57 protein-coding genes and 1 riboswitch (2 of these 58 running past the window's edge) are annotated in these 53,782 nt (G+C 71.2%); of the genes, 41 read left to right on the top strand and 16 right to left on the bottom strand.

Translation table 11 applies throughout. The annotated features are described in order from the left end of the window. Window positions 1-126: the 3' portion of a sensor histidine kinase gene (locus ACFWYM_RS33535; protein ID WP_384845929.1), read on the top strand. 1,053 nt of this gene lie to the left of the window's left edge; only the last 126 of its 1,179 coding nucleotides appear in the window; its start codon lies off the left edge, out of view; it ends in the stop codon at window positions 124-126. Further along, window positions 123-812 carry a response regulator gene (locus tag ACFWYM_RS33530; RefSeq protein ID WP_384845927.1) on the top strand — a complete coding sequence of 230 codons (690 nt, stop codon included), beginning with the start codon at window positions 123-125 and terminating at the stop codon, window positions 810-812. The genes ACFWYM_RS33535 and ACFWYM_RS33530 overlap by 4 nt, the downstream gene beginning before the upstream one ends. 82 nt (window positions 813-894) lie before the next feature. Here ACFWYM_RS33530 and ACFWYM_RS33525 read toward each other — a convergent pair whose 3' ends face one another. Next, window positions 895-1,269 (bottom strand): peptidoglycan-binding protein, encoded by a 375-nt coding sequence (locus tag ACFWYM_RS33525; protein WP_384845925.1) that lies wholly within the window; start codon window positions 1,267-1,269, stop codon window positions 895-897. 322 nt (window positions 1,270-1,591) lie between these two features. On the opposite strand from ACFWYM_RS33525, the gene ACFWYM_RS33520 reads away from it, so the two are divergent. From ACFWYM_RS33520 to ACFWYM_RS33505, 4 genes are all read left to right on the top strand, one after another. Next, window positions 1,592-2,386: a helix-turn-helix domain-containing protein gene (locus tag ACFWYM_RS33520; protein WP_384845923.1), complete on the top strand. Its 795-nt coding sequence runs from the start codon at window positions 1,592-1,594 to the stop codon at window positions 2,384-2,386. After that, the gene (locus tag ACFWYM_RS33515) at window positions 2,383-3,336 is read left to right on the top strand and encodes a helix-turn-helix domain-containing protein (RefSeq protein ID WP_384845921.1); all 954 of its coding nucleotides are present in this window, start codon (window positions 2,383-2,385) and stop codon (window positions 3,334-3,336) included. The genes ACFWYM_RS33520 and ACFWYM_RS33515 overlap by 4 nt, the downstream gene beginning before the upstream one ends. Before the next feature lie 524 nt (window positions 3,337-3,860). Beyond that, on the top strand, window positions 3,861-4,973 hold the full coding sequence (locus ACFWYM_RS33510; protein WP_384845919.1) for a DUF2690 domain-containing protein: 1,113 nt from the start codon (window positions 3,861-3,863) through the stop codon (window positions 4,971-4,973). Between the two features lie 406 nt (window positions 4,974-5,379). Continuing rightward, window positions 5,380-6,369 (top strand): malate dehydrogenase, encoded by a 990-nt coding sequence (locus tag ACFWYM_RS33505; RefSeq protein WP_384845917.1) that lies wholly within the window; start codon window positions 5,380-5,382, stop codon window positions 6,367-6,369. A gap of 220 nt (window positions 6,370-6,589) precedes the next feature. On the opposite strand, the gene ACFWYM_RS33500 is transcribed toward ACFWYM_RS33505, so the two are convergent. Then, entirely contained in the window at window positions 6,590-8,053 is a 1,464-nt protein-coding gene (locus tag ACFWYM_RS33500) for an MFS transporter (protein ID WP_384845915.1), read from the bottom strand. Between the two features lie 96 nt (window positions 8,054-8,149). Between ACFWYM_RS33500 and ACFWYM_RS33495 the strand changes: the two genes are divergently transcribed. From ACFWYM_RS33495 to ACFWYM_RS33485, 3 genes are all read left to right on the top strand, one after another. After that, window positions 8,150-9,085 (top strand): LysR family transcriptional regulator, encoded by a 936-nt coding sequence (locus ACFWYM_RS33495; RefSeq protein WP_384845913.1) that lies wholly within the window; start codon window positions 8,150-8,152, stop codon window positions 9,083-9,085. A 62-nt stretch (window positions 9,086-9,147) separates the two neighbouring features. Then, window positions 9,148-9,396, top strand: coding sequence for a helix-turn-helix transcriptional regulator (locus ACFWYM_RS33490; protein WP_384845911.1), 249 nt, complete (start codon window positions 9,148-9,150; stop codon window positions 9,394-9,396). Then, window positions 9,393-9,908, top strand: a complete 516-nt coding sequence (locus ACFWYM_RS33485) for a hypothetical protein (RefSeq protein ID WP_384845909.1) — start codon at window positions 9,393-9,395, stop codon at window positions 9,906-9,908. Before ACFWYM_RS33490 ends, ACFWYM_RS33485 begins: the two co-directional genes overlap by 4 nt. Window positions 9,909-9,946: 38 nt before the next feature. On the opposite strand, the gene ACFWYM_RS33480 is transcribed toward ACFWYM_RS33485, so the two are convergent. Further along, window positions 9,947-10,747 (bottom strand): hypothetical protein, encoded by an 801-nt coding sequence (locus ACFWYM_RS33480; RefSeq protein ID WP_384845907.1) that lies wholly within the window; start codon window positions 10,745-10,747, stop codon window positions 9,947-9,949. A 191-nt stretch (window positions 10,748-10,938) separates the two neighbouring features. Here ACFWYM_RS33480 and ACFWYM_RS33475 point away from each other — a divergent pair, with 191 nt between their 5' ends. The 5 genes from ACFWYM_RS33475 (at window position 10,939) to ACFWYM_RS33455 (ending at window position 18,134) form a co-directional block, all read left to right on the top strand. Continuing rightward, window positions 10,939-12,468, top strand: coding sequence for an aldehyde dehydrogenase family protein (locus ACFWYM_RS33475; protein WP_384845905.1), 1,530 nt, complete (start codon window positions 10,939-10,941; stop codon window positions 12,466-12,468). A 72-nt stretch (window positions 12,469-12,540) separates the two neighbouring features. Then, on the top strand, window positions 12,541-14,073 hold the full coding sequence (locus ACFWYM_RS33470) for a GMC family oxidoreductase (RefSeq protein ID WP_384845903.1): 1,533 nt from the start codon (window positions 12,541-12,543) through the stop codon (window positions 14,071-14,073). After that, window positions 14,070-15,191 (top strand): glycine betaine/L-proline ABC transporter ATP-binding protein, encoded by a 1,122-nt coding sequence (locus ACFWYM_RS33465; protein WP_384845901.1) that lies wholly within the window; start codon window positions 14,070-14,072, stop codon window positions 15,189-15,191. The genes ACFWYM_RS33470 and ACFWYM_RS33465 overlap by 4 nt, the downstream gene beginning before the upstream one ends. Further along, the gene (locus ACFWYM_RS33460; RefSeq protein WP_384845899.1) at window positions 15,191-17,170 is read left to right on the top strand and encodes an ABC transporter permease; all 1,980 of its coding nucleotides are present in this window, start codon (window positions 15,191-15,193) and stop codon (window positions 17,168-17,170) included. The genes ACFWYM_RS33465 and ACFWYM_RS33460 overlap by 1 nt, the downstream gene beginning before the upstream one ends. A 1-nt stretch (window position 17,171) precedes the next feature. After that, window positions 17,172-18,134 carry a glycine betaine ABC transporter substrate-binding protein gene (locus tag ACFWYM_RS33455; protein WP_384845897.1) on the top strand — a complete coding sequence of 321 codons (963 nt, stop codon included), beginning with the start codon at window positions 17,172-17,174 and terminating at the stop codon, window positions 18,132-18,134. A 69-nt stretch (window positions 18,135-18,203) separates the two neighbouring features. On the opposite strand, the gene ACFWYM_RS33450 is transcribed toward ACFWYM_RS33455, so the two are convergent. Both ACFWYM_RS33450 and ACFWYM_RS33445 read right to left on the bottom strand, forming a co-directional pair. Continuing rightward, window positions 18,204-18,932 carry an isocitrate lyase/phosphoenolpyruvate mutase family protein gene (locus tag ACFWYM_RS33450; protein WP_384845895.1) on the bottom strand — a complete coding sequence of 243 codons (729 nt, stop codon included), beginning with the start codon at window positions 18,930-18,932 and terminating at the stop codon, window positions 18,204-18,206. Window positions 18,933-19,045: 113 nt separating this feature from the next. Beyond that, a complete protein-coding gene (locus ACFWYM_RS33445) occupies window positions 19,046-19,594 on the bottom strand; it encodes a carboxymuconolactone decarboxylase family protein (protein ID WP_384845893.1) in 549 nt (182 codons plus the stop codon). A 47-nt stretch (window positions 19,595-19,641) separates the two neighbouring features. Here ACFWYM_RS33445 and ACFWYM_RS33440 point away from each other — a divergent pair, with 47 nt between their 5' ends. Further along, a complete protein-coding gene (locus ACFWYM_RS33440) occupies window positions 19,642-21,069 on the top strand; it encodes a PLP-dependent aminotransferase family protein (protein ID WP_384845891.1) in 1,428 nt (475 codons plus the stop codon). Between the two features lie 158 nt (window positions 21,070-21,227). Further along, a complete protein-coding gene (locus ACFWYM_RS33435) occupies window positions 21,228-23,276 on the top strand; it encodes an alkyl/aryl-sulfatase (RefSeq protein WP_384845889.1) in 2,049 nt (682 codons plus the stop codon). Window positions 23,277-23,399: 123 nt separating this feature from the next. Here ACFWYM_RS33435 and ACFWYM_RS33430 read toward each other — a convergent pair whose 3' ends face one another. After that, window positions 23,400-24,245: a hypothetical protein gene (locus ACFWYM_RS33430; protein WP_384845943.1), complete on the bottom strand. Its 846-nt coding sequence runs from the start codon at window positions 24,243-24,245 to the stop codon at window positions 23,400-23,402. A 178-nt stretch (window positions 24,246-24,423) separates the two neighbouring features. Between ACFWYM_RS33430 and ACFWYM_RS33425 the strand changes: the two genes are divergently transcribed. The 3 genes from ACFWYM_RS33425 (at window position 24,424) to ACFWYM_RS33415 (ending at window position 26,850) form a co-directional block, all read left to right on the top strand. Continuing rightward, window positions 24,424-24,768 (top strand): hypothetical protein, encoded by a 345-nt coding sequence (locus tag ACFWYM_RS33425; protein WP_384845941.1) that lies wholly within the window; start codon window positions 24,424-24,426, stop codon window positions 24,766-24,768. Window positions 24,769-24,811: 43 nt separating this feature from the next. Further along, window positions 24,812-25,999, top strand: coding sequence for a glutathionylspermidine synthase family protein (locus tag ACFWYM_RS33420; protein ID WP_384845887.1), 1,188 nt, complete (start codon window positions 24,812-24,814; stop codon window positions 25,997-25,999). A gap of 65 nt (window positions 26,000-26,064) precedes the next feature. Further along, window positions 26,065-26,850, top strand: coding sequence for an SAM-dependent methyltransferase (locus tag ACFWYM_RS33415; RefSeq protein WP_384845885.1), 786 nt, complete (start codon window positions 26,065-26,067; stop codon window positions 26,848-26,850). A gap of 12 nt (window positions 26,851-26,862) precedes the next feature. Here ACFWYM_RS33415 and rocD read toward each other — a convergent pair whose 3' ends face one another. Continuing rightward, window positions 26,863-28,065 carry an ornithine--oxo-acid transaminase gene (gene rocD / locus ACFWYM_RS33410; protein WP_384845883.1) on the bottom strand — a complete coding sequence of 401 codons (1,203 nt, stop codon included), beginning with the start codon at window positions 28,063-28,065 and terminating at the stop codon, window positions 26,863-26,865. Window positions 28,066-28,186: 121 nt separating this feature from the next. Then, window positions 28,187-28,279: riboswitch (ZMP/ZTP riboswitch) on the top strand. Between the two features lie 52 nt (window positions 28,280-28,331). On the opposite strand from rocD, the gene glyA reads away from it, so the two are divergent. The 3 genes from glyA (at window position 28,332) to ACFWYM_RS33395 (ending at window position 31,386) form a co-directional block, all read left to right on the top strand. Beyond that, window positions 28,332-29,603 (top strand): serine hydroxymethyltransferase, encoded by a 1,272-nt coding sequence (glyA, locus tag ACFWYM_RS33405; protein WP_384845881.1) that lies wholly within the window; start codon window positions 28,332-28,334, stop codon window positions 29,601-29,603. 104 nt (window positions 29,604-29,707) lie between these two features. Further along, entirely contained in the window at window positions 29,708-30,721 is a 1,014-nt protein-coding gene (gene trpS / locus ACFWYM_RS33400; RefSeq protein ID WP_384845879.1) for a tryptophan--tRNA ligase, read from the top strand. A gap of 83 nt (window positions 30,722-30,804) precedes the next feature. Beyond that, window positions 30,805-31,386 (top strand): 2'-5' RNA ligase family protein, encoded by a 582-nt coding sequence (locus ACFWYM_RS33395; protein WP_384845877.1) that lies wholly within the window; start codon window positions 30,805-30,807, stop codon window positions 31,384-31,386. Window positions 31,387-31,407: 21 nt separating this feature from the next. On the opposite strand, the gene ACFWYM_RS33390 is transcribed toward ACFWYM_RS33395, so the two are convergent. Continuing rightward, the gene (locus tag ACFWYM_RS33390) at window positions 31,408-32,163 is read right to left on the bottom strand and encodes a decaprenylphospho-beta-D-erythro-pentofuranosid-2-ulose 2-reductase (RefSeq protein ID WP_384845875.1); all 756 of its coding nucleotides are present in this window, start codon (window positions 32,161-32,163) and stop codon (window positions 31,408-31,410) included. A gap of 265 nt (window positions 32,164-32,428) precedes the next feature. Continuing rightward, complete coding sequence (locus ACFWYM_RS33385; RefSeq protein ID WP_384845873.1) at window positions 32,429-33,817, bottom strand: FAD-binding protein; 1,389 nt, start codon at window positions 33,815-33,817, stop codon at window positions 32,429-32,431. Window positions 33,818-33,995: 178 nt separating this feature from the next. Here ACFWYM_RS33385 and ACFWYM_RS33380 point away from each other — a divergent pair, with 178 nt between their 5' ends. Genes ACFWYM_RS33380 through ACFWYM_RS33365 form a run of 4 tightly spaced genes read left to right on the top strand, consistent with a single transcriptional unit; the run spans window position 33,996 to window position 36,898 of the window. Further along, a complete protein-coding gene (locus ACFWYM_RS33380) occupies window positions 33,996-34,529 on the top strand; it encodes a phosphatase PAP2 family protein (protein ID WP_384845871.1) in 534 nt (177 codons plus the stop codon). Next, the gene (locus ACFWYM_RS33375) at window positions 34,522-35,478 is read left to right on the top strand and encodes a decaprenyl-phosphate phosphoribosyltransferase (protein WP_384845869.1); all 957 of its coding nucleotides are present in this window, start codon (window positions 34,522-34,524) and stop codon (window positions 35,476-35,478) included. The genes ACFWYM_RS33380 and ACFWYM_RS33375 overlap by 8 nt, the downstream gene beginning before the upstream one ends. A gap of 8 nt (window positions 35,479-35,486) precedes the next feature. Then, window positions 35,487-36,008, top strand: coding sequence for a GtrA family protein (locus ACFWYM_RS33370; RefSeq protein ID WP_384845867.1), 522 nt, complete (start codon window positions 35,487-35,489; stop codon window positions 36,006-36,008). Then, the gene (locus tag ACFWYM_RS33365; protein ID WP_384845865.1) at window positions 35,996-36,898 is read left to right on the top strand and encodes a YihY/virulence factor BrkB family protein; all 903 of its coding nucleotides are present in this window, start codon (window positions 35,996-35,998) and stop codon (window positions 36,896-36,898) included. Before ACFWYM_RS33370 ends, ACFWYM_RS33365 begins: the two co-directional genes overlap by 13 nt. On the opposite strand, the gene ACFWYM_RS33360 is transcribed toward ACFWYM_RS33365, so the two are convergent. Further along, entirely contained in the window at window positions 36,840-38,297 is a 1,458-nt protein-coding gene (locus ACFWYM_RS33360) for a D-alanyl-D-alanine carboxypeptidase (protein WP_384845863.1), read from the bottom strand. The two genes, ACFWYM_RS33365 and ACFWYM_RS33360, sit on opposite strands and share 59 nt — an antisense overlap. On the opposite strand from ACFWYM_RS33360, the gene ACFWYM_RS33355 reads away from it, so the two are divergent. The 3 genes from ACFWYM_RS33355 to ACFWYM_RS33345 all read left to right on the top strand — a co-directional run bounded on the left by ACFWYM_RS33355 (window position 38,236) and on the right by ACFWYM_RS33345 (window position 40,302). Continuing rightward, on the top strand, window positions 38,236-38,478 hold the full coding sequence (locus ACFWYM_RS33355; RefSeq protein ID WP_384845861.1) for an SCO4848 family membrane protein: 243 nt from the start codon (window positions 38,236-38,238) through the stop codon (window positions 38,476-38,478). The genes ACFWYM_RS33360 and ACFWYM_RS33355 overlap by 62 nt on opposite strands. Before the next feature lie 2 nt (window positions 38,479-38,480). Further along, window positions 38,481-39,728, top strand: a complete 1,248-nt coding sequence (locus tag ACFWYM_RS33350) for a metallophosphoesterase (protein ID WP_384845859.1) — start codon at window positions 38,481-38,483, stop codon at window positions 39,726-39,728. Window positions 39,729-39,900: 172 nt separating this feature from the next. After that, window positions 39,901-40,302 carry an ATP-binding protein gene (locus ACFWYM_RS33345; RefSeq protein ID WP_384845857.1) on the top strand — a complete coding sequence of 134 codons (402 nt, stop codon included), beginning with the start codon at window positions 39,901-39,903 and terminating at the stop codon, window positions 40,300-40,302. A gap of 57 nt (window positions 40,303-40,359) precedes the next feature. Here the strand turns inward: ACFWYM_RS33345 and ACFWYM_RS33340 are convergent, their stop codons facing one another. The 3 genes from ACFWYM_RS33340 to ACFWYM_RS33330 form a co-directional block, all read right to left on the bottom strand. Continuing rightward, window positions 40,360-40,917, bottom strand: a complete 558-nt coding sequence (locus ACFWYM_RS33340; protein ID WP_384845855.1) for a hypothetical protein — start codon at window positions 40,915-40,917, stop codon at window positions 40,360-40,362. 64 nt (window positions 40,918-40,981) lie between these two features. Continuing rightward, window positions 40,982-41,488: a hypothetical protein gene (locus ACFWYM_RS33335; protein ID WP_384845853.1), complete on the bottom strand. Its 507-nt coding sequence runs from the start codon at window positions 41,486-41,488 to the stop codon at window positions 40,982-40,984. Window positions 41,489-41,607: 119 nt separating this feature from the next. After that, window positions 41,608-43,215: a glycoside hydrolase family 20 protein gene (locus tag ACFWYM_RS33330; protein WP_384845851.1), complete on the bottom strand. Its 1,608-nt coding sequence runs from the start codon at window positions 43,213-43,215 to the stop codon at window positions 41,608-41,610. A 221-nt stretch (window positions 43,216-43,436) separates the two neighbouring features. Between ACFWYM_RS33330 and ACFWYM_RS33325 the strand changes: the two genes are divergently transcribed. From ACFWYM_RS33325 to ACFWYM_RS33285, 9 genes are all read left to right on the top strand, one after another. Continuing rightward, a complete protein-coding gene (locus ACFWYM_RS33325) occupies window positions 43,437-44,042 on the top strand; it encodes a 2-oxo-4-hydroxy-4-carboxy-5-ureidoimidazoline decarboxylase (protein ID WP_384845849.1) in 606 nt (201 codons plus the stop codon). 147 nt (window positions 44,043-44,189) lie between these two features. After that, window positions 44,190-44,570 carry a succinate dehydrogenase, cytochrome b556 subunit gene (gene sdhC, locus ACFWYM_RS33320; protein WP_384845847.1) on the top strand — a complete coding sequence of 127 codons (381 nt, stop codon included), beginning with the start codon at window positions 44,190-44,192 and terminating at the stop codon, window positions 44,568-44,570. Between the two features lie 8 nt (window positions 44,571-44,578). Beyond that, window positions 44,579-45,064: a succinate dehydrogenase hydrophobic membrane anchor subunit gene (locus tag ACFWYM_RS33315; protein ID WP_384845845.1), complete on the top strand. Its 486-nt coding sequence runs from the start codon at window positions 44,579-44,581 to the stop codon at window positions 45,062-45,064. Window positions 45,065-45,088: 24 nt separating this feature from the next. Next, window positions 45,089-46,843: a succinate dehydrogenase flavoprotein subunit gene (gene sdhA / locus ACFWYM_RS33310; protein WP_384845843.1), complete on the top strand. Its 1,755-nt coding sequence runs from the start codon at window positions 45,089-45,091 to the stop codon at window positions 46,841-46,843. Then, window positions 46,843-47,610, top strand: coding sequence for a succinate dehydrogenase iron-sulfur subunit (locus ACFWYM_RS33305; RefSeq protein WP_384845841.1), 768 nt, complete (start codon window positions 46,843-46,845; stop codon window positions 47,608-47,610). Before sdhA ends, ACFWYM_RS33305 begins: the two co-directional genes overlap by 1 nt. Window positions 47,611-47,690: 80 nt before the next feature. Continuing rightward, window positions 47,691-48,116: a VOC family protein gene (locus tag ACFWYM_RS33300; RefSeq protein WP_384845839.1), complete on the top strand. Its 426-nt coding sequence runs from the start codon at window positions 47,691-47,693 to the stop codon at window positions 48,114-48,116. Between the two features lie 125 nt (window positions 48,117-48,241). Next, a complete protein-coding gene (locus ACFWYM_RS33295) occupies window positions 48,242-48,673 on the top strand; it encodes an RICIN domain-containing protein (protein WP_384845837.1) in 432 nt (143 codons plus the stop codon). Between the two features lie 130 nt (window positions 48,674-48,803). Next, window positions 48,804-49,301, top strand: a complete 498-nt coding sequence (locus ACFWYM_RS33290; protein ID WP_384845835.1) for a hypothetical protein — start codon at window positions 48,804-48,806, stop codon at window positions 49,299-49,301. Between the two features lie 14 nt (window positions 49,302-49,315). Beyond that, window positions 49,316-49,597: a transcriptional regulator gene (locus ACFWYM_RS33285; RefSeq protein WP_384845939.1), complete on the top strand. Its 282-nt coding sequence runs from the start codon at window positions 49,316-49,318 to the stop codon at window positions 49,595-49,597. A 30-nt stretch (window positions 49,598-49,627) separates the two neighbouring features. Here ACFWYM_RS33285 and ACFWYM_RS33280 read toward each other — a convergent pair whose 3' ends face one another. Beyond that, on the bottom strand, window positions 49,628-49,855 hold the full coding sequence (locus tag ACFWYM_RS33280; RefSeq protein ID WP_384845833.1) for a DUF397 domain-containing protein: 228 nt from the start codon (window positions 49,853-49,855) through the stop codon (window positions 49,628-49,630). After that, window positions 49,842-50,666 carry a Scr1 family TA system antitoxin-like transcriptional regulator gene (locus ACFWYM_RS33275; RefSeq protein ID WP_384845831.1) on the bottom strand — a complete coding sequence of 275 codons (825 nt, stop codon included), beginning with the start codon at window positions 50,664-50,666 and terminating at the stop codon, window positions 49,842-49,844. Before ACFWYM_RS33275 ends, ACFWYM_RS33280 begins: the two co-directional genes overlap by 14 nt. A 441-nt stretch (window positions 50,667-51,107) precedes the next feature. On the opposite strand from ACFWYM_RS33275, the gene ACFWYM_RS33270 reads away from it, so the two are divergent. From ACFWYM_RS33270 to ACFWYM_RS33260, 3 genes are all read left to right on the top strand, one after another. Next, window positions 51,108-52,100, top strand: a complete 993-nt coding sequence (locus tag ACFWYM_RS33270; RefSeq protein ID WP_384845829.1) for a hypothetical protein — start codon at window positions 51,108-51,110, stop codon at window positions 52,098-52,100. 22 nt (window positions 52,101-52,122) lie between these two features. Further along, on the top strand, window positions 52,123-52,434 hold the full coding sequence (locus ACFWYM_RS33265) for a hypothetical protein (protein ID WP_384845827.1): 312 nt from the start codon (window positions 52,123-52,125) through the stop codon (window positions 52,432-52,434). 62 nt (window positions 52,435-52,496) lie between these two features. Further along, window positions 52,497-52,880 (top strand): hypothetical protein, encoded by a 384-nt coding sequence (locus tag ACFWYM_RS33260; protein ID WP_384845825.1) that lies wholly within the window; start codon window positions 52,497-52,499, stop codon window positions 52,878-52,880. A gap of 63 nt (window positions 52,881-52,943) precedes the next feature. Here ACFWYM_RS33260 and ACFWYM_RS33255 read toward each other — a convergent pair whose 3' ends face one another. Further along, window positions 52,944-53,782: the 3' portion of an FG-GAP-like repeat-containing protein gene (locus ACFWYM_RS33255; RefSeq protein ID WP_384845823.1), read on the bottom strand. The gene runs 589 nt beyond the window's last position; 839 of the gene's 1,428 nt are visible here — the last part of the coding sequence; the start codon falls outside the window, past its right edge — the gene reads right to left on this strand; its stop codon occupies window positions 52,944-52,946.

The following is a 53,782-nucleotide window of genomic DNA, read 5'->3' as shown; positions in this document are numbered from 1 at the left end:
GAGCGGGCCAAGCTCTACGGCGGGACGATCAGCATCGGCCCGCGGGACGAGGGGGGCTTCGCTGTGCGACTGACCCTGCCGACCTCCGCCCAGAGCGCATCGCAAGGGGACGACGCGACGGGATGACCGACAGCACGCGGGTGCTGGTCGTCGACGACCAGTTCCTGATCCGTGCCGGGCTCGTGGGACTGCTGCGCGCCGCGCCCGGCATCGAAGTCGTGGGCGAGGCGGGGGACGGCACGGAAGCCGTCGAACTCGCCGCGAGGACCCGCCCGGACGTGGTCCTCATGGACATCCGCATGCCCGGCATGAACGGCATCGCGGCCACCGAGAAGATCCTCGACGAGGCGGCCGACCCGCCCCCGCGGATCCTGGTGCTCACCACCTTCGACCTCGACGAGTACGTGTACGGGGCGCTGCGCGCCGGGGCGTCCGGGTTCCTGCTCAAGGACTCCGGGCCCGAGCGGCTGCTCGCCGCGGTGGCCGTGGTCGGCGGCGGCGACGCGCTGTTCGCGCCGAGCGTCACGCGCCGCCTGGTGGAGGCGTTCGCCCGCACGCCGGGCGCCGCGGACGCCGGGGGCGGCCAGCCGCCGCCGGACCTCGGGGCGTTGACGCTGCGCGAGGTCGAGGTCCTGAAGCTGATCGCCCGGGGCCTGTCCAACGCGGACATCGCCGAGCGCCTCTACATCAGCGAGGCCACCGTCAAGACCCACCTCAACCGCACGATGACCAAGCTCGACCTGGACAGCAGGGCGCAGGCGGTCGTGGTGGCGTACGAGACGGGACTCGTGACGCCGGGCGGCGGCGCGTAGCCGTGCGGGTTGGCCATGCGGGTGGCCCACCCTCTCCCCCGGGGAGGGCGGGCCACCAGGGCTCACCGGTGTGCGGTGCGGCCTACCACCACACGCCCGCGCGCAGCTTCTTCCAGGTGTTCTTGCCGACCTGGCCGTCGACGCTGATGTGGGCCTTCGACTGGACCTTCTTGACCGCGTTGTAGGTCTTGGTGCCGAACTTGCCGTCCTCGTTGAGCAGCGTCGGGTAGGAGGTGTTGGCGTTGATCAGGCACTGGACTTCCTTGATGCGCTTCTTCGCGGCGCTGCCCGTCTGGCCCGCCTTGGTCAGCGCGGTTCCGTTGTAGTAGCCGCAGGAGTACGCGGCGTGCACCCCGGGTGCGGGCGCGGCGGTGGCGCTGACCGCCGGTGCGACGGCCAGGCCCGAGCCGAGTGCGGCGGTGGCGACGGCGAGAGCGATGCGCTTACGAGTGATCATGGTTCCCTTTCGTCGTGCGGGCCGGGTCCCCCCGATGGGTCCCCCCGACGGCCCGCGACGTGTTGTGCGGCGCACCGGGCGGTCCGGGGTGGACCGTGCCGCCCGGTGGCTGAGACGAATGTGCCCGGCGGGTGGCGCCAACGGCCATGAATTCGGCGCCAGTTGGGTGATCGTGGGACGTCCCGCCCGCTGACCTGCGGGGATGCGGGTCGCCGCGAGGTGGCCGTGGGACGGTGGGAACCGGAGCGATTTCGTCCCGCATCTACCGGAGGTAAGGGGGCATGTCGCCTCGGGGGACCATCGGACGCGTATGGGGTGGAGCATGTCGCGTTGGAAGAGCCTGCCGGAGACGTTGGAGGACCGAGAACGCCAACTCGTCGTGCAGTTACGCCGCTTGAAGGACCACAGCGGCCTCAGCCTGGCGGCGCTCGCCGCCAAGACGTCGTACAGCCGCTCCTCCTGGGAGCGCTATCTGAACGGAAAGCTGCCGGTGCCGCGCGAGGCCGTGGAGGAGCTGGCGCGGGTCTGCGGGACGGAGTCGACGCGGCTGCTCGTGCTGCACGAGGTGGCGGAGCGGACGCGGGGCAGGGGCGGGGAGGGGGAGAGCGCGGGCGCGGACCTGGCAGGGGAGCTGTCCGGGCCGGTCCTGGACCTCGGGCCCGAGTCGTCCGAGCCGCCCGGCGCCGGGCCGCGGGCCGCCGGACGCACGCTGCGGCTGCGCGCCGTGCTCGTCGTCACCGCCCTCGCCCTGGGCCTCGGCTTCGCCGCCGGGGCGCTCGCCGCGCCCGCGTGGCAGGACGACGACGGGAAGGACCGGGGCAGGGGCGTGTACTCGTACGAGAAGGGGCGCACGTACCCCTGCGAGGACCGCCGGGAGGACGGGGGCCGGTACGCGGGCTACAGCCTGAGCCGGGACATCCAGCTCGACCGGGGGATGAGCGGCTGGGACGTCGTCGAGGCGCAGTGCCTGCTGAAGCGGGCCGGGTTCGGCTCGGGCGCCGTCGACGGGGCGTACGGGGACTCCACGAAGAAGGCCGCGCTGCGCTTCCAGCGGGCGCGGCACCTGGCGGAGGACGGGATCGTCGGGCACGACACCTGGGGGGAGCTGCGGAAGTGAGCGGGACGGTGACGCACATGGGCGCCGAGGCGGAGCAACTCAGCACGGGTCTGCGGGAGTTGCGGGAGCGCACCGGGCTCAGCCTGGCCGCGCTCGCCGGGCGGACCGCGTACAGCAAGTCGTCGTGGGAGCGGTACCTCAACGGCAAGAAGCCGGTGCCGCGCCAGGCCGTGGTGGTCCTGTGCACCCTGGCGGGCGAGCCGCCGGGGCGGCTGCTCGCGCTGTGGGAGCTGGCGGACGCGGCGTGGAGCGGGCGTGCGGTGGGCTCGGCGGCGCCGGGTGCGGGCCCGGCCGGTGCGGAGGCCGGGGATGCGGGGGCCGCGGGCGCGGGGGCCGGGGGTACGGAGACCGGGAGCACCGACGAACCGGTGTCCGAGCTCGTGGGGCCGCCCGAAGTGCCGTCCGCCGACGCCCCGGTGGCGTGGTGGCGCCGGCGGCGCGTGACCGTCGTCGTGGGCGCGGCCGTCGCCCTCGCGGTGGCGGGGGCCGTCTCCGTGAGCCTGGCGCTCTCGGGCGGCGGTCACGCGGGGGAGAGCCGGGCCGGCGAGCGGCCGAAGGGCCCCGCGCCCGCGCCGTACGAGCCGCACTGCAAGGGCGCGGCCTGTGAGGGGAAGGACCCCGCGAAGATGGGCTGCGGCTACGAGGCCCAGGTGGCCACGCTCGCCGTCCGGCGCTACGACGGCGGGCGCCGGATCGACCTCCGCTACAACGCGACGTGCCAGGCGCTCTGGGCCCGCAGCCTCGGCCTGCGGCACGGCGAGCGGGTCACCGTGTCGGTCCCGGGCGCGAAGGACAAGGAGGTCCGCGTGGTCAAGGAGGAGAAGGGGCTGCGCTTCCTGGCCACTCCCATGACCACGGTCACCGGCGGGCCGGATGGCGCGAAGACGACGGGCGCGAAGGTGTGCTGGATCCCTTCGGGCGGCGGGCAGCGGGAGTGCTTCACGAAGTGACCCTCCCGGGTCTGAACCGGGCGTGAGCCGGGCCTGAACCGGGCGTGAGCCGGACGCAAGAGCGATCTCCCGGGCATGAAAAAGGCGGCGCCCGTCCTCTCCCCCGTGGGAGGACGGGCGCCGCCGGTCTGGTGGTTTCCCCCGAAATCGAGCGGTCTGTGCGCTGTCTTCCGTCGAGATCCAGAGTCATGGACCCGCCAACCGACCTGCAAGGCCCGGAGGTTCGCTGTGGCACGGAAGTGACCATTCCGCAACGGTGTCCTGGGGCGGCAACGAGCCATGAACAGGGGGGTTCCGCACCGGCGTACGCGGCGACGATGGGAGACTGGACCGCGGACCGCAGGAGTGCGAAGGTGCACGCCAGTGGCCCAGAATGCTCCCGTGCGCCCCCACAGCGGGAACTGACACCCTGGCTCCGCGCATCCCTGTGGGTAGTCCAGAACAGGTACATCAGGGGACAGAGCGCACGGAGGGCTGCACAGCCCGGGGGCACGTCAGCACGTACGGGGGGAATAGGGGGAGTAATGCCTCGTTGGAAGGCGCTACCGGATGAGCTCGACCCGCAAGTCAGGGAGTTCGCCAGCCAGCTGCGCCGGCTCGTCGACCGCAGTGGCCTGAGCATCGCCGCGGTGTCGGACCGCACCGGGTACAGCAAGACGTCGTGGGAGCGCTATCTGAACGGGCGGCTGCTCGCGCCGAAGGGTGCGATCGTCGCGCTCGCCGAGGTGACCGGGACGCCGCCGGTGCACCTCATCACCATGTGGGAGCTCGCGGAGCGCGCCTGGAGCCGCTCCGAGATGCGGCACGACATGACGATGCAGGCCATCCGCATCTCCCAGGCGCGGGCCGCGCTCGGGGAGTTGGGACAGAACCCGCCCAAGGGCGGCAAGGCGGACAAGGCGGAGCGCGGCGGCGGGGGCACCGCCGCGACGGCGCGCAAGGGCGCGGGCGTGACGGGCGTCGCGGGGCCGGCCGGGGTGGCTCCGACCGTGCCGCCGCAGGCCGGTGCGCCGGGTGCGGAGTCCGCCGTGCCGGGTGCGCCGGGCGCTCCGTACGGAAGCGGCGGTCGGGGGTCCGCCGCCGCGCCGCCCGGGTCCGGTGCGGGGCAGCAGAGCCCGGCGGCGGGCTCGCCGGACGGGCAGCGGCGCCGCAGGAAGCTGACGATGTTCCTCGCGGGGACGGTCGGCGCGCTCGTCGTCATCGCCGCCGCGGTCTTCCTCACGGACTTCGGCAAGGACGACAAGAGCGACGAGGGCAAGCCGCCCGTGACGCCGTCGACCACCGGCCCCGAGCTGCCCGCGGGCGTGGAGTGCACCGGCAAGTCCTGCACCGGCAAGGACCCCGAGAACATGGGCTGTGGCGGCGAGTTCGCCAAGACCGTCAACCGCGCCACCGTCGGCAAGACGCTCGTCGAGGTCCGCTACAGCAAGACGTGCGGGGCCGCGTGGGCGCGCATCACGCAGGCCGCCCCCGGCGACAAGGTCTCGGTCGCGGACGGCGCGGGGGCGGGCAAGCAGACCGGCAAGGTGGACACGGACACGGACGCCTACACCCCGATGGTCGCCGTCAAGAGCGGCGCGGAGGCGAAGGCGTGCGCCACGCTCAAGTCCGGCGTGACGGGGTGCACGCTGAACTAGCGCGCTGAACTGCCGCGATCCGTACGGTGGTTGGCCTCTCCCGGTGGGCCCCGCCCTGGTGGGCGGGGCGGCCGCCACCTCGGGAGAGGGAGAGTGGCGGCCGCCTGGGGGTGTGACCACTCCCGTGGGGGTACGGTGCGCCTGCCCACTGGTGCGCGGGTTATGTGTGGCGCTTTTCTGTGGGCTGGGCCACAGGGGCCCGGCCGCCCCCGCGGACCGGAGCGCGATAGCCTGACCGCTGGATCTCTCTTGACGCCAAGAGATCGATCATCGAGCCGATGGCATCGATCAGCATCGGGGCGATGGCATCGGTCATCGGGGCCGACGGCAGGGATCCCGCACTCAGGGGATCCCGCACACATGGGGCCGGGACACCTCACCGCCAGCTGTCTTAACGGAGATCGCCATGACCCGCACTCCCGTGAATGTCACCGTCACCGGCGCGGCCGGCCAGATCGGCTACGCGCTGCTCTTCCGCATCGCGTCCGGCCACCTGCTCGGCGCGGACGTGCCGGTCAATCTGCGGCTTCTTGAGATCACGCCGGCGCTGAAGGCCGCCGAGGGCACCGCCATGGAGCTCGACGACTGCGCCTTCCCGCTGCTGAACTCGATCGAGATCAGCGACGACCCGAACGTCGCCTTCGACGGCACGAACGTCGCCCTCCTCGTCGGCGCCCGCCCCCGCACCAAGGGCATGGAGCGCGGCGACCTGCTCGAGGCCAACGGCGGCATCTTCAAGCCGCAGGGCAAGGCCATCAACGACCACGCCGCGGACGACGTGAAGGTCCTCGTCGTCGGCAACCCGGCCAACACCAACGCCCTCATCGCCCAGGCCGCCGCCCCGGACGTACCGGCCGAGCGCTTCACCGCGATGACCCGCCTCGACCACAACCGCGCGCTCTCGCAGCTCTCGAAGAAGACCGGTGTCCCGGTCTCCGAGATCAAGAAGCTCACGATCTGGGGCAACCACTCCGCCACCCAGTACCCGGACGTCTTCCACGCGGAGATCGCGGGCAAGAACGCCGCCGAGGTCGTCAACGACGAGCAGTGGCTGGCCGACACCTTCATCCCGACCGTCGCCAAGCGCGGCGCCGCGATCATCGAGGCCCGTGGCGCCTCCTCGGCCGCCTCCGCCGCGAACGCCGCCATCGACCACGTCCACACGTGGGTCAACGGCACGGCCGCCGGCGACTGGACCTCCATGGGTATCCCCTCGGACGGCTCGTACGGCGTTCCGGAGGGCCTCATCTCCTCCTTCCCGGTCACCACCAAGGACGGCAAGTACGAGATCGTCCAGGGCCTGGAGATCAACGAGTTCTCCCGTGGACGCATCGACGCGTCCGTCCAGGAGCTGACGGAGGAGCGCGAGGCGGTCCGCGCCCTCGGCCTCATCTAGGACCTCGGCCGCACCGCCAGGACCCGGCTCCGTCTAGGGCCTGTCCGGCGGATCAGGCCGCATGATTCCGAGCTGTGCCGTCCGTCGCTGGTGAGCGGGCTGTGGTGCGTCGAGATGCAAGGCGGAGGAGGGCGACAACGCGGAGCGTTGGCAACCGACGACAACGCCGCAGATCGGCGTGCGACAGCCCGCGACCGCGGCAAGATCCGCCGGACAGGTCCTAGGAGCCGACTGCTTCCTTGCGCCGCCCCTGGTCGCCGCTCTCCGCGGCGGCCGGGGGCGCCGTCCTTTCCGGGCCGGTCCGCTCCGGGCCGGAGCCGAGCGTGACCGTGACGGCGGCCGCCGCGAGGACCACCACGGCCCCGACCACCCGCAGCGCCGCCGTCATCCCGCCCATGAAGTCCGCGTGCCCCGCGAGCACCGTGCCCGTGACCGCGACGCCGAGTGCCGCGCCGACCTCGCGGGCCGAGGTGCCGAGCCCGGAGCCGAGGCCCGCCTGGTGCGGGGGCAGGGACGAGACCACGGTCAGGGTCAGCGGGGGCATGCTCAGGCCGGTGCCCGCCGAGATCAGCAACAGCCAGCAGGCGTACGCCGGGTAGGGCGTCCCCGCGTCCGCGGTGGAGGTGCCGAGCAGGCCGAGGCCGATCAGGAGCAGGCCGCCGCCGATGAGCGTGCGGGGCCGGTGCGACCAGCGCGGGGTGAGCTTCGGGATCAGGGTCATGCCGATGGTGAGCGGCACGATGGCGAGGCCCGCGAGCGCCGCCCCGTACCCCTTCACGTACTGCAGGTACTGGGAGTTGACGAAGAACAGGGCGAAGAGGCCGAAGAAGGACGCCGCCATGCCGAGCGTCGCCGCGCTCAGGCGCCGCGAGCGGAAGACCCGCGGGTCGAAGAGCGGGGTGCGGGAGCGCAGGGCGTGCAGGGTGAACGCGGCGAGCAGGGCCGCGCCGACGGCGAACGCGGTGAGGATGCGGGGCGAGCCCCAGCCGTACTGCGGGCTCTCGATGATGCCGAAGAGCACGGCGACCAGGCCGAAGGTGAGCAGGACCGTGCCCGTGGGATCGAGGCGGGTCGATACGGCCTTGTCCGTGACGGGAGTTGTGCGCCACACCGCGCAGGCGAGCAGCGCGGCGAGCGGCACCATCGCCCAGAACAGGGCGCGCCACGGCAGATACTCGCCGACGAGTCCGCCGCCGATGTTGCCCAGGAGGCCGCCGAGGGCGAGGGAGAGCGTCCAGGAGGCGAGGGCGCGCGGCCGGTCCGCGGGCGGGGTGACGCGCATCAGGACCGACATGGTCGCGGGCATGATCAGGGCGGCGCCCGCGCCGGAGACGCCGCGCCCCGCGATCAGGAGCTCCGGCGAGGTGGCGAGCGCGCTGAGCGTCGCGCCCGTCGCGCAGAGGCCGAGCCCGCTGAGCAGCGCGCCCTTGCGGCCGTAGCGGTCGCCGAGGGCGCCGGCCGGGATGAGCAGGCCCGCGAAGACGATGACGTACGCGTCCACGGTCCACAGGAGTTCGCTCTCCGAGGGGTGCACGGACGACGAACGGAGCTGCGGGACAAGGAGGTTGATGGCGGCGACCATGCTCTGTGCGACGACGACGCAGGCGCAGAGCGCGAGCAGGGTCGACCGCTTCAGGGAGGTCTCGGTCCGGGGTCGGTGCTGATTCTGGGCAGGGGAAGTCAAGGCTCCTCCTCGGGAGCGGGCGTGGTGGTGTGGGATCCGCTCTCACCGTAGGCTCGGGCCTGTCCTGCTTTCCAGTGCAATGTTTGCAAGGAGTGATTGCGTGTGACGCAATCCGTGGCGGAGTCCGTAGGGGAGACCGGCCCCGGCGGCCTCGACCTCAACCTCCTCGTCGCCCTCGACGTCCTGCTCGACGAGCAGAGCGTGCGCGGCGCCGCTCGCCGCCTGCACCTCTCCGAGCCCGCCATGAGCCGCACCCTGGGCCGCATCCGCAAGGCCCTGGGCGACCAGATCCTGGTCCGGGCCGGGCGCCAGATGGTGCCGACCGCGTACGCCCTCGCGGTCCAGGCCGAGGTCGGCGCGGTGGTGGAGCGGGCCCGCGCGCTCTTCGCCGGACAGGGTGAGGTCGATCTGCGGACGGTGTCCCGCACCTTCACCGTGCTCGGCCACGACGTGCTCGCCGCCTCCTTCGGCGCGGCCCTGTTCGCGCGCGCCGAGGAGCAGGCCCCCGGTGTGCGCATCCGCTTCCTCAGCGAGAGCCATGTGGACGTGCCCGTGCTGCGCGAGGGGACGGCCGACCTGGAGGTCGGCGCGATCGACACTGCGGCGCCCGAGGTGGTCGTCGAGCACCTCTACGACGACCGCATGATCGCCGCCGTACGCCCCGGACACCCGCTCCTGAAGGGGGAGTTGACCCCGGAGCGCTTCGCCGCCGCCGACCACATCAACGTCTCCCGCAAGGGCCGCTTCCAGGGCCCGGTGGACGCCGCCCTCGCCGAACTCGGCCTGCGGCGGCGGGTGGTGGGCGTCCTGGGCACGGTGCCCGCCTCGCTCTTCGTCCTCCTCGACACCGATCTGGTGGGCCTGGTCAACACGTGGAGCGGCCCGCTGGTCGAGCGGCTCGGCCTGGTCACCTTCGAGATCCCCCTCGCCCTGCCCCCGCTCCCGCTCGGCATGGCCTGGCACCCCCGTCACGACGGGGACCCGGCGCATGCGTGGCTGCGCGGGTGCGTGCGGGAGCTGCTGCCCTCCTGATCGGCTGATCCGTGAGACCCGTGCTGTCGCTCTCCTGCTAGCGAATGTAGTACTTCTTATACATGAGTGAGCAGGTGCACAACAGGCTGGCCATGGTGCGCGCCGAGCGGAAGGTGTCGCGCCAGGCGCTGGCCGAGGCAGTGGGTGTCCACTACCAGACCATCGGCTACATCGAGCGGGGGCAGTACAACCCGAGCCTCGACCTGGCCCTGAAGATCGGGAAGTTCTTCGGGCTGCCGGTGGAGGCGGTGTTCTCGCTGGAGCCGTTCCGGCCGCTCACGGATGAGGTCTACGGGAGGAACGCACAATGACCGAAGGGCAGTTGACGGGGTACGACCGGCGGATGGTCGCCCTGATGAACCGGCGCGAGGGCGCCCCGATATATGCGACGGCCGCGCGCAGGCGCACCGTCGTGGGCGTGCACATCGCGCTGACCGCAGCGGAGATCACCGCCTGGCTGTTCACCGTGGTCGGCGAGGAGCGCTGGGCGGTCTGGACCTTGCTCGGCCTGTTGCTGCCGTGGTGCCTCGCCACCGGCGTCATCAACGCCTCGACGCGCGGCCTGCTCGAACTGCGCGCCCGCGCCCTCGACGAGCGTCAGCGCGCCGAGAAGAACGCGGTCGCCGCGCGCGCCCACCGTGCGATGTTCTGGCTGCTGCTCGGCGCCACCGTGGGGGTCGGCGGCGCCTGGTGCGCGGGGGTGGACCTCAAGGGCCTGGTGTTTCCCGTGCTGTTCGCGGTCTTCGTCACGCACTGGCTGATGCCGCTGTGGGTGGCGGGGCTCGCCGCCCAGGACGACCTCGCCGACGAGGACGACGTCTGATCAGGTGCGGGATGTCTGGTCAGGTGCGGGATGTCTGATCAGGTGCTCTGCAGCTCGCTGTTGAGCTTCGAGACGTCCACGGTCTCGTCCGCCGACGGGGTCTTCGACGGGACCGGCTTGTCGTAGTCGGAGAACATGGCCGACAGCTTCTGCCCGTCGTCCTCGCCCTCGGCCTTGATCATGTACGGCTTGCCCTCGGCGGCCACGTAGTACGTGACGGGCTTGCCGTCCTCCTTGCCGGTGAGCTTGACGACCTTGGTGCCGTCGACGCTGGACGTGCCGCCCTTCTGCAGGTTCGTGGGCTTGTCCTCGTCGTCGTCCTGGAGGAACTTGCCCAGGTCACAGGCGTCGGCGACGTCCTTGAGCATGGGGTCGGCCGTGGTGCCGTACAGATAGCGGTTCTTCAGCAGCTCCTGGGCGGCCTCGCCGTCCTTGCCGGGCAGCTCGCGCTGCCAGAACGCCGCGTCGGGCTTGATCCAGACCTTCGCGCCCTTCTTGATCAGCTCGATGGCCGCGCCGTCCTCGGTGATCGTTCCGGTGCAGTCGCCCTTGCGGTCCAGGGCGAGGTCCACCGAGGGCATCGCGCTGGCGCTCTCGCTCGTGCGGTCGCCGCCCGTCCCTCCGGCGTCCACCTTGATGCGCAGGGATGTCGCGCCCTCGGTCGCGGTCCGCGACTTGTCGAAGATCTCCTGCGCGCTCAGGTCCGCGGTGTCATCCTTGCTGTTCAGGTCGCCGTTCAGGCCGCTGCTCGCGGTCGGCATGAAGCCCGACAGGGTGAGAACGAGGGTCGCCGCGGCCGCGGTCCCGGTGGCGGCGCCCCAGGCGCGCTTATGGGTCATTCCGGGCATAACTACACCTCCCGTGGAAAACCACCCATCAAGCGTACGTATCACCACCAACTCCCGCATGCGCAGTGATGCGGCGCACTTTCGGCCACCGAACGCGCATGCTTTTCCTGGCCGAGGGCAGGTGCTCCCGGCCCCCATGAGGAAGCTGGGGGCAATGCCCCCATGAGTGACAGGTGGGGCAGATGACAGGAACGGAAGGCAAACGGGACGTGTCCGCACAACAGACCATCCATGTGGACGGAGAGTGGCTGAGCGCCGCCTCCGGGGCCACGCGCGAGATCCTCGACCCGGCGGACGCGAAGACGTTCGCCGTGATCGCCGAGGGATCCACGGAGGACGCGGACGCCGCCATCGCCGCCGCACGCCGCGCCTTCGACGAGGGCCCCTGGCCGCACACGCCGGTCGCCGAGCGGGCCGCCCTGCTGCGCCGGGTCGCCGATCTGCTCGTGCGCGACCGGGAGGAGATCGGGCTCCTGGAGAGCCGCGACGCCGGGAAGACCGTCGAGGAGGGCCGCGTCGACGTCGACTGCGTGGCCGACGCCTTCCGCTACTTCGCCGACCTCGTCATCGGCGAGGGCGCGGGCCGCGTCGTGGACGCGGGCAGCGACGACATCCACAGCGTCGTCGTGCACGAGCCCATCGGCGTCTGCACGATGATCACGCCCTGGAACTACCCGCTCCTGCAGGCCAGCTGGAAGATCGCCCCGGCGCTCGCGGCGGGCAACACCTTCGTCATCAAGCCCAGCGAGATCACGCCACTGACGACGGTGGCTCTCATCGAGCTGCTCGTCGAGGCGGGCCTCCCGGCCGGTGTCGCGAACATCGTGACCGGCCCCGGCCACACCGTCGGCGCCCGCCTCGCCGACCACCCGGACGTCGACCTGGTCTCCTTCACCGGCGGCCTCGTCTCCGGCACCAAGGTCGCCCAGGCCGCCGCCCTCGGCGTCAAGAAGGTCGCCCTGGAGCTCGGCGGCAAGAACCCGAACGTCGTCTTCGCCGACGCCTGCGCCACCGAAGAGGGCTTCGACACCGCCGTCGACCAGGCGCTCAACGCCGCCTTCATCCACAGCGGGCAGGTCTGCTCCGCCGGTGGCCGCCTCATCATCGAGGAGTCGGTGCGCGAGCGCTTCGTCGCCGAACTCACCCGCCGGGCCGCCGCGATCCGGCTCGGGCGCGGCACCGAGGACGGCGTGGAGTGCGGCCCCCTCGTCTCGCAGCAGCAGCGCGAGAAGACCGAGATGTACGTGGCGTCCGCCCTGGAGGAGGGCGCGGTCCTGCGCACCGGCGGCAAGCGCCCCGAGCCCACCGAGGCCCGCCCCGCCACCGGCTACTTCTACGAGCCGACGGTGCTCGACCAGTGCCACCGCGGGATGCGCGTCGTCCGCGAGGAGGTCTTCGGGCCCGTCCTGACCGTGGAGACCTTCACCACCGAGGACGAGGCCGTCGCGCTCGCCAACGACACCGAGTACGGCCTCGCGGGCGCCGTCTGGACCACCGACCAGGGCCTGGCCCGCCGCATGGCGCGCCGGATGCGCCACGGCACCATCTGGATCAACGACTTCCACCCCTACCTGCCGCAGGCGGAGTGGGGCGGCTTCGGCAAGAGCGGCGTCGGCCGTGAGCTCGGCCCGGCCGGGCTCGCCGAGTACCGCGAGGCCAAGCACATCTACCAGAACCTGGCGCCCGCCCCGGTCCGCTGGTTCGCGGGCTGAGCCCCGCACCCGGCAGGCCCTGAGGCACCCGTACGACCGCTCATCACGCGCAGAACTTTGGAGTAACCCCCCATGTCCCAGACCGAGTTCGACTACGTCATCGTCGGTGGCGGCACCGCGGGATCGGTGATCGCTTCCCGGCTCACCGAGAACCCCGGCGTCACCGTCGCCGTCATCGAGGGCGGCCCGTCCGACATCGGGCGCGAGGACGTCCTGACGCTGCGCAAGTGGCTCGGCCTGCTCGGCGGTGAGCTGGACTACGAGTACACGACCACCGAGCAGCCGCGCGGCAACTCGCACATCCTGCACAGCCGCGCGAAGGTCCTCGGCGGGTGCTCCTCGCACAACACGCTGATCTCCTTCAAGCCGCTGCCGTCCGACTGGGACGAGTGGGAGGAGGCCGGGGCCGCGGGCTGGAACGCCAAGGCCATGGACCCGTACTTCGGGAAGCTGCGCAACAACATCGTGCGCGTCGCCAAGAAGGACCAGAACCAGATCGCCACCGACTGGGTCGAGGCGACGAAGACGGCGCTCGGCGTGCCGGAGGTCGTGGGCTTCAATGACCAGCCCTTCGACGAGGGCGTCGGCTTCTTCGACCTCTCGTACCACCCGGAGAACAACAAGCGGTCCTCGGCGTCCGTCGCCTACCTCCACCCCCACATGGAGGCGGGTGACCGCCCGAACCTCCACCTGTTCCTGGAGACCTGGGCGCACAAGCTGGAGCTCGACGGGAAGACGGCGCGCGGCGTGCACGTCCGCACCAAGGAGGGCGAGGAGAAGCTCCTCACCGCCCGCAACGAGGTGCTCGTCTGCGCCGGTGCCGTCGACACCCCGCGCCTGCTCATGCACTCGGGCATCGGTCCGGCCAAGGACCTCCAGGCCCTCGGCATCCCGGTCGTGCACGACCTGCCGGGCGTCGGCGAGAACCTCATCGACCACCCCGAGTCGGTCATCGTCTGGGAGACCAACGGGCCGATCCCCGGCAACTCCGCGATGGACTCGGACGCCGGTCTGTTCGTGCAGCGGGACCCGGAGCACAAGGGCCCGGACCTGATGTTCCACTTCTACCAAATTCCGTTCACGGACAACCCGGAGCGCCTCGGTTACGAGCGCCCCGAGCACGGCGTCTCCATGACGCCGAACATCCCCAAGTCCCGCGCCCGCGGCCGTCTCTACCTGACGTCGGCGGACCCGGAGGTCAAGCCCGCCCTCGACTTCAAGTACTTCGAGGACGAGGGTGACTACGACGGCAAGACGCTCGTCGACGGCATCAAGCTGGCCCGCAAGGTCGCCCAGGCAGAGCCGTTCGCCAAGTGGCTCAAGCGCGAGGTCTTCCCCGGCCCGGACGTCACCGAGGACGAGGAGATCAGCGAGCTCGTGCGCAAGGCCGCGCACACCGTGTACCACCCGGCGGGAACCTGCCGAATGGGTGCTTCCACTGATGAACTCGCGGTCGTGGACCCGGAGTTGAAGATCCGGGGCCTGGCCGGAATCCGTATCGCGGACGCATCCGTCTTCCCGACGATGCCCGCCGTGAACCCGATGATCGGAGTGCTCATGGTCGGGGAAAAGTGTGCCGAGATGCTGGGAGGTGACGGCCGATGAGCGAGGCCGCCACGATGACCGAGAAGTCCACCACCGAGACCGGCCAGCCCGTCTTCGCGGTCAAGAACCTCTGGAAGGTCTTCGGCCCCAGGGCCGAACAGATACCGGGCAACACCGAGCTGCACGGTCTCGACCCGGCCGAGCTGCGCGAGCGCACCGGCTGCACCGCCGCCGTGCGCGATGTGTCCTTCGAGGTGAAGAAGGGCGAGGTCTTCGTCGTCATGGGCCTGTCGGGCTCCGGCAAGTCCACGCTCGTGCGCTGTCTGACCCGGCTCATCGAGCCCACCTCGGGCGCCGTCGCCATCGACGGCGAGGACGTCCTCGCGATGGACAAGTCCCGGCTGCGCGAGCTGCGCCGCCACCGCGCCGCCATGGTCTTCCAGCACTTCGGCCTGCTGCCGCACCGCTCGGTCCTCGACAACGTCGCCTACGGCCTGGAGATCCAGGGCGTCGGCAAGGCCGAGCGCCGCGCCAAGGCCCTCGAAGTCGTCGCCAAGGTCGGCCTCGAAGGTCTTGAGCAGCGCAAGCCCGGCCAGCTCTCCGGCGGCCAGCAGCAGCGCGTGGGCCTGGCCCGCGCCCTCGCCGTCGACCCCGAAGTCCTGCTCTTCGACGAGCCGTTCAGCGCCCTCGACCCGCTGATCCGCCGCGATATGCAGGAGGAGATCTGCCGCCTGCACGACGAAGAGGGCCGCACCATGGTCTTCATCACCCACGACCTCAGCGAGGCGCTCCGGGTCGGCGACCGCATCGCGCTGATGCGGGACGGCAAGGTCGTGCAGATCGGCACCCCCGAGGAGATCGTCGGCTCGCCCGCCGACGACTACGTCCGCGACTTCGTCCGGGACGTCCCGCGCGAGCAGGTCCTCACCGTGCGCACCGCCCTGCGCCCCGCCGACAGCGACGAGGCGGACCGCGGCCCGGCCCTCGGGCCCGACGCCACCGTCGCCGAGGCCATCGAGGCGGTGGCCCGCTCCGGCTTCCCGGTCCGCGTCATGGACAACGGGCGCTGCCTGGGCGTCGTCGACCACGAGGGACTGCTCGGCGTGGTCGCCGGGGTGGCCTCGGAGGCCGTGGGGCCCCGGCAGGGGACAGCCGACGCCGGTGAGGTGACCGCCTGATGGCCACCGCCACCGCGTCCTCAAGTCCCCTGCGAGATACCGGCGTCGGCGCCCTGCTGCGACACCGCGCCGTCGGCAAGCTCCTGCTGCTCGCCGTCGCCGCGGCCGTGCTCGTGCCGATCGCCAACGCCAAGTGGGCCTCCGGTGCCTGGCCCGACGCCCTCACCGTCGACCTGATCGATCCGCTCAACAACGTCTACAAGTGGATCGTCGACCACCGTGACAGCCACCCGCTGTTCATCTACTTCTTCGGCCACATCTCCAACGGCATCGTGGCCGCCGTGCGCGCCGTCTACCTGGTGCTCCTCGCGGGCGGCTGGGCCGGTGTCGTCGCCGGGGCAGCGCTGGTCGCCTGGCGGGTCGCCGGGGTGCGGCTCGCGGTGCTCACGGCCGCCTCGTTCGGCCTGTGCGGGCTGCTCGGCATGTGGGTGCCGACGATGCAGACCCTCGCCCTGATGGTCGTCGCCGTGCTCGCCTCCGTCGTCCTCGGCATGCTGCTCGGGCTCGCGGCCGGGCTGAGCGACCGGATCTTCCGCGTGCTGCGGCCGGTCCTCGACACCATGCAGGTCCTGCCCGCCTTCTCGTATCTGCTGCCTGTCGCGCTGGTCTTCGGCATCGGTGTGCCCGCCGCGCTCATCGCGACCGTCATCTACGCGGCTCCGCCGATGGCCCGGCTCACCGCGCTCGGTCTGCGCGGCGCCGACAGCGGCGTGATGGAGGCCGTGACCTCGCTCGGCACCACGGCCCGCCAGCGCCTGTTCTCGGCCCGGCTGCCGCTGGCCCGCAAGGAGCTGCTGCTCGGCCTCAACCAGACGATCATGATGGCGCTCTCCATGGCCGTCATCGCGTCGGTGATCGGCGGCGCCGGTCTCGGTGACCGCGTCTACCAGGCGCTCGGCTCCGTGGACGTCGGCGCGGCCCTCGCCGGCGGTCTCCCGATCGTGCTGCTCGCCATCGTCCTCGACCGCGTCACCTGCGCGGCGGGGGAGCGCCTGGGCGCCCAGGCCGAGGACACCTCGGCGCTGCGCGGCTGGCGCGGCTGGTCCGTGGCCGCCGCCCTGACCGTCGTCGTCGCGCTCGCCGTCCGCTTCGCCGACCGCCTCGACTGGCCGGCCGGCTGGACGGTGAGCATCGCCGAGCCGGTCAACACCGCCAAGGACTGGATGGTCGACCACCTCTACACCGGCATCCCCGTCGTCGGCGGCACCGCCGACTGGGCCGCGCACTTCACCACCGGCGTCCTCAACCCGGTCCGCGACGGACTGCAGTGGATGCCCTGGTGGTCCCTGCTGCTCATCGTCGCGACGCTCGCCTGGCTGATCGGCACCTGGAAGACCGCGCTCACCGCCGTCCTCGCGATGGCCGGGATCGGCGTCCTCGGCGTGTGGGACAAGTCCCTAGACACGCTGTCGCAGGTGATCGCCGCGGTCGCCGTCACGGTGATCATCGGCTTTGCGATCGGCATCGCGGCGGCCCGCAGTTCGCGCCTGGAGCGGCTGCTCCGCCCGGTCCTCGACGTCCTGCAGACGATGCCGCAGTTCGTCTACCTGATCCCGGTCGTGGGCCTCTTCGCCATCGGCCGCGCCCCCGCGTGCGCCGCGGCCATCGCCTACGCGGTGCCCGCCGTCATCCGCATCACCACGCAGGGCCTGCGCGAGGTCAGCCCGGCGGCGATGGAGTCCTCGAAGTCCCTCGGCGCCACCAGCTGGCAGCAGCTGCGCCAGGTCCAGCTCCCGCTGGCCCGGCCGACGCTGCTGCTCGCCGTCAACCAGGCGGTCGTCCTCGTCCTCGCCGTCGTCGTCATCGGCGGCATGGTCGGCGGTGGCTCGCTCGGTTACGACGTCCTGTACGGCATCGCGCAGAACGACCTCGGCGTCGGCCTGGTGGGCGGCATCGCCGTCGTCTGCCTCGGCCTGATGCTGGACCGGGTGACGCAGCCCACGGAACGCCGGGACCGCAGCGCGAAGAAGGGAGCCTGACATGCGTACGCGTACGCGAGTGGTGAGCGCTCTCACCGCAGGCGGCGCCCTCCTCGCCCTCTCCGGGTGCGGTGCCGCCGACATGACCAAGCAGGCGTCCCCGTACGCCAACGCGGGCGCCAAGACCGTGACGCTCTCCGTCCAGTCCTGGGTGGGTGCCCAGGCGGACGTGGCCGTCGCCGAGTATCTGCTCGACCACGAGCTGGGCTACCGCGTCGACAAGGTCCAGATCGACGAGGTCCCGGCCTGGGACGCGCTCAGCCAGGGCCGCGTCGACGCGATCATGGAGGACTGGGGCCACCCGGACCAGGAAAAGCTCTACATCGACGACAAGAAGACGGTCGCGCGCGGTGGCGACGTCGGCGTGACGGGCCACATCGGCTGGTTCGTCCCCACGTACTTCGCGAAGAAGCACCCGGACGTCACCGACTGGAAGAACCTCAACAAGTACGCCGACCAGCTCCGCACCCCGGAGAGCGGCGACAAGGGCCAGCTGATGGACGGCTCCCCGTCGTTCCTCACCAACGACAAGGCCCTCGTGAAGAACCTCGGCCTGGACTACCAGGTCGTCTTCGCGGGCTCCGAGGCGGCGCAGATCACCCAGATCAAGCAGTTCGCCAAGCAGCAGAAGCCGTTCCTGACGTACTGGTACAAGCCGCAGTGGCTGTTCGACAAGGTGCCGATGACGGAGGTGAAGCTGCCCAAGTACAAGGAGGGCTGCGACGCCGACCCGGCGAAGATCAAGTGCGAGTACCCGCACACGCCGCTGCAGAAGTACTTCAACGCGGACTTCGCGAAGAACGGCGGCAAGGCGGCCGAGTTCCTGAAGAAGTTCAACTGGTCCGAGGCCGACCAGAACGAGGTCTCCCTCAACATCGCCGACAAGAAGATGTCCCCTCAGGACGCGGCGGAGAAGTGGGTCTCCGAGAACGAGTCCAAGTGGCGGGCCTGGATCCCGAAGTGAGCCCTGCGGGTGGGTGGGACTTCCTTTCTCCCACCCACCCGCTGCTCTGCCCCACCCGTTGCTCTGCGACTAACGGAGACCCAGGGCAAGGTCGTTCAGCCGGGCCATCGTCGCCTTCAGCAGGCCCGGGCCGAACGTGATGCGGGTGGCGCCGAGCATGCCGAGGCCGCCGAGGTCCGAGGCCGGCCGCGCCACCACGTTCAGCGGCCCGTCGACCGACTCCCGCAGTACGGGGACGACTTCGGGGGGCGCCATGATCGGGTAGACGCAGTCGGCGCCCGCCGCGACATAGAGCCGGGCCCGTTCGATCGCCCGCTCCGGGTCGGTGACGCCCCGTACGAAGGTGTCCACGCGGGCGTTGAGGAACATCCGGTCCCCGGCGGCGGCCCGGACCTCGGCCAGCCAATCGGCCTGCTCCTGCGGGTCCTTGAGCCCCTCGGGGGTCGAGTCCTCCAGATTGCAGCCGACGGCTCCCGCCTCCAGGAGGCGCTCCACGATCTCCTTGGGGGCGAGGCCGTACCCGCGCTCGATGTCCGCGCTGACGGGCACGTCGACGGCCCGGGCGATACGGGCGACCGCGGCGAACATCTCGTCCGCGGGCAGCTCACCGTCCGCGTACCCCAGCGACGCCGACACCCCCGCGCTCGGCGTCGCCAGGGCCGGGAAGCCCGCCTCCGCGAAGACCTTGGCGCTGGCCGCGTCCCAGGGGCCCGGCAGGACCAGCGGGTCGCCGGGGGAGCGGCCGTGGTGCAGGGCGCGGAACACCGTGACGCCGTCCGTGCTGTCGGCGGCGCTCACTTCTGGTGTCCCGGCGGGGTGCGCAGGGCCACGTCGGGATGGACCATGGCGTGCCGCATGGTGGGGTAACTCCTTTGTCTGCGGAGCGAGTTGGCGAGGGGGAGTGGTGGCGGTCAGGCGGGGCGGTGTGCCGTCGAGCCCGGTGTGTAGTGGCCCGGCACCATCCGCGTGGTCACGGCGAACCGGTTCCAGGCGTTGATGACCGTGATCGCGGCGATGAGGTGCGCCAGCTCGGTCTCGTCGAAGTGCTTGGCGGCCTTCTCGTAGACCTCGTCGGGCACGAAGCCGTCGGTGAGGACGGTGACGGCCTCCGTCAGCTCGATCGCCGCGATCTCCTTCGCGGTGTAGAAGTGCTTCGACTCCTCCCACCCGTTGAGCTGCACGATCCGCTCGACGCTCTCGCCCGCGGCGAGCGCGTCCTTGGTGTGCATGTCGAGGCAGAAGGCGCAGTGGTTGATCTGCGAGGCGCGGATCTTGACCAGTTCGAGGACGACCGGGTCGACGCCCTTACGGGCGGCCGTGTCGAGCCGGATCATGGCCTTGTAGACGTCGGGGGCGAGGCCGCCGAGGTCGAGCCGCGGGGTGTGCTCGGCCAGGTACTCGCGCTGGTCCTGGGCGGGCTGGTCCTGGGCGGTCCGGTTGCTGTTCTCGTTCGTGCTCATGTCCCTGACTCTATGAGTGGAATAGCCCAGAGGTATGGTCCATTCCCATGGAAGAAACCTGGGCCACTTTGGGGGTCGACCTCCACCTGGACACGGCGGTCGGCGAGGCGGCGGCCGCGCCCGGGACCGGCGTCCGCAAGGGCCTCACCGACGCCCTGCGCGAGGCGGTACGGGGCGGCCGGCTCGCCCCCGGCACCCGGCTGCCCTCCTCCCGCTCCCTCGCCGTCGACCTGGGCATCGCCCGCAACACCGTCGCCGACGCCTATGCGGACCTGGTGGCGGAGGGCTGGCTCACCGCGCGGCAGGGCTCGGGCACACGGGTCGCCGACCGCCCGGTGCCGAGCCCCGTGAAGCCCCCGGTCTCCCGGGCCCGCAAGTCCACCGGGCCCGCGTACAACCTCATGCCCGGCACCCCCGACCTGGCGTCCTTCCCCCGCACCGAGTGGCTGAAGGCGGCCCGCCGCGCCCTGGCGGCCGCCCCCAACGAGGCGTTCGGCTACGGCGACCCGCGCGGCCGCGTCGAGCTGCGCACCGCCCTCGCGGACTATCTGTCCCGGGCGCGCGGCGTGCACGCCGACCCCGACCGCATCGTCATCTGCTCGGGCTTCGCGCACGGGCTGATGCTGCTCGGCGCGGTGCTGCGGGGGCGCGGGGTGCGGGACATCGCGGTCGAGTCGTACGGCCTGGACGCGCACTGGGGGATCCTGTCCCGGGCGGGCCTGCGCACGACGCCGCTGGAGCGCGATGAACTCGGCACGCACACAGGGGAGTTGGGCGGGGGAGGGGCCCGCTTCAAGGCGGCGCTGCTCACCCCGGCGCACCAGTTCCCGATGGGCGTTCCGCTCCACCCCGACCGGCGCGCGGAGGCCGTCGACTGGGCGCGCCGCACCGGTGGCCTGATCCTGGAGGACGACTACGACGGCGAGTTCCGCTACGACCGCCAGCCCGTCGGTGCGCTCCAGGGCCTCGACCCGGACCACGTGGTCTACCTGGGCACGGCCAGCAAGTCCCTCGCCCCGGGCCTGCGTCTCGGCTGGATGGTGCTTCCGCCCCGGCTCGTCCCGGAGGTCCTCGAGGAGAAGGGCGGCTCGGACTGGGCGTGCGGCGCGATGGACCAGCTGACCCTCGCGGAGTTCCTCACGTCGGGCGCCTACGACCGGCACGTGCGCGGCGCCCGCCTCCGCTACCGGCGCCGCCGCGACCAGTTGGTGGCCGCACTCGCCGAGCGGGCGCCCGAGGTGCGGGCGAGCGGGATCGCGGCGGGCCTGCACGCGGTCCTCCGGCTCCCGCCGGGCACCGAGCGCTCGGTCGTCCAGGCGGCGAGCTGGCAGCGGCTCGCGGTCCAGGGGGTCTCGCACTTCCGGCACCCGCGGGCGACAGTTCCGGACTTCGATGCGCTGGTCGTGGGGTACGGGACGCCGGCGGACCACGCGTGGGCGGGGGCGCTCGAAGCGCTGTGCCGGGCGCTGCCGTAGTCATCACGCCAATCGCCCGGTGGGTCAGGGGCGTTGACCGGTTCGGTTCCTTGCGGGGCGATCACGGTCTGCTTAGCGTCGATCACGCATCGCACGGAGATCACTTCTGCCGCCCCCACCGGGGCGGCGGCTCCCGCACGCCCTGAAGGAGAGAGCGCATGTACGGCACCGAGCCCATCGAGCCCTCCGAGTACATCCAGAACCGCAATCAGCAGACCGAGTCCTTACCGAGCCCCAGCAGCGGGGACTACGAGGACGCCGCGAGAGGTCTGATAGCGGTGCCCGACGTGCCGTTCATCCCGGCCAAGGGCGGCAAGGAGGAGATGGTCTGGAGCTTCGCCTCCTACGACTTCCTGCGGGACGACGAGACCTCTCCCCCCTCCGTCAACCCGAGCCTGTGGCGGCAGGGCACCCTGACCGCCCAGTCCGGTCTGTTCCAGGTCCTGGCCAACGGGCCCCGCGTCATCTACCAGATCCGCGGCTACGACCTGTCGAACATGACCATCGTGACCGGCGACACCGGCCTGATCGTCATCGACCCGCTCGCCTCGTACGAGACGGCGCGGTCCGCCCTCGAGCTCTACCGGACGACCACCGAGGACTCGCGGCCGATCACCGCGGTGATCTACACGCACAGCCACGTCGACCACTTCGGCGGCTCCCGCGGCCTGTTCGCGGAGAAGGGCGACGTGGTCCCGGAGGACCTCGCGGTCTACGCCCCGATCGGCTTCCTGGAGCACGCGATCAGGGAGAACGTCCTCGCGGGTCCCGCGATGGCGCGCCGGGCGGAGTTCATGTACGCCGCGGGCCTCGACAAGGGCCCGTTCGGGCAGGTCGGCGCGGGCCTCGGCCTGACGATCTCCACCGGCGAGGTGACGCTGATCCCGCCGCGCCACTACGTCGGCGGCCCCGAGATCCCGACGACGCCGCAGAGCAACTGGTCCGCGCAGTACGTGATCCCGTGGCGGCCCGGCCTGTACACGCAGACCGTCGACGGCGTGCCCATCGTCTTCCAGCTGACGCCCGGCACCGAGGCGCCCGCGGAGATGAACTTCTACTTCCCCGAGCTCAGGGCCCTGTGCATGGCGGAGAACGCCACCCACACCCTGCACAACCTGCTCAGCCTGCGCGGCGCCCAGGTCCGCGACCCGCACGCGTGGTCGAAGTACCTCACCGAGGCGATCCAGACCTTCGGCGAGCACACCGATGTCGAGTTCGCCTCGCACCACTGGCCGCGCTGGGGCAAGGACTCGATCATCGAGTTCCTGTCGAACCAGCGGGACATGTACGCCTACCTCAACGACCAGGCGCTGCGCCTCATCGACGCCGGATACACGGGCATCGAGATCTCCGAGAAGCTCAAGCACCTGCCGCGCGGCCTGGCCGAGCACTGGTACGACCAGGGGTACTACGGCTCGCTGAGCCACAACCTCAAGGCCGTCTACCAGCGCTACATCGGCTGGTTCGACGGCAACCCCGCCCACCTGTGGACGCTGCCGCCCATCGAGGCGGGCGTGCAGTACGTGACGGCGATGGGCGGCCCGGAGGCCGTCAACGCCAAGGCGCAGGAGGCGCTCTCGGCCGATCCGCCGCAGTACCGGTGGGCCGCCGAGCTGCTCAACCACGTCATCTTCGCCTCCGGTGACCCGGACTTCACCATCGCCAAGGACGCCCTGGACCAGGCCAAGCAGCTCCAGTCCCAGACGTTCACCCAGCTCGGCTTCGGCGCCGAGAACGCCACGTGGCGCAACTTCTTCCTCACCGGCGCCCAGGAGGTCGTCGAAGGACCGCAGAAGCGCACCCCGCAGAGCGCTTCCGACCTGGTGCGGAGCATGACCCTGGGGCTGTTCTTCCAGGCCATGGCGAAGGCCGTCGACGGGCCGAAGGCGGCGGAGGGGCAGACCACGCCCATCGTCCTGCGCTGGGTCCTCGAAGACCCCCGCCAGGAGGCCACCACCACCCTGCGCAACGGCGCCCTGATCTACGTCGAGGGCCCGGACGCCCTGGCGGGCAAGCCCACCGCCACGATCACGCTCACGCGCAAGGCACTCAACGAACTGGCCCTGTCCGGACCGCGGTTCACCCAGAACTTCGACGAGCAGGTCACCGCGGGCACCATCCAGGTCGACGACAAGGCGGCCGCGGACACGGTCTTCGGCTACCTGGTCTTCCCCGACCCGAGGTTCCCGATCGTCACGCCGCGCTGACCGGTGCTGCGGGGGCGGGGCGCTCCTGGGGTGCGGCTTGCCGTCCTGGGCCGGGCCCCCTCGCGGGGGGCCCGGCCTCCTCGCCCCCGATCAGCGCTTCCCCCGATCAGCGCTTCCCCCCGATCAGCGGTGCCCCCTTGACGGGCTTGACGGGCTCGGCGCCTCCCCGAACCGCGCCAGCGCCAGCGCCCCCACCACCGCCACCACAAACCCCAGCACCGCCAGCCACCCCAGCCCCTCCCGTGTCCTGTCGCCCAGCCACACCACGCCCACCAGCGCCGGACCGACCGTCTCACCGATGACCATCCCGGCCGTCGCCGTCGTCACCGACCCCCGCTGCAGCGCCGACGTGAGCAGCAGGAACGCCGCACCACCGCCCACGAGCAGGGCGTACGTCGCGGGATTGGAGAGCAGCGCACCCGGCGAGACGTCGTCGATGAGGCGCACCGTCACCTCCACCACGCCGAAGCCGCAGCCCGCACCCAGGCCCAGCGCCAGCGCACGCCCCCGGTCGGGGAGCCGGCCCGCCACCGCACCGAGCAGCAGCACGGCCACCGCGACCCCGAGCATCGCGTACCGCAGCGTCGCCGACCCGCCGTGCTCGCCCTCGTCACCGGAGGCCAGCCCCAGCATCGCCAGGCCCGCGCAGACCACCCCCACCGCGCCCCACTCCACCCCGCTCAGCCGCACGTGCAGCAGCCGCGCCGCCACCACCGCCGTCACGGCGAGCGAGGCCGCGAGCGCCGCCCCCACCGCGTAGATGGGGATCGATCTGAGCGCGACGATCTGGAGCAGGAAACCCAGGCCGTCCAGGCCGAGGCCGAGGAGGTACCGCCACTGCCGCGCGGCGCGCAGCAGCAGCGCCGGGTCGACGCCCGAGCCGGAGCCGGGCGCCGTGGAGCGGGTGGCGACCGCCTGGAAGACGGAGGCCGTACCGAAGCAGACCGCGGAACCCAGTGCGCAAATCATCCCAAGGGGCATGAAGGGACAGTAGTTGAGGCTGAGGCCCAGGGGGCGCCCGGCGGGTCCGCCCGGGCGTTGCCTACCCTCACGCACCATGACCGAAGTCCCACCACGCACCGCGCCGCTGCCTGCCGCGTCCCCGCCCGCCTCCACGTCCCCGCCCGCCTCCGCCCCGCGCCGCCGGATGCGCTCCAGCACCGTCGCCCTCGGCGGCATGGGCGTGCTCGCCGCGGCCCTCACGTCCTGCGGCTCCGACCCGGACCGCCGCTGCGTGGACCGTGACAGCTACAACTTCACCGACGGCTACCGCATCGTGAGCGACAGCAACTGCGCGTCGGGCGCGCAGGGCTCATCGTCGTCCCGCAAGGGTTCCTCGGGGTCCTTCGGCACCGGCAAGCAGGGGCGTGTGGACGCCGCCTGGTACTACGACGCAGACGTCACCGGCCGCCGCGCGGACTACGGCACGTTCAGCCGCAGCGAGGCAGTGGACCGGAACGGCTTCGGCTGCTCGGGCAGCGGCGGCGGCTGAGCGCGCCGAAGCCGAAGCCGAAGCACCCCCTCAAGGACCCCCGATGAAACGCCACACCACCACCCCCCGCCCCGGCTGGCAGCAGACGGTCGAGGACCAGGGCCTCATCTACCCGCTCACCCGCTACCCGGACGACACGCTGCGCCCGTACTGGGACGAGTCCGCGTACTACGTCTTCTCGCTGCCCGAGGTGGAGGCCCTGGAGGAGGTCGTCGAGGAGCTGCACGCGATGTGTCTCGCGGCGGCGGAGCACCTGGTGGCCCGCGACCGCCTGGCGCAGGACCTGGGCATCACGGACCCCCGCCTCGCCGGCCTCATCAAGGAGTCCTGGCGCCGCAGGGCCGAACTCCCGTCCCTCTACGGCCGGTTCGACCTGCGCCATGACGGCACGGGCCCGGCGAAGCTCCTCGAGTACAACGCGGACACCCCGACCTCCCTCGTCGAGGCGGCCGGCCCCCAGTGGTTCTGGATGGAGGAGCGCTTCCCCGGCGCCGACCAGTGGAACTCCCTCCACGAGCGCCTGGTCGAAGCCTGGCGGAGGCAGGCCGAGCTGCTCCCGCCGGGCAGCCCCCTCTACTTCGCGCACTCCGCGGGCGACGAGCTCGGCGAGGACCTGATGACGGTCGCGTATCTGCGGGAGACGGCCGACCAGGCGGGCCTTGCCACGGAGTCCATCTCGATGGAGGACATCGGCTGGGACCGTCTCTCCGGCCGCTTCGTCGACAAGAAGCTCCGCTTCCTGCGCAGTTGCTTCAAGCTCTACCCCTGGGAGTGGCTGGCCACGGACCGCTTCGGCCCGCACGTCCTGGACACCCTGGACAACGGCGGCGGCACGGGCAGCACGCTGTGGATCGAGCCCGCCTGGAAGATGCTGCTCTCCAACAAGGCGCTCCTCGCGATCCTCTGGGAGCTCTACCCGGGGCATCCGAACCTCCTCCCCGCCTACCTGGACGGCCCGCGCGACCTCGCCGCCACGACGGGCTGGGTCGCCAAGCCCCTCCTGGGCCGCGAGGGCGCCGGGGTGACGGTCCACGACCCGGGCGCCCCCGCCGCCGTACGCGAAGAGCCGTGCTGCTACCAGGAGTTGGCGCCACTGCCGGACTTCGACGGCAACCGCACGGTGCTGGGCGCGTGGGTCGTCGAGGGGGAGGCGGCGGGCCTCGGCATCCGGGAGTCGTCGGGCCTGATCACGGACGAGTACGCCCGCTTCCTGCCCCACGTGATCCTCTGACCGCCGGAGAATTCTTTGAACTCCCCGGCGGAGACGTCCCGTTGTCCGCCACATACCCTGCACCCATGGACGACAGGATCAATACAAGCCAGCCGCACACGGCGCGCATCTGGAACTACTGGCTCGGGGGCAAGGACAACTACGAGGTGGACCAGGCGGCGGGTGACCAGATCCGCGAGCTCCACCCCGGCATCGGGGAGTACGCCCGCGCCGACCGGGTCTTCCTCGGCCGCGCGGTGCAGCACCTGGTGGCGAAGGAGGGCATACGGCAGTTCCTGGACATCGGTACGGGCCTGCCCACCGCCGACAACACCCACGAGGTGGCCCAGCGTCTCGCCCCGGAGTCCCGCGTCGTCTACGTGGACAACGACCCGCTGGTCCTCGTCCACGCCCGCGCACTGCTCACCAGCACCCCCGAGGGCCGCACCGACTACCTCGACCAGGACCTGCGCGACGTCGACGTGATCCTCGAACAGGCCGCGAGGACCCTGGACTTCAGCAAGCCCGTCGCCCTGATCCTGCTCGGCGTCGTCATCTTCCTCGACGACGACCCCGAGGCGTACGGCGTCGTGCGGCGCGTCATGGACGCCCTGCCGTCCGGCAGCCACCTCGTCCTCAGCCACACCATCACCCGGCCGGACATGCCCGACGTGGACGCCGCCGTCGCGTTCTGGAACGAGCACGGCACCCCGAAGCTCACCCAGCGCACCCCCGAGCAGATCACCCGGTTCTTCGACGGCCTTGACCTCCTCGAGCCGGGCGTCGTGTCGTGCAACAAGTGGCGCGCGGACGCCGCCGAGGGGCCGCTGGAGGACGTGGCGATGTTCGGCGGCGTCGCGCGCAAACCCTGAACCGGCCCCCGGTCAGCTGAGGACGGCCCGCAGCTGGTCGAGCCCCCAGTCCAGGTCCTCCTTGCTGATCACCAGGGGCGGCGCGAGCCGGATCGTGGACCCGTGGGTGTCCTTCACCAGGACACCCCGGTCCATCAGCTTCTGCGAGATGTCCCGCCCCGTCCCGTACGCGGGGCTGATGTCGACCCCGGCCCACAGCCCGCGCCCGCGCACCGCCGTGACCTTGCCGGTGCCGGTGAGCAGCCCCAGCTCGGCGTGCAGATGCTCGCCCAACTCGGTGGCGCGGGCCTGGAATTCGCCGGTGGAGAGCATGTCGACGACCTCCAGGCCGACCGCGCAGGCGAGCGGGTTGCCGCCGAAGGTCGAGCCGTGCTCGCCGGGCTTGAAGACGCCGAGCACATCGGCGTCCGCCACCACCGCGGAGACCGGCACGACGCCGCCGCCGAGCGCCTTGCCGAGGAGGTACACGTCGGGCACCACGCCCTCGTGCTCACAGGCGAAGGTGCGCCCGGTGCGGCCGAGGCCGGACTGGATCTCGTCCGCCATGAAGAGCACGTCCCGCTCCCGCGTCAACTCCCGTACGGCCGCGAGATATCCGGGCGGCGGCACCAGGACGCCCGCCTCGCCCTGGATGGGTTCGAGGAGCACGGCCACGGTGTCCTCGTCCACCGCTGCCCGCAGCGCCTCCTCGTCCCCGTACGGGACGATCTCGAAGCCGGGGGTGTAGGGGCCGAAGTCGGCGCGCGCCTCGGGGTCGGTGGAGAAGCTGACGATGGTCGTGGTGCGGCCGTGGAAGTTGTCGGCCGCCACGACGATCTTCGCCCGCCCGTCCGGCACGCCCTTGACCCGGTAGCCCCACTTCCGCGCCGTCTTCACGGCCGTCTCGACCGCCTCGGCGCCGGTGTTCATGGGCAGCACCATCTCCTTGCCGCACAGCTCGGCCAGGCGCGTGCAGAACGCCGCGAACCGGTCGTGGTGGAAGGCCCGCGAGGTCAGCGTGACCTGGTCGAGCTGGGCCTTCGCGGCGTCGACGAGACGGCGGTTGCCGTGCCCGAAGTTGAGCGCCGAGTACCCGGCGAGCATGTCGAGGAAGCGGCGCCCCTCGACGTCGGTCATCCACGCGCCGTCGGCCGAGGAGATCACGACGGGCAGCGGGTGGTAGTTGTGGGCGCTGTGGGCTTCGGCCTGGGCGATGAGGGCTTCCGTAGCGGACACGGGGTCTCCGTTCTTCGGCACACACGGCGGATGGAGGGCGGGGCTCGTGGCCCAATTCCTATCGTCGCTCGCATCGCGGACAGGGAAACCTGCCGTACCGGCGCGCCCGTTACTGTGTTCTCACCGGCAGGGCGACTGGCGTACGGGGAACCGACCCCGAGGAAGCCCCGCCATGGGCAAGACCTTCGAGGTGCCGCCCGCCTGGGCACCCCGGGAGCACGTCACGTACGGACACGAACTGACCGCATGCCCCGGAGGCCACCACCATGACTCTCCCCTTGTCGCACCCCGCCCTCACCGCCGAGGACCCCGAGCTCGCCGGCCTCGTCGGCGCCGAGGAGCAGCTCCAGGCGGAGACGCTGCGCCTGATCCCCAGCGAGAACTACGTCTCCACGGCCGTCCTCGAAGCCACCGGCACGGTCCTGCAGAACAAGTACAGCGAGGGCTACCCGGGCCGCCGCTACTACGAGGGCCAGCAGGTCATCGACCAGGTGGAGCGGCTCGCCCAGGACCGCGCCAAGGCCGTCTTCGGCGTCGGCCACGCCAACGTCCAGCCCTACTCCGGCTCCCCGGCCAACCTCGCCGTCTACCTGGCCTTCGCCGAGCCCGGCGACACCGTGATGGGCATGGCCCTGCCGATGGGCGGCCACCTCACGCACGGCTGGGGCGTCTCGGCGACCGGCAAGTGGTTCAGGGGCGTGCAGTACGGGGTGCGTCACGACACCGGCCTGGTCGACCTGGACGAGGTGCGCGACCTCGCCCTCAAGGAGCGCCCGAAGCTGATCTTCTGCGGCGGCACCGCACTGCCCCGCACCATCGACTTCGCGGGCTTCGCGGAGATCGCCCGCGAGGCCGGGGCCGTCCTCGTCGCGGACATCGCCCACATCGCGGGCCTGGTCGCGGGCGGCGCCCACCCCTCGCCCGCCGAGCACGCCGATGTGATCTCCACGACCACCCACAAGACCCTGCGCGGCCCGCGCGGCGCCCTGCTGATGTCCCGCGAGGAGCACGCCAAGGCCATCGACAAGGCCGTCTTCCCCGGCCTCCAGGGCGGCCCGCACAACCACACCACCGCAGCGATCGCCGTCGCCCTGCACGAGGCGGCGAGGCCGGAGTTCCGCGCCTACGCGCACGCCGTCGTCGCCAACGCCAAGGCCCTCGCCGACGCCCTCCTCGCGCGCGGCTTCGACCTCGTCTCCGGCGGCACCGACAACCACCTGATCCTGATGGACCTCACGCCGAAGGACGTCCCCGGCAAGGTGGCCGCGAAGGCGCTCGACCGGGCCGGGATCGTCGTGAACTACAACACCGTCCCGTACGACCCGAGGAAGCCCTTCGACCCCTCCGGCGTCCGCATCGGCGCCCCGTCGCTCACCTCCCGGGGCCTCACCGCCGACCACATGCCGACCGTCGCCGAGTGGATCGACCGGGGCGTCACCGCAGCTCGTGCGGGTGACGAGGAGACCCTCACCAAGATCAGGGCCGAAGTGGCGGACCTGATGCGGTCGTTCCCGGCACCGGGCCTGCCCACGGACTGAGGCGTCAGCCGGGCGGGGAACAGGCGGGGAGCCGGTACGGGCCGTCCCGCACCTGTTCCGCACCTGTTCCCCACCTGTCGCAGTCACCTGAGAGAATGCTGAGCATGGCCTCTGATCGTCCTCGCGTGCTCTCCGGAATCCAGCCCACCGCAGGCTCGTTCCACCTCGGCAACTACCTCGGCGCCGTCCGCCAGTGGGTGGCGCTGCAGGAGTCCCACGACGCCTTCTACATGGTGGTGGACCTGCACGCGATCACGGTCCCGCAGGACCCGAAGGAGCTGCGCGCCAACACCCGGCTCGCGGCGGCCCAGCTCCTCGCCGCCGGGCTCGACCCGCAGCGCTGCACCCTCTTCGTGCAGAGCCACGTCCCCGAGCACGCACAGCTCGCCTGGGTCATGAACTGCCTGACGGGCTTCGGCGAGGCGTCCCGCATGACGCAGTTCAAGGACAAGGCCAGCCGGCACGGCGCGGACCGCGCCTCCGTCGGCCTGTTCACCTACCCGGTCCTCCAGGTCGCCGACATCCTCCTGTACCAGGCCGACCAGGTCCCGGTCGGCGAGGACCAGCGCCAGCACGTGGAGCTCACCCGCGACCTGGCGGAGCGCTTCAACGGCCGCTTCGGCGACACCTTCACGGTCCCGCAGCCGTACATCCTCAAGGAGACGGCGAAGATCTTCGACCTCCAGGATCCGTCGATCAAGATGAGCAAGTCGGCGTCGACGCCGAAGGGCGTGGTCAGCCTCCTCGACGAGCCGAAGGCGACCGCGAAGAAGGTCAAGAGCGCCGTCACGGACACCGGCAGCGAGATCGTCTACGACGCCGAGAACAAGCCGGGCGTCAGCAACCTCCTCTCCATCTACTCCACGCTCACGGGCACCGGTATCGCGGAACTGGAGCAGAAGTACACCGGCAAGGGCTACGGTGCGCTGAAGACGGACCTCGCCGAGGTCATGGTCGACTTCGTGACCCCGTTCCGGGACCGCACCCAGCAGTACCTGGACGACCCGGAGACGCTCGACCAGATCCTGGCCAAGGGCGCCGAGAAGGCGCGCGCCGTCGCCGCGGAGACCCTCGCCGAGACCTACGACAAGGTGGGCTTCGTGCCCGCCAAGCACTGAGCGCCCCTGCCGCCTCTGCCCAGAGGCAGCACGGCGCGGGACACCACCCCGGCACAAGCCATCACTAGGAACGGGAGTACGACGTGGGGACCGTAACGATCGGCGTCTCGATCGCGGTCCCGGAGCCTCACGGCAGCCTGCTCCAGGAGCTGCGCGCGGGCTTCGGCGACCCCGCGGCACACGGCATCCCCACCCACGTCACGCTGGTCCCGCCGACCGAGGTGGACGCCGGGGCGCTGCCCGCGGTGGAGGCGCACCTGGTCTCCGTCGCCGCGGGCGCGCGCCCCTTCCCGATGCGCCTGTCCGGCACGGGCACGTTCCGCCCGCTCTCCCCCGTCGTCTATGTCCGGGTGGTGACGGGCGGCTCGGCCTGCGCCTGGCTCCAGGAGCGGGTCCGGGACGCGTCCGGCCCGATCGTCCGTGAGCTGCAGTTCCCGTACCACCCGCACGTCACCGTCGCGCACGGCATCTCCGAGGAGGCGATGGACCGGGCGTACGAGGAGCTGGCGGACTACGAGGCGGAGTGGCCGTGCACCGGCTTCGCCCTGTACGAGCAGGGCGCCGACGGCGTCTGGCGCAAGCTGCGCGAGTTCGTCTTCGGCGGCCCGATCGTCCCGCCCCAGGCCCAGGCACCGGCGGCCCGGGGCACCTTGCCCGCGCGCTGAGCGGGCCGGCGGTGTGCCCGCTTACACGGGCAGCTTGCGGAACACCGGCCTCGGCACATGCCGCAGCGCCGACATGACGACCCGCAGCGCCCCCGGCACCCACACGGTCTCCGACCGCCGCCGCAGCCCGTTCTCGATGGCCTCCGCGACGGCGTCCGGCGTCGTCGCCATCGGGGCCTCCTCCATCCCGGCGGTCATCTTCGACCGTACGAAGCCGGGCCGCACGACCATCACATGCACCCCGGTCCCGTGCAGGGCGTCACCGAGTCCCTGCGCGAAGGCGTCGAGGCCCGCCTTGCTGGACCCGTAGATGAAGTTGGAGCGGCGGGCGCGCTCGCCCGCGACGGAGGAGAGCACGACGAGGGAGCCGTGCCCCTGCGACTGCAGCGCCCGCGCGCACACGAGGCCTGCGGAGACGGCACCCGTGTAGTTGGTCTGCGCGACCCGCACGGCGGAGAGGGGCTCGTCCTCGTCCCGGGCCTGGTCGCCGAGGATCCCGAAGGCGAGCAGCACCATGTCGATGTCGCCCTCCGCGAAGACCTTGCCGAGGGCGGCCTCGTGGGACTCGGCGTCGAGCGCGTCGAAGGGGACGGTGCGGACGTCGGCGCCCATGTCGCGCAGGGCGGCGGCGGACTTGTCCAGGGCGGGGGAGGGGCGTCCGGCGAGCCAGACGGTGCGGGTTCGGCGGGCGACGAGGCGGCGGGCGGTGGCGAGGCCGATCTCGGAGGTGCCGCCGAGGAGGAGCAGGGACTGGGGGGTGCCGAAGGCGTCTTTCATGTGCGGGCTCCTGGTAGGTGGTTGTTTCTCTTCCCCAAGCCCGCCCCTTCCCGAATCCGGCGACTCCGTCGCCCCTGGGGCGCTCGTCCTGGGGCTTCGCCCCTAGACCCCTTTTTCGGCCTGGACGGCCTCGTCCTCAATCGCCGGACGGGCTATCCCTAGCCCGTCCGGCGCTTGAGGACGAGCCGCGTCAGCGGCGACAGGGGGTGCCCCAGGGCGACGGAGTCGCGGATTCGGGAAGGGGCGGGATTGGGGAAAAGGAAAGCTAGAGGTCCAGCCGACGCGACAAGTCCGAGCGGAACACCCCCCGTGGGTCCAACTCGGCGCGCAGCGCGCGGAAATCGCTCAGCCGGGGATACATCCCCGCCAGCATCTCCGGCCGCACCCGCGAGTCCTTCGCCAGGTAGATCCGCCCGTCCGCCCCCGCCACTTCCTCGTCCAGCTCGTCCAGGAACCCCCCGAGCCCGGGCAGGTTCGCCGGGATGTCGAGGGCCAGCGTCCACCCGGGCATGGGGAAGGAGAGCCACCCCGGGTCGCCGTCCCCGAACCGCTTCAGGACCGCGAGGAACGAGGGGCAGCCCCGCTCGGAGATCCGCCGCACGATCCGCCGCAGGGCCTCCTCCTTGCCGTACCCGACGACGAATTGGTACTGGACGAAGCCGCTGCGGCCGTAGATGCGGTTCCAGTGCGGGACGCCGTCCAGCGGGTGGAAGAAGGTGGACATCTTCTGGAGCTCGCCGGTCCGCGAGCGCGGCGCCTTCCGGTACCAGAGCTCGTTGAAGAGGCCCACCGACTTCCGGCCCAGCAGGCCCTCCGGGACGAAGGAGGGCGCCGCCGGGAGCTGCCCCGGCCGGAAGGCGAGCGGGGCCCGCCGCGCCCGCCCCGTCAGCGCGTCCAGCGGCGCGTGGTCGCCGCGCGTCAGGACCGAGCGCCCCATGGCCGCGCCGCGTGCGAGCAGGTCGATCCACGCGACCGAGTAGCGGTAGCGGTGGTCCGTCGCGGTGAGGCGGGCCATCAAGTCGTCCAGGTCCGTGGCCCGTTCCGTGTCGACCGTCATCAACGACGTCTGAACCGGCTGGAGTTGGACCGTGGCGGAGAGGATGACGCCGGTCAGGCCCATGCCGCCCGCCGTCGCGTCGAAGAGGTCGCTGCCCCGCTCCACCGTGCGGACCGAGCCGTCGGCGGTGAGCAGGTCGAGGGAGTGGACGTGACGGGAGAAGGAGCCCGACACGTGGTGGTTCTTGCCGTGGATGTCCGCGCCGATCGCGCCGCCCACCGTCACATAGCGGGTCCCGGGCGTCACCGGCACGAACCAGCCGAGGGGGAGCAGGACTTCCATCAGGCGGTGGAGCGAGACCCCCGCGTCGCAGACGACGGTGCCCCCCGCCGCGCCAGCGGCTGATGTACCCGTGGCGTCGATCGCGTGCACGCGGTCCATCGAGGTCATGTCGAAGACCACGCCGCCCGCGTTCTGCGCCGCGTCTCCATAAGACCGCCCCAGGCCGCGGGCGATGCCGCCCCGCTCCCCGCAGGCGCGCAGCGCCGCCGCCGCCTCCTCCGGTGAGCGGGGCCGGACCATGCGGGCGGTGGTGGGGGCGGTGCGGCCCCAGCCGGAGACGGACGCGACATCGGAAGCAGGCGTGGGAACGGGCATGGCAGCGACCGTATCGCCCGCACAAGGGTGCTTCGCTCTAAACCGTCCACCCCCTCACCGAAATGGGTGATTGAGGGAGTGTCACCCAACATTGCCGTAATTGTTGGGTCGTTGCCCGGAAGAGTCGGGATGTCCGGCTCCCTGGAGTACTCCCAACGCCCCCCGAAAATGAGGCCACATGCACGACATGGACCACCGGTTGCTGTCGGCCCTGCACGACTGCGGCGCCAACCCCCGGGTGGCAGCGGCCGCGCGGGCCCTGTCCTGGAGCGGTGAGCACGGTGCGCTCTGGCTCGCCGCCGGGCTCGCGGGCGCCGCGCTGGACCGGGAGCGGCGCGGTGCCTGGCTGCGCGGCACGGCCCTGACGGCGGCGGCGCACCTCGCCAGCATGGGGGTGAAGCGGGTGGTGCGGCGGCCGCGGCCGGGGAGCGACGGCAGCCCCGTCGACGTCACGCCGCTGGTGCGTACCGCCGGACGGCACTCCTTCCCCAGCTCGCACGCCACCTCGGCGGCGGCCGCCGCGGTCGCCTACGGCGCGCTCCGGCCCGTCGGCGCCCAGCTCGTGCCGCCGCTCGCCGCCGCGATGTGCGTGTCCCGGATGATCGTCGGCGTCCACTACCCGAGCGATGTCGCGGCGGGCGCGGCGCTCGGCGCGCTCACCGCGCGCGTGGGCGCCTCCTGGATGCGGGCGGGGGGCGTCAACCATGGCTGAGCGCACCGCACTTCTGCACCGCCCGGTCCCGCCGCAGCGGCCGAAGCCGGGGGCCGTCAGCCTGCCGCTCGGTCTGCTCAAGACCGCGCGGCCCCGCCAGTGGGTGAAGAACGTCCTGGTCATCGCCGCCCCGGCGGCCGCGGGCGAGCTCTTCGCCCGCCACACCCTGGTCCAACTGGCGCTGGTCTTCACGCTGTTCACGGCCGCCGCGTCCGCCGTCTACCTCATCAACGACGCCCGGGACGCCGAGGCCGACCGCGCCCACCCCACCAAGTGCCGCCGCCCGGTGGCCGCCGGACAGGTGCCGGTCCCGGTCGCGTACGGCGCCGGCGGCGCCCTCGCCGTCCTCGCGCCCGCCGCCGCCTTCGCCCTGTGCACCCCGCTCACGGCCGCGCTCCTCGCCGCGTACGTGGGCATGCAACTCGCGTACTGCGTCAGCCTGAAGCACGTCCTCGTCGTCGACCTCACCATCGTCACGACCGGGTTCCTGATGCGCGCCATGATCGGGGGCGTCGCGCTCGGCATTCCGCTGTCGCGCTGGTTCCTGATCACCACCGGCTTCGGCGCGCTCTTCATGGTCTCCGCCAAGCGGTACTCCGAAGCCGTGCAGATGGCCGACGCGGCGCCCGAGAAGCTGGGCGCGACGCGGGCGCTGCTCACCGAGTACACCACCGGCTATCTGCGCTTCGTCTGGCAGCTCGCCGCCGGGGTGGCCGTCCTCGCGTACTGCCTGTGGGCCATGGAGGAGGGCGGCACCGCCAACGGCAGCCTGCTGCCCTGGCGTCAGCTCTCCATGGCGGCCTTCATCCTCGCCGTCCTGCGCTACGCGGTCTTCGCCGACCGGGGTACCGCGGGCGAGCCCGAGGACGTCGTCCTGCGCGACCGGGCGCTTGCCATCATCGGCCTGGTGTGGCTGGCGATGTACGGGCTCGCGGTCGCCGACTGGTGAGCCGGCCGGTGCACACCACTGCCGTCCGGGAGCGGCTGCGGGCCCTCGGCCCGGAGCTGCTCGGCTTCGCCACCGCCGGAGTCCTCGCCTACGCCGCCGACCTCGGCCTCTTCGTCTGGCTGCGCGGACCCGTCGGCCTCGATCCGCTCACCGCCAAGGCCCTGTCGTTCCTGGCCGGTTGCTCGGTGGCGTACGCGGGCAACGCGCTCGGCACCTACCGGAACAAGACCGCGGCCGTCTCCCGGCTCCGCCAGTACGGGATCTTCTTCGCCGTGAACATCGCGGGCGCCCTCGTGCAGCTCCTGTGCATCGCCGTGTCGCACTATGGACTCGGGCTCACCTCGCAGCGCGCGGACACCGTCTCGGGGGCCGGAATCGGCATGGTGCTCGCCACTGTTCTGCGCTTCTGGGGTACCCGGACCTTGGTGTTCCGTACGCAAGGCAGCACGCAAGCCAGCGCACAAGCCCGCACGCAAGGCACCCCCGGCACACAGGGCACACAGAACAGACAGGCGTCATGGACTGGTTGAAGAAACTCCCCGGGATCGGTCCGCTCGTCACGCGGCTGACGGAGACCCACGCGTGGCACGCCTACGAGCGGCTCGACCAGGTGAAATGGAGCCGCCTCGCCGCGGCCATGACCTTCATCAGCTTTCTCGCGCTCTTCCCGCTGCTCACGGTCGCCGCCGCTGTCGCCGCGGCCACCCTCAGCACGGCACAGCGGCACAAGCTCGACAGCAAGATCGCCGAGCAGGTCCCGGGCATCTCCGACCAGCTGAACCTGGACGCGCTGTTCGCCAACGCGGGCACCGTCGGCCTCGTCGCGGGCGCCCTGCTGCTGCTCACCGGCATCAACTGGGTTGGCTCGATAAGGGAGTGCCTGCGCTCGGTGTGGGAGCTGGCGGACGAGGAGGAGAACCCGTTCCTGCGCAAGCTCAAGGACACGGGCGTGCTGCTCGGGCTCGGCGGCGCAGGGCTTGCCTCGCTCGTCGCCTCCATGCTCGCCTCCACCGCGGTCGGGTGGATGGCGGACCAGCTCGGCGTCAGCGAGGACGGCTGGGGCGGCTTCCTGCTCCAGGCGGTCGCCTTCGCCATCGCCGTCCTCGCGGACTTCCTGCTGCTCCTGTACGTGCTGACGCTGCTGCCCGGCGTGCAGCCGGGCCGCCGTGAGCTGGTCACGGCGGGCCTGATCGGCGCCGCCGGCTTCGAGCTCCTGAAGCTGCTGCTCGGCAGCTACATGAAGGGGGTGGCGGCGAAGAGCATGTACGGAGCCTTCGGTGTGCCGATCGCGCTGCTGCTGTGGATCAACTTCACCGCGAAGCTCGTCCTGTTCTGCGCCGCCTGGACCGCGACCCCCCGGGTCAGCTCCGACGGCCGGAGCGACGCCGCACCAGCTCCGGCAGCGGCCACCGGCGGTTGATCAGGAAGACACCGCCCGCGAGCAGCACCAGCACCCCGCCGGTGATCCCGAGGGCGACCCCCATGCCGCCCCCGTTGTCGTCCGAGGCGTTGGCGACCGTCTTCGCCGAGTCCGAGCCGCCCTGGCCCGCACCCGGAGCACCCTTGCCCGCACCGGTCTTGGCGCCCTTCGGCGGGACGAGCTCGCCGACCGGGTCGACCTTGCCGGAGGCCGCGAAGCCCCAGTCGAGGAGGCGGGCGGTCTCCTTGTAGACGGCGTGCGGCTCACCGGAGTCCGGGTTCATGACGGTGACGAGCAGCACCTTGCCGTTCCGCTCGGCGACGCCCGTGAAGGTCGTGCCCGCGTTGGTGGTGGAGCCGTTCTTGACGCCCGCGATGCCCTTGTACTGCTTGACGCCGTCCAGGCCGGTGAGCAGCCGGTTGGTGTTCTGGATGGCGAAGGAGCCGCGCTTCTTCTTCCCCGTCTTCTTGTCCTTCGTGGTCGCGCCGGGGAACGTGGCCGTCGCCGTCGAGCAGTACTCGCGGAAGTCCTTCTTCTGCAGCCCGGAGCGGGCGAAGAGCGACAGGTCGTACGCGGAGGAGACCTGGCCCTTCTCGTCGTAGCCGTCCGGCGTGACCACGTGCGTGTCGAGGGCCTGCAGCGACTCGGCGTGCGCCTGCATGTCCTTGACGGTCTGCTTGACGCCGCCGTTCATCGCGGACAGGACGTGCACCGCGTCGTTGCCGGACTTCAGGAAGACGCCGAGCCACAGGTCGTGGACCGTATACGTCTCGTTCTCCTTGACGCCGACCATGCTGGAGCCCGCGCCGATGCCGTCGAAGTCGGAGAGCTTGGTCTTGTGCTTCAGGTTCTTGGGGAACTTCGGCAGAACCGTATCTGCGAAGAGCATTTTGAGGGTGCTCGCAGGGGCGAGGCGCCAGTGCGCGTTGTGCGAGGCGAGCACGTCGCCGGTCTCCGCGTCGGAGACCATCCACGACCGCCCCGACAGCTCCTTCGGCAGGACGGGCGCGCCGGACTTCAGCCGCACCTGGGTACCGGGCTTGCCGAGTTGGGCGCCGCCGACCGTCGACATCGACTTCGGCGGCTGGGGCTTGCCCGTGTCGCCGCCCGGTTTGCCGTCCGCTAGTGCGGGAGCCGCGGTGGAGACGGTGAGCAGGGCTGCGGAGGCGACCAGCAGAGCGGTCCTCTGGGTCCTCTGGGTCTTCTTTGTCTTCTTAACGGCGGACACGGACGAGAACGTACAGGGCGCAACTATGGAAGTCGCCGCCGCGGTCGGCTGTGTCTCCCGCTCCCCACCCCGGCGGCGGTGCGCCACGGAGGCTCGCGATACTGAACGCATGAAGCTCAGCCGCCCGGTCTCCTGGTTCCTGCTCGCCTTCGGTGTGTGGAGCTGGTTCATCTGGATCACTTTCGTCAAGAACCTGTGGAAGGACGGCAGCGGTCTCGCCTTCGATGACGCAGACAACCCGACCGGGTACTTCTGGGTGCATCTGACGCTCGCCGTTGTCTCCTTTGTCTTGGGGACGGTGGTCGGGACCATTGGGTTGCGTGGGCTGCGCGCCTTGCGCCGAACGTCATAGCCGTGGTCGTCCTCGCCCTCCTCGCGGGCCTCGTCGCGCTCGCGGTCCTCGCCGCGCTGCACTGGTACGCCTGGCGCCGCCTGTTCCGTGACACCACGTCCCGCCCCGGCATCCGGCGCGCGGGCGCCGTCCTCCTCGCCGCCGGCCTGGTGCTGATGATCGGCGCCGTCGTGGTGGAGCGGGCGGGCGCGCCGTTCTGGCTCCAGCGGGCGGTGGCGTGGCCCGGGTTCCTGTGGATGGTCCTGTCGCTGTACCTGGTCCTCGCGCTGGTGGTGGGGGAGGCGGTGCGGCCGCTGCTGCTGCGGTGGACGGCCGCGCGGGCGCGGGGGCGCGAGCCCGTACGGGAGGAGACGGCGGAATCCGAGACGGCGGAATCCGAGACGGCGGAACCCGAGACGGTGAAGGTCCCGGAGGAAGCCGCCGAGCCGTCGCGGCGGGTCTTCGTCTCCCGCGTCGTGGGCGGGGCGGCGGCCGCCGTCGCCGTCGGGACCGTCGGGTACGGCACGTACGGGGTGCTGCGCGGGCCGACCGTGAAGCGGGTGACCGTGCCGCTGGCCAAGCTGCCGCGCGCGGCGCACGGGTTCCGGATCGCCGTGGTCAGCGACGTCCACCTGGGCCCGGTGCTCGGGCGGGGCTTCGCGCAGCGCGTGGTGGACGTCGTCAACTCCACGCAGCCCGACCTGATCGCGGTCGTCGGGGACCTGGTGGACGGCAGCGTCGAGGACCTGCGCCCGGCCGCCGCACCCCTGCGCGGTCTGCGGGCGCGGCACGGCAGCTTCTTCGTCACCGGCAACCACGACTACTACTCGGGCGCGGACGCCTGGGTGGACGAGGTCCGCGAACTCGGCCTGCACCCGCTGCGCAACGCCCGCGTCGAGCTCGGCGCCTTCGACCTGGCGGGCGTCGACGACGTGGCGGGCGAGAGCGAGGGACACGGGCCCGACTTCGCGGCGGCCCTCGGCGACCGGGACCGCGCGCGGGCCGCCGTCCTCCTCGCCCACCAGCCCGTCGTCATCCACGACGCGGTGCGGCACGGCGTCGACCTGCAGCTCTCCGGGCACACCCACGGCGGCCAGCTGTGGCCGGGCAACTACCTCGCCGAGCTGGCCAATCCGACGGTCGCCGGGCTCGAGCGGTACGAGGACACCCAGCTGTATGTGTCCCGGGGCGCGGGCGCGTGGGGGCCGCCGACCCGGGTGGGGGCGCCGTCCGACGTGACGGTCGTGGAGCTGGCGTCGCGCCAGGCGTGAGGCCGTCAACTGGCCTATGTCAGCGGCAGGTTCGGACCTGGCCGGATCGCGGCACGCCCGTCCGCGACCGTGTGACAAGGCGAGCTTTCGCCGCGCAGCATCTTGTGTAGGACGTGTGTGCGGTTTTTGATGCTTTCTCCATGTCGTGGTGTGCCGGAGGGGAGAACGGGGTTTGTTACGACGTCTGGCGTTCCGGCTGCCACCGCACCCGGCCTCCGTCCCGCTGGCCCGAAGACGGGCCCACGACCACCTCGCCGCCTGGGGCCTGCCCGAGCGCGGCGACGGCCTCGACGAGGCGCTCCTCCTCGTCTCCGAGCTGGTGACCAACGCGGTGACCCACGCGAGCGCCGGGGAGCGCGAGGTGGAGGTCGCGGTCACCGCCCTCGCCGACGGCTCCTGCTTCATCGAGGTCTCCGACGGCGACCCCCGCCTCCCCGAGCCCCGGCCCGCCGCCTCCTGCAACGGCGAGAACGGCCGGGGCCTGCGCCTGGTGGACGCGTTCGCCGAGGCGTGGGGGGTGTGGCGGCGGGGGCGCTACGGAAAGACCGTGTGGGCCCTCGTACGGCATGCGTAGCCGCACATACGCAGCGAGGCAGGAATCAAGCCGCACGCACGCGGGCGTGCGCCGCGCTCACTTCGCGCTGCGGGCCCGCCGGGACACCACCGCGCGGAGCACCCGCCGCCCCTCCGTGGCCACCGTGTGGGCCTGACGCAGGCCGCCCGCGCCCGCCCCCTGGTTGGCCAGGAGCTCCAACGTCCGGATCTGGCGCCGGAGTTCGGCGGCGACCAAGGGGGACGTGGGCTCGTAGCCGCCCACCGCCGCAGGCGCCGGGGCGTTGGTGGCCGCCAAGGCCACCGTGTCGAGGAGGCGGTGGATCTGCAGCGCGGCCACCGAGCAGCCGTCCGCCCACTCGCGCAGCCCGCCCGCCGCGCGGGACGCGGGCGCGGCCACGAGCATGCGGTGCGCGAGCGCCGTCGCCTCGTCGGCCGCCGCGTCCACCGGGCCGATGGCGGCGCGCGCCGCGGCCAGCGGGGCGTCCCACTCCGCACCGTCCGCGAGGCTGGTCCACAGCGGCCGGAACACCTCGTCCCCGCCGCCGAGCAGCGGGGCGCACCGGTCCAGGCAGGCGAGCCCGCTGGCCGCCAGGCCCCTCTCGTCGGCCTGCGCGATCAGTTCCACCAGGCTCATGGCGTACGCCTCCCGTAGAGCGGACCCTGCACATCCCCTTACTGCGTGCGAGGCCCCGGGAACGTCACTGCGGGAGAACGCCGAGCCGGTCGAGGAAGCGGAAGAAGAGCTGCTCCGCCGACGGCTCGGGGTCGGCGCTCAGCACATCCAGGAGCGGCTCCGCCGTGACCCGCCGGCCCGACTCGGCGGCCCAGGCGACCGCCCGGTCCGCGGCGTCGCGCGGCTCCAGGAAGTAGTCCTCCACCGTCAGCCCGTCGTCGCCGAGGTAGCCCGCCATCGCCTCGCGCGCCAGACACGTCGTCCACGCCCCGCTCTCCGGGGCGGCCGCCTCGACGACGACGCAGTCGCTGTCCATCACGTACCCGAACAGGGCGGGTGAACCGGTCTCCAGGGCAAGGGTGTTCATGTTCCCGACGTCCCGCGCGCCGTCCCCGCCCGGGACCTCCCAGACCTGCCAGCCGTCGGGCCGCCGCTCCAGCAGCGTCAGCTCGTCATGGACACCGGCCACCGCCGCGTATTCATTGAGCGGACGCTCGCTGCGCCCCACGACGTAATAACCCCAGTAGCCCATGCCGGCATCCCCCCGGTGTGCTCGCAACGCTTGAATCTGCAGTCTCGGCTCGGGCCGAATAGACCACACGGATAAGCGAGTTCGCCACCCATCACGTCAATCCACGTCAGGTCCTGGCCCTAAAGACGATCGGCGAGCCGTGCGAAGTTCCCCCAGGAAAGCGCGGGCTTCCGCGGATCCCACAACTTCTGCACGGTCGCCCGCAGCGGCAGCCGGATGCCCCGCGCCACCTGGTCCTGCGTCTGCGCGCCCGCCAGGTCGCACCAGACCGCGAAGGAGCCGCCGAGGACCTGCCCGTCGTACGTGCCGCTCACCGCGTGCGAGCCGCGCAGCACGAGTGGCGTCCACTCCTCGTAGATGCGCTGCCCCGTCGGATAGCGGAAGGTGTTGGGCTGCCCGAGCACGTAGTACAGATACTCGTCGTTGTAATTGAGCACCTTGCGGCCCTCGCGCAGATACTCGGCGGGCTCCCGCGCCCCGATCTCCTTGCCCGTCCAGTACGCCACCTCGACGTCCTTGTCGGCCTCGACGGTGCCGCCCCGGAAGAACCCGTCGTTCCAGGCGCGCGGCCGCTTCTCGTACGGGGACTGCCGGACGAAGTCGGCCCGGTCGTTCAGCCACGTCGTCGCGAGGTCCTGCACGCGCGCGCCGGGACCGTCGTCCTCCCGCGCGCGGGCGGCCAGTTGGGGATAGGAGGCTTCGGGGTTCTTCGTCATCAGGGCGCGGTACTCGTCGGCGCCCACGTGCCAGTAGGGGCCGGGGAAGAACTTCCCGTACTCGTCGAGCAGATCGTCCACGATCTCCTCCGACTCGGGCTTGGAGATGTCGACGGCCCCGCGCGCGGGCACGCCCCGGGTGTCCTTCAGCTGCAGCCCGGGGTGCTTGTCGATGACGGCGCCGAGGTGCCCGGGGGAGTCGATCTCGGGCACGACCGTGACGTGGCGGCTCGCGGCCAGCTTCAGGATGCGGCGCATCTCGGCCTTGGTGAGGTGGTACGGCGAGACGATCTCCGGGTGCGAGTCCGACGCGAGCCGGAAGCCCTGGTCGTCGGAGAAGTGCAGCCCCAGCTCGTTGAACTTGAGGTCCGCGATCTCCCGGATCCGGTCCTCGATCCACCCGGCGGTGAAGTGCTTGCGCGCGATGTCGAGCATGAAGCCGCGGCGCGGCTTGGCGGGCCGGTCCCGCACCACGCCCTCCGGCGCGGTGCCGTCCCCGCTCACCTCCTGCTTGAGGGTGCGGGTGCCGTAGAACACCCCGGCGTCGCCGCCCGCGACGATCCGCACCCGCCGGTCCTTGACGGTGAGGGTGTACGACTCGTCGTTCTTCCCGTTGTGCCCGCCCTCGTCGAGCGCCAGCTCCACGTCGCCCGCGCGCGGGGCCGACTCCCCGAGGATCCCCGCGTACCGGAGCTTCAGCTCCCCGGCGAGCAGCCGGCCCTCGTCGGCGAGCGCGTCGTCCGCGACGACGACGCGGCCGCCCTCGGCGGGCTTCCACCCGGGGCCGCGCGCGGGCGTGTGCTGGCGCACCGCCGGAATGGTCTGCGGCGCCTTGGACAGCGGATACGACTTCGTGGGCGAGGGAGAGGGCGACACGGCCGACTTCCCGTCGGAGGGGTGGCCCGCGCGCTCGCCCGACCCGTCGCCCCCGTCCGGCCAGAGCACCACCGTCAGCACCACGGCCCCCGCCGCGACGACCCCGCCGACCGCCGTGGCCCGGCGCCGGTTCACCGGGCACCGCCCCGCAGGGCGAGGGACCGGGACAGGGAACGGGGAGTGAGAGTGAGCGCCGTCATGAGGGTCACGCTACGACCTGCCCCGCACGGCCCCCCGTCCACACCGCGAAGCCAAACTCTCCCGTCTGAGTGAAATTCGTGCATCCGTCGGACACTTCCCCACACGTCTCGCTAGCGTTACGACACACCCCCCAGCACCTTCAGTCCCATCCACCGATGGTCCCTGCCCAGGAGCACCCGCTGCCCACGCACCCGCGCCCCACCGGCCGCGTCCCCGGCCAGCCACGAGGCCCCGTCGCCCTGTTGACGGAGCTCAACTCCGCCGCGGCCGAAACAGCGGTGCGCACCCTCCTGACCTGCTGCGCCAGCCACAGCTGGGCCCGCCGCGTCGCCGAGCACCGGCCCTACCCCGACCTCGACGCGCTGCTCGCCGCCGCCGACGAGGCCGCCTACGACCTGACCCCCGCCGACCTCACCGAGGCCCTCGCGGGCGAACCCATCGAGCCCGCCGCGTTCCCGGCGCCCGGCGCCGACCAGGACATCTACTCCGCCGCGCACACCGCGCTGCGCGCCGCGACCGCCGCGTACGAGAGCCGCTTCGGCCACGCCTTCGTGATCTGTCTCGACGACATCGCCCCGGGCGAGGCCCTGGACACGCTGCTCGCCGGGATCCGCTCCCGGCTCGGCCACGACCCGGAGGAGGAGCGGGCCCTCGCCGCCGAGGAGCTGCGCCGCCTCGCCCGCGGCCGCCTCGCCCGCCTCGTTCAACTGCAGGGAGAGCGGACACAAACGCGGCCCGATAGCCCGTACGTGCCTGTTTGATTGCCTGTTTGATCACACCTGCGGACCCCGGGCGAGCAAGCCGACAACTCGTCGATACGATGTCGAGCGGCCGGTGGACCGTACCCGGCCGGGTCGTCCGACACCGCAGCCGGCCGGCCCCAATCCCCGCTCCCGGAGGGTTCTTCCGTGCCGGCTGGAACGCTGTACCGCGGCCGGGAAGGCATGTGGTCCTGGGTGGCTCATCGAGTCACCGGTGTCCTCATCTTCTTCTTCCTGTTCGTGCATGTGCTGGACACCGCTCTCGTCCGCGTCTCCCCGGAGGCGTACGACGATGTCGTCAGCACCTACAAGACGCCGATCGTCGCACTCCTCGAGTACGGCCTGGTCGCTGCCATCCTCTTCCACGCGCTCAACGGCCTGCGCGTCATCGCCGTCGACTTCTGGTCGAAGGGTCCGCGCTACCAGAAGCAGATGCTGTGGACCGTCGTCGGCATCTGGGTCGTGCTGATGGCCGGGGCGCTCTACCCGGTTCTCGGCCACGCCGTCCGTGAACTGTTCGGGAGCTGACGCCAGACATGTCCGACACCACACTTGAGAAGTCCGGAGTGGGTCCCGTCGAGGGCGGCGCGTCCCTCTACGACGCCGACAACCCGGCCCCGCTCATCGAGGCCCCGCGCAAGCGCACCTCGAAGACGCCGCGCTCGACCCGCGGCAACTTCGAGATGGCCGCGTGGCTCTTCATGCGCCTGTCCGGCGTCGTCCTGGTCGTCCTGGTCCTCGGCCACCTGCTGATCCAGCTCGTCCTCGACGGCGGCGTCAGCAAGATCGGCTTCGCCTTCGTCGCCGGCCGCTGGGCCTCCCCGTTCTGGCAGGTCTGGGACCTGCTGATGCTGTGGCTCGCGATGCTGCACGGCGCGAACGGCCTGCGTACCGTCATCAACGACTACGCGGAGCGCCCGAACACGCGACTGTGGCTCAAGGGCCTGCTGTACACCGCCACGGTGTTCACCATCCTTCTGGGCACGCTGGTGATCTTCACCTTCGACCCGAACATCCGCTAGGCACGGGGCTGAGGTAATCCACTCATGAAGATCCACAAGTACGACACCGTCATCGTCGGCGCCGGCGGCGCGGGCATGCGCGCCGCCATCGAGGCGACGAAGCGCAGCCGTACCGCCGTGCTGACGAAGCTCTACCCCACCCGCTCCCACACGGGCGCCGCGCAGGGCGGCATGGCCGCCGCGCTCGCCAACGTGGAGGAGGACAACTGGGAGTGGCACACCTTCGACACGATCAAGGGCGGCGACTACCTGGTCGACCAGGACGCCGCCGAGATCCTGGCGAAGGAGGCCATCGACGCGGTCCTCGACCTCGAGAAGATGGGCCTGCCGTTCAACCGCACGCCCGCCGGTGAGATCGACCAGCGGCGCTTCGGCGGCCACTCCCGCAACCACGGTGAGGCCCCGGTCCGCCGGGCCTGCTACGCCGCGGACCGCACCGGCCACATGATCCTCCAGACCCTCTACCAGAACTGCGTCAAGGAGGGTGTGGAGTTCTTCAACGAGTTCTACGTCCTCGACCAGCTCATCGTGGAGGTCGACGGGGTCAAGAAGAGCGCGGGCGTGGTGGCCTACGAGCTGGCCACCGGCGAGATCCACATCTTCCAGGCGAAGGCCGTCGTCTACGCCTCGGGCGGCACCGGCAAGTTCTTCAAGGTCACGTCCAACGCGCACACGCTCACGGGTGACGGCCAGGCGGCCTGCTACCGGCGCGGGCTGCCGCTGGAGGACATGGAGTTCTTCCAGTTCCACCCGACCGGCATCTGGCGCATGGGCATCCTGCTGACGGAGGGCGCCCGCGGTGAGGGCGGCATCCTGCGCAACAAGGACGGCGAGCGCTTCATGGAGAAGTACGCGCCGGTGATGAAGGACCTCGCGTCGCGAGACGTGGTGTCGCGATCGATCTACACCGAGATCCGTGAGGGCCGCGGCTGCGGTCCCGAGGGCGACCACGTCTACCTCGACCTCACGCACCTCCCGCCGGAGCAGCTCGACGCGAAGCTGCCCGACATCACCGAGTTCGCGCGCACCTACCTCGGCATCGAGCCCTACACGGACCCGATCCCGATCCAGCCGACCGCGCACTACGCCATGGGCGGCATCCCGACGAACGTCGAGGGCGAGGTCCTCGCGGACAACTCGACGGTCGTGCCGGGCCTGTACGCGGCCGGCGAGGTCGCCTGCGTCTCGGTGCACGGCGCCAACCGCCTCGGCACCAACTCGCTCCTGGACATCAACGTGTTCGGCCGCCGCGCGGGCATCGCCGCCGCCGAGTACTCCGCGAAGAACGACTTCGTCGAGCTCCCGGAGAACCCGGAGGAGCTGGTCGTCGCCCAGGTCGAGCGCCTGCGCGACGCGACCGGCACCGAGCGCGTGGCCGAGCTCCGCAAGGAGCTGCAGGAGACCATGGACGCCAACGTGATGGTGTTCCGCACGGAGCAGACCATCAAGACGGCGGTGGAGAAGATCGCGGAGCTCCGCGAGCGCTACCTGAACGTCTCCATCCAGGACAAGGGCAAGCGGTTCAACACCGACCTCCTGGAGGCCATCGAGCTGGGCAACCTGCTCGACCTGGCCGAGGTCATGGCGACCTCCGCCCTGGCCCGCAAGGAGTCCCGCGGCGGTCACTACCGCGAGGACTACCCGAACCGCGACGACGTCAACTTCATGCGCCACACCATGGCGTACCGCGAGGTCGGCGCTGACGGCTCCGAGTCGATCCGCCTCGACTACAAGCCGGTCGTGCAGACCCGCTACCAGCCGATGGAGCGTAAGTACTGATGGCTACCCCGACGATGGACAAGCTGGAGGCTCTGGAGAAGGAGTCCCAGTCCTCCCACCTGATCACGGTCACGTTCCGCGTCCGCCGCTTCAACCCGGAGATCTCGGCGGAGGCGACCTGGGAGGACTTCCAGTTCGAGATCGACCCCAAGGAGCGGGTCCTCGACGGCCTGCACAAGATCAAGTGGGACATGGACGGGTCGCTGACCTTCCGCCGCTCCTGCGCGCACGGCATCTGCGGCTCGGACGCCATGCGCATCAACGGCAAGAACCGCCTGGCCTGCAAGACCCTGATCAAGGACATCAACCCGGCCAAGCCGATCACGGTCGAGCCCATCAAGGGCCTCACGGTCCTGAAGGACCTGGTCGTGGACATGGACCCGTTCTTCCAGGCGTACCGGGACGTCATGCCCTTCCTGGTGACGACCGGCAACGAGCCGACCCGTGAGCGCCTGCAGTCCGCCGAGGACCGCGAGCGCTTCGACGACACGACGAAGTGCATCCTGTGCGCCGCCTGCACGTCGTCCTGCCCCGTCTTCTGGAACGACGGCCAGTACTTCGGCCCGGCCGCGATCGTGAACGCGCACCGCTTCATCTTCGACTCGCGTGACGAGGCGGGCGAGCAGCGCCTGGAGATCCTCAACGACAAGGACGGCGTGTGGCGCTGCCGCACGACGTTCAACTGCACGGACGCGTGCCCGCGTGGCATCGAGGTCACGAAGGCGATCCAGGAGGTGAAGCGAGCGCTGATCACGCGCCGCTTCTGAGTACTTGCCCGTACTCCTTCGGTACGTCGTGTGGGCCCCGTTTCCCCTGGAAGCGGGGCCCATCGCCGTACTCTGACGACATGTCAGATGACCAGTCGTACGATCCGTCCGAGACCTGCGAGACGCTCGGCTTCGACAACGTGCTCTTCCCCGTCGGGGACCTGGGCGAGGCGGTCTCCTTCTACGAGCGGGCGGGCTTCCCTGTCGCCTTCCGCCTCGACGAGATCGGGCTCGCGATCCTGAAGGTCGGCAAGGAGACCCCGGGCATCCTGCTGCGGGTGGAGGAGGCGACGGTCCACCGCGGTGCCCCCTGGGACGCGCCCCGCATCTGGCTGGAGGTCCGCGACGCGCGGGCGAAGGCGGGGGTGCTCGCGGGGGCGGGCATCCCGGTCCTCGCCGAGCCGTTCTCCGTGGCCACGGGGTGGACCGTGGAGATCGCGGATCCGTGGGGGAACGTGGTCGGGTTCACGGATTACTCGAAGAGGCCGGAGCTGGCGCGGAGTTGAGCCACCGGAGGCTTGCCCGCGCCGGAGCGCGCCCTACGGCCGGATTTGCCCGTTACGGCGCCTTGATCGCTGTCTAGCGTGAATGCCCGAAACGCTCGTCATCCCCGTTTCTTCATGGAGGATCCATGGCGATGCAACTCGTGGTCGAGCCGGGCAGGTACTTCATCAAGAGCGCGGCCTACGCGGACCGCGTCCTCGACGTCAGCGGTGGCAGCACGGCGCCCAACACCCCCGTCATCGGCTGGCACTGGCAGAAGAGCGACAATCAGGCGTGGGAGCTGGTCGAGACCCAGTTCCCGAACGAGTTCATCATCAAGTCCGCGATCGGTGAGGTCTTCCTCAACCTCTCCAGTGACCGGTCCTACCCGCCGAAGCTGGCGGTCCAGCCCGTGTACGTGGTGTGGCCCATCGTGCCCGTCGCGAGCAGCGCGTTCCGGATCAGCTACCCGGGCACCCTCCAGGTCGTCACCCTCGCCACCGAGACCGAGGGCTCCCAGGGCATCCTCCAGGACGGCACGCTCTCGCCGACCCAGGAGTGGACCTTCGAACGCGCCTGAGTTGTAAGTGAGTTGTGGGGTCGCCGCCATCAGCGTGTGTGCTGCGTGGGGCGGCCCCTTTCCATGTCGCTTTCTGTATCGGAAACTGGACTCTTGCCGTATCGGAAAGTCAGCGGCTAGAGTTTCCGGCATGGAAACAAACGGGGGAGTCCTTCAGCCGACGCCCGAGCAGGCCCGTGCCGCTCTGGCCGACACCGAACAGGTCCGCGCGTCCGTCGCGGCACTGTCCGCCACGCCGTGGCCGCGGTGGTTCGCCGTGCTGCTCGCGGTCTTCTGCGCCGCGTCGCCGATCCTGCTCGGCGGTGTGCTGGGCGAGCGTGACTGGCTGATGCCGCACGGGGCCTGGCTCGTCGCCCTGCTCGTCGTCGAGGGCCTGTACTTCCTGGCCTTCGCCGTCGCCGCCCGGAACTGGCGTGCCAAGACAGGGGTGGCGCTGCGCATGGACGTCCTGCCCAAGAGCGCCACCGTGCCGCTGTTCATCGGGGTGCCGCTGCTCTTCGTGGGGCCCGCGTACGTGTTCCGGGCGACCGGACAGCCGCTGTGGCTCTTCGGCGCCGCCGCCGTGGGCGCCGCCGTCTCCCTCGGCTTCCACCTCTGGTTCGTCCGGCTGCACCGGAAGGCGTCGTGAGCGCCGCCGACCCCATGGAGGGCTTCAACGCCACCATCCACGCGCCCAACCGGCTCCGTATCTGCGCCCTGTTGGACGTCGCCGGGGAGGCGGAGTTCAGTGTCGTGCAGGAGCAGCTCGGCGTCTCCGCGTCCGTGCTCAGCAAGCACGTCACCGTGCTCATGGACGCGGGGTATGTGGAGCAGCGCAAGGCCGTACGGGACACCCGGCAGCGGGTCTGGCTGACGCTGACCTCGCGGGGGCGGGAGGCGTATGGGGCTCACCATGCGGCGTTGCGGGCCATTGTCGGCCCTTGAGTTCCCCGGGTTTCCGCGTTTCTGAGTGCCTCAGTCGTCGCTGTTCTTGAGTGCGTCGACGAAGGTGGTCCACGCGGGGGCCGTGAAGGGGATGGCGGGGCCGGTGGGGTTTTTGCTGTCGCGGACGGGGATGTGGGAGGGGCGGGTGGTGTCGTTGACCTCCAGGCACGCGTCGCTGCTGCCGCCGCTGTAGCTGGACTTGCGCCACTTGTGCACGACCGAGGCGTCGGGGATGGTCACGGACTCACTGCTGCGCATGCTCGTATTCCTTTGCGATGGAGCGGATCAGAGCCAAGGACTTGTCCTGCGGGAGTGCGTCGCTCAGCGCAAGATCGTAGGCGACCTGACACTCCCGTACCACGGCCGGGACTTCGCAGAGCTGGCCCATCCGGAAGGCTTCCATGTACGCCACCGGTGGCTGGTCCTCGAACCACATGAGCGACACCATGCCCGCCAGCAGTGCGTAGCTGCCCGCGTCGTAGGGAATCACATGCACGCGTACTCGGCGGCTACGCCCCAACTTTTCGATGTGACAAAGCTGTTCGCACATCACCAGAGGGCCCCCGATCGGATGCCGCAGGACTGCTTCATCGAGCAGGGCCCACACCACGGGGTTCTTGAAGTCGTCAAGAATGCTGGCTCGCTCAAGGCGTTTGGCGACCATCTTGTCGCGCTCGTCGTCGGTTCTGGGAAGCGGAGCGGAGCCGAGTACCTCAGTTGCGTACGCCCTGGTCTGGAACAAGCCGGGTACAAGGCAGGGGGCGAACTCCCTGATCATGACAGCCTGTTGCTCCAGCTGCAGCGCCACCTCGAAGTGCGCAGCGACGTTGCCCTCACTCAACGTCGGCAGGAACTCCACAAAGAAGTCCCCCGCGCCCAGCACCTCACCCAGCCGTCTCGCGTCCTCCACGTCCGGCCTCCGCCGCCCCGCCTCAATATGCGCGATGTGCGTCCGCGACATGACCGCCCGCACACTCAACTCCTCCTGCGTGAGCCCGGCCGCCTCCCGTCGCCGCTTCAGCTCCTGCCCGTACTTCTCTCGCGACTGCGGGCTGTCCTCGATCGCCATGCCCAACTCCCGGATGTGCGAGTTGCGTTGTCACATCGGATCCCCTTCCGAGCGTACCCACCCCCACCTCACTCTGTGATCGGAACAGCACGCTGAGCGAGAGGGCGAGGTCATGGAGGAGATGGAGGAGACGGGGGAGAAGGGGTGGGGAGGGCCCGGGATCACCTTGCGGGTGTCGCGGGACAGCGGGCGGACCTGGGGGCCCCGGGTCGTCTACTACCCGGCCCGGGACGTCGCGCCGCTCCCGGCGGGGGTCAGGTATCCGCTGTGCAGGTGTTCCCGGTGCATGGGTGTGAAGTGACCCTGCGTGTACGGGAGTTGTTGTAGCGTGAGCGCGTACAGCTTGATCGCCTCGTACGGAAACGAGGCGGCCCCCGTCCCGGCTGCAACCGGCGGCGAGGGCCTTCAACCCCGAGTGCGAAGCAAGAGGAGCACCCGACGATGTTCCGTCATGTTAGCGCGCCCGCGCGCTTCTTCTCCCAGGTCCCGAACGAGATCATCCGGCATCCCCGGCTCTCCTCCGACGCGGTTCGACTCCTGACCTGGCAGCTTTCCCTCCCCGCCGAAGCGGAAGAATCTCTTTCCCGGACTGCCCGGCGCGCCGGGATCGGGAAGGTCGCCTTCCTGCGCGCCAAGGGGCAGTTGAAGGACGAGGGGTACGTCCACGAGTGGAGGGAGCAGGTGGAGCGGGGGCGGTGGTGTACGCGGCAGCTCGTATCCAATGTGCCGTTGGTGCGGGAGGAAGCGATCCGGCTCGCGGGTGGTGGTGCGGACGAGTCGGTGCAGGTCGTGCCGACGGGTGGTGTACCGGCCGCCGGTGCGCCGGTGGGTCGGTCCGTCGGCCGTCTTCCAGATGAAACCCCCGTAGGGAACACCCGCCAACCCGGCGCGGAGGTGGACGCGGTGCTCGCCGAAGGGCGGCGCGTCATCGACGCGCTGCCCCAGCTCGACCCCCGGCTTCGGGTTCCCCGCGGGATGTTCGCCGAGCTGTCCGTGCTGGCCGCCGAGTGGGTGGTGCGCGGGCACACGGCTGAGGGGGTCTGGCGCGAGGTCAGCCGCCAACTGCCGAGACCGGGAACGGGAATTCACCGGCCCGGCGGGCTGCTGCGCTACGTGCTGCGGCAGGTTCCGCCTGTTGCCGTGCCGCCCGCACCGCGACCCGAGCCGCGTGTCGCGCGGATGCGGGAGTGCGCGGGCGAGCGGCACGTCCAGGTGTGGCTCTTCCGGCCGGTGGGGGACGAGGAGTTGTGCGCCGAGTGCCGTCGGGAGCGGGCGGCCGAGTCCGAGTCCGAGTCCGAGCTCGTACCGGGTGTGGAGTCGGTCGCCGTGCGAGGAGCCTCCGCCGTGCGGGCGGCACTGCGCGGGGAGTGGGAGTGGGGATCTGGGCCTGGGGCCCGTGCCTGTTCGGAACAACCTGAAGGAGGCGCTGCGTAATATGGCGTGTTACGTTGGTGGTGTGGCGAAGACTCGCATCTCGATCAGCCTGGACCCTGGTGACGCAGAGCTCATCAAGAAGGTCGCAGCGGAGAATGGCTTGGACGTCTCCGCGTTCCTCGTCATGGCAGGGCGCAAAGAGGCGGCCCGGCTAGCTCGGCTCGCCGAGTCGTTCGCCGAGATCGACACGGCCATCGCCGCTGCCGAGGCCGAAGCCGAGGAGCTGGACTGGCCCCCGGAGAGCAACCTCAGTGCGGACGAAGTGGCCCGCATTGAGGCCGAGATCGATGCGGCCCGGGCCGAATCCGCCGCTCGCAGGCGGGGCGCCGCGTGAACCTTGGGTGCCCGACCTGCCCTGACGTCAGCGTGCTCGGTGATGTTGTGTACGACGCGGGCATGCTGATCGCCCTCGCCGAGAAGCGGCCGGACCGGGCGCTGGCACACCACCGTAAGTTTGGCGCGAAGGGGCTTCCCGTAGTGCCTGCCCCGGTGGTGGCTCAGGCTTGGCGCGGGGGTGCCAGTCACGCGCATCTGGCTCGTGCGCTGAAGGACTGCGCGGTCGTGTGCTGTTACACCGAGATGGAGTGGCGGCGGGTGGGCGAGCTGATCGGGCGAGCCCGCTTGCCCGCCAAGAAGCGGCCCGATCCGGTCGACGGACTGGTTGCGCTCACGGCATTGCAGGTCAGGGCCGCGATCGTGGCGACCTCCGATCCGGACGGCATTCGGGCCTATCTGGAACAGTTGCCGGGTGCGGAGTCGGTCCTCCCGTTGCGGGTCTGAAAGCGGGCGGGCCGTACCCCTGGGATGAGGAGTGCGGCCCGGACCATGTGGGAGAAGTGCGGACTACGGCGTCAGCGACGCACCCACGTGCGCGCCCGCCGGAGTGCCGAGCGCCGTACGCCCGTAGTACACCCCGCCAGCCAGCGAGATCCCCGAACTGCCGCTGTCCAGCTGGAGGATCGTGCCGTCGCCCGCGTCCTCGCCGTCTACGCCGATCGCCAGGTCCGCGCGGTCGTCGGCGGTGGCGAGGTCCGCGAGGGAGACGGAGGAGCCGAGGCGGTCGCCGGATTCCGTGGAGCCGGGGACGTCGGGTTCGTCCTGGGAGATCGCGAGGGCGCCCGTCCCTGTGAGGCCCGATGACGTGCCCTTGAACAGCAAGCTCGTGCCCGCGTCCTTGCGGTTCGTACCCGCGCGCGTGATGTCCTCGCCGGGGGCGCCCGCCAGGACGTCGGCGTGGCCGTCGCCGTCCACGTCGGCGGCCGCGACCGACCAGCCGAGCGCGTCGCCCGCCTCGGCGGCGCCGGGGACGCCGGGCGAGGACTGGTGGATCGTCGTAAGTCCGGTGGACGTCGGGCCTGTCGGGGAGCCGGGGAGTACCGTCACCTGGCCGCCCGCGTGTGCGCCGGACTCGGCCGTGTACGGCTGGCCTATGACCAGGTCGTCGTGGCCGTCGGCCGTCACGTCCGCCGCCGCTATCGACCGGCCGCCGGGAGTGGCCAGGACCCCGACCCGGCTCAGGCCCGACCGCGTGCCCCTGAACCACGTGACCCGGCCCTTGCCCGCCTGGTCGCGATAGGTCAGGGCCACATCCGCGTAGCCGTCGTGGTTGAAGTCGCCGGACGCCGCGTCCTCGTACGCTGTCGAGCTGTCCTGCGTGGTCAGGCTGCCGCCGACCTCGTGGG

It is taken from the genome of Streptomyces sp. NPDC059009, from assembly GCF_042740175.1.
Classification (GTDB): domain Bacteria; phylum Actinomycetota; class Actinomycetes; order Streptomycetales; family Streptomycetaceae; genus Streptomyces.
Note: the sequence above shows the minus strand (reverse complement) of the source record. Positions and strands in the feature narration are given on the sequence as shown.

What these genes read in the sequence shown, in the direction of transcription:
- ACFWYM_RS33530 (WP_384845927.1), top strand. Translation starts at nt 123, where the DNA reads ATGACCGACAGCACGCGGGTGCTGGTCGTCGACGACCAGTTCCTGATC.
- ACFWYM_RS33525 (WP_384845925.1), bottom strand. Translation starts at nt 1,269, where the DNA reads ATGATCACTCGTAAGCGCATCGCTCTCGCCGTCGCCACCGCCGCACTC.
- ACFWYM_RS33520 (WP_384845923.1), top strand. Translation starts at nt 1,592, where the DNA reads ATGTCGCGTTGGAAGAGCCTGCCGGAGACGTTGGAGGACCGAGAACGC.
- ACFWYM_RS33510 (WP_384845919.1), top strand. Translation starts at nt 3,861, where the DNA reads ATGCCTCGTTGGAAGGCGCTACCGGATGAGCTCGACCCGCAAGTCAGG.
- ACFWYM_RS33505 (WP_384845917.1), top strand. Translation starts at nt 5,380, where the DNA reads ATGACCCGCACTCCCGTGAATGTCACCGTCACCGGCGCGGCCGGCCAG.
- ACFWYM_RS33490 (WP_384845911.1), top strand. Translation starts at nt 9,148, where the DNA reads ATGAGTGAGCAGGTGCACAACAGGCTGGCCATGGTGCGCGCCGAGCGG.
- ACFWYM_RS33485 (WP_384845909.1), top strand. Translation starts at nt 9,393, where the DNA reads ATGACCGAAGGGCAGTTGACGGGGTACGACCGGCGGATGGTCGCCCTG.
- ACFWYM_RS33480 (WP_384845907.1), bottom strand. Translation starts at nt 10,747, where the DNA reads ATGACCCATAAGCGCGCCTGGGGCGCCGCCACCGGGACCGCGGCCGCG.
- ACFWYM_RS33475 (WP_384845905.1), top strand. Translation starts at nt 10,939, where the DNA reads ATGACAGGAACGGAAGGCAAACGGGACGTGTCCGCACAACAGACCATC.
- ACFWYM_RS33470 (WP_384845903.1), top strand. Translation starts at nt 12,541, where the DNA reads ATGTCCCAGACCGAGTTCGACTACGTCATCGTCGGTGGCGGCACCGCG.
- ACFWYM_RS33465 (WP_384845901.1), top strand. Translation starts at nt 14,070, where the DNA reads ATGAGCGAGGCCGCCACGATGACCGAGAAGTCCACCACCGAGACCGGC.
- ACFWYM_RS33460 (WP_384845899.1), top strand. Translation starts at nt 15,191, where the DNA reads ATGGCCACCGCCACCGCGTCCTCAAGTCCCCTGCGAGATACCGGCGTC.
- ACFWYM_RS33455 (WP_384845897.1), top strand. Translation starts at nt 17,172, where the DNA reads ATGCGTACGCGTACGCGAGTGGTGAGCGCTCTCACCGCAGGCGGCGCC.
- ACFWYM_RS33445 (WP_384845893.1), bottom strand. Translation starts at nt 19,594, where the DNA reads ATGAGCACGAACGAGAACAGCAACCGGACCGCCCAGGACCAGCCCGCC.
- ACFWYM_RS33440 (WP_384845891.1), top strand. Translation starts at nt 19,642, where the DNA reads ATGGAAGAAACCTGGGCCACTTTGGGGGTCGACCTCCACCTGGACACG.
- ACFWYM_RS33435 (WP_384845889.1), top strand. Translation starts at nt 21,228, where the DNA reads ATGTACGGCACCGAGCCCATCGAGCCCTCCGAGTACATCCAGAACCGC.
- ACFWYM_RS33430 (WP_384845943.1), bottom strand. Translation starts at nt 24,245, where the DNA reads ATGATTTGCGCACTGGGTTCCGCGGTCTGCTTCGGTACGGCCTCCGTC.
- ACFWYM_RS33425 (WP_384845941.1), top strand. Translation starts at nt 24,424, where the DNA reads ATGCGCTCCAGCACCGTCGCCCTCGGCGGCATGGGCGTGCTCGCCGCG.
- ACFWYM_RS33420 (WP_384845887.1), top strand. Translation starts at nt 24,812, where the DNA reads ATGAAACGCCACACCACCACCCCCCGCCCCGGCTGGCAGCAGACGGTC.
- ACFWYM_RS33415 (WP_384845885.1), top strand. Translation starts at nt 26,065, where the DNA reads ATGGACGACAGGATCAATACAAGCCAGCCGCACACGGCGCGCATCTGG.
- glyA (WP_384845881.1), top strand. Translation starts at nt 28,332, where the DNA reads ATGACTCTCCCCTTGTCGCACCCCGCCCTCACCGCCGAGGACCCCGAG.
- trpS (WP_384845879.1), top strand. Translation starts at nt 29,708, where the DNA reads ATGGCCTCTGATCGTCCTCGCGTGCTCTCCGGAATCCAGCCCACCGCA.
- ACFWYM_RS33390 (WP_384845875.1), bottom strand. Translation starts at nt 32,163, where the DNA reads ATGAAAGACGCCTTCGGCACCCCCCAGTCCCTGCTCCTCCTCGGCGGC.
- ACFWYM_RS33385 (WP_384845873.1), bottom strand. Translation starts at nt 33,817, where the DNA reads ATGCCCGTTCCCACGCCTGCTTCCGATGTCGCGTCCGTCTCCGGCTGG.
- ACFWYM_RS33380 (WP_384845871.1), top strand. Translation starts at nt 33,996, where the DNA reads ATGCACGACATGGACCACCGGTTGCTGTCGGCCCTGCACGACTGCGGC.
- ACFWYM_RS33375 (WP_384845869.1), top strand. Translation starts at nt 34,522, where the DNA reads ATGGCTGAGCGCACCGCACTTCTGCACCGCCCGGTCCCGCCGCAGCGG.
- ACFWYM_RS33365 (WP_384845865.1), top strand. Translation starts at nt 35,996, where the DNA reads ATGGACTGGTTGAAGAAACTCCCCGGGATCGGTCCGCTCGTCACGCGG.
- ACFWYM_RS33355 (WP_384845861.1), top strand. Translation starts at nt 38,236, where the DNA reads ATGAAGCTCAGCCGCCCGGTCTCCTGGTTCCTGCTCGCCTTCGGTGTG.
- ACFWYM_RS33360 (WP_384845863.1), bottom strand. Translation starts at nt 38,297, where the DNA reads ATGAACCAGCTCCACACACCGAAGGCGAGCAGGAACCAGGAGACCGGG.
- ACFWYM_RS33340 (WP_384845855.1), bottom strand. Translation starts at nt 40,917, where the DNA reads ATGAGCCTGGTGGAACTGATCGCGCAGGCCGACGAGAGGGGCCTGGCG.
- ACFWYM_RS33335 (WP_384845853.1), bottom strand. Translation starts at nt 41,488, where the DNA reads ATGGGCTACTGGGGTTATTACGTCGTGGGGCGCAGCGAGCGTCCGCTC.
- ACFWYM_RS33325 (WP_384845849.1), top strand. Translation starts at nt 43,437, where the DNA reads ATGGTCCCTGCCCAGGAGCACCCGCTGCCCACGCACCCGCGCCCCACC.
- ACFWYM_RS33315 (WP_384845845.1), top strand. Translation starts at nt 44,579, where the DNA reads ATGTCCGACACCACACTTGAGAAGTCCGGAGTGGGTCCCGTCGAGGGC.
- sdhA (WP_384845843.1), top strand. Translation starts at nt 45,089, where the DNA reads ATGAAGATCCACAAGTACGACACCGTCATCGTCGGCGCCGGCGGCGCG.
- ACFWYM_RS33305 (WP_384845841.1), top strand. Translation starts at nt 46,843, where the DNA reads ATGGCTACCCCGACGATGGACAAGCTGGAGGCTCTGGAGAAGGAGTCC.
- ACFWYM_RS33300 (WP_384845839.1), top strand. Translation starts at nt 47,691, where the DNA reads ATGTCAGATGACCAGTCGTACGATCCGTCCGAGACCTGCGAGACGCTC.
- ACFWYM_RS33295 (WP_384845837.1), top strand. Translation starts at nt 48,242, where the DNA reads ATGGCGATGCAACTCGTGGTCGAGCCGGGCAGGTACTTCATCAAGAGC.
- ACFWYM_RS33290 (WP_384845835.1), top strand. Translation starts at nt 48,804, where the DNA reads ATGGAAACAAACGGGGGAGTCCTTCAGCCGACGCCCGAGCAGGCCCGT.
- ACFWYM_RS33285 (WP_384845939.1), top strand. Translation starts at nt 49,316, where the DNA reads ATGGAGGGCTTCAACGCCACCATCCACGCGCCCAACCGGCTCCGTATC.
- ACFWYM_RS33280 (WP_384845833.1), bottom strand. Translation starts at nt 49,855, where the DNA reads ATGCGCAGCAGTGAGTCCGTGACCATCCCCGACGCCTCGGTCGTGCAC.
- ACFWYM_RS33275 (WP_384845831.1), bottom strand. Translation starts at nt 50,666, where the DNA reads ATGGCGATCGAGGACAGCCCGCAGTCGCGAGAGAAGTACGGGCAGGAG.
- ACFWYM_RS33270 (WP_384845829.1), top strand. Translation starts at nt 51,108, where the DNA reads ATGTTCCGTCATGTTAGCGCGCCCGCGCGCTTCTTCTCCCAGGTCCCG.
- ACFWYM_RS33260 (WP_384845825.1), top strand. Translation starts at nt 52,497, where the DNA reads ATGCTGATCGCCCTCGCCGAGAAGCGGCCGGACCGGGCGCTGGCACAC.